The organism is Hamadaea sp. NPDC051192 (genome assembly GCF_040682475.1).
Classification (GTDB): Bacteria; Actinomycetota; Actinomycetes; order Mycobacteriales; family Micromonosporaceae; genus Hamadaea; species Hamadaea flava.
The window spans coordinates 1-56,249 of sequence record NZ_JBFBAZ010000025.1 but is presented as its reverse complement, the minus strand read 5'-3'; the positions used below and the strand labels follow the sequence as shown (position 1 = coordinate 56,249).

Sequence of the window (56,249 nt, the reverse complement as noted above, 5' to 3'; positions counted from 1 at the left end):
AGATCTTCTTCATCGTCACCAGCGTCTACGGCTGGTGGCGCTGGTACGGCGTGTCGCGCGGGCGCGGCTCGACCGGCCCGGCCATCACACCCCGCTGGGCCACCGCGCGCGAGCGGCTGGCGTTGGTCGCGTTCTGGGCGATCGCGGTCGTCGTGGTCCAGCAGGTGTTCGTCTGGTTCGGGGCGGGCTGGCCGGCGCCGCGCTGGTACTTCTGGTGCGACGCCTGGATCTTCGTCGGCTCGATGGTCGCCACGTACGCCATGGCTCGGGGCTGGAACGACTTCTGGCTCGCCTGGCTGGCCGTCGACGCGGTCGGCGTACCGCTGTTGATCAAGTCGCATTTCTATCCGTCCGCGGTCCTCTACGTGGTCTACGGCGGGCTGGTGGCCTACGGGTTCTCCGTCTGGCTGCGTACCTCGCGGGCGGCGGTGGCGGCACCGGCCGCCTCGACACCCGTGACGGTCTGACCCCCGCGAAGAACTCCGCGGGAAGATCTTGGCGGCCGGACACAACCTTCGGCGGCGTCGCCGGGTCGTGTCAGGTAAGCCGGGCGGTCTAGCCCGGACTGCCGAGGGGGAGTGCGCCGATGCCTGGTGAGGACGGGTTCCGCGAATTCGTGGAGGCTCGCTACGTCGAGCTGCTGCGGATCGCGTACCTGCTCACCGGCTCGGCGCACGAGGCCGAGGACCTGGTGCAGAACGCGCTGGTCCGCACGATGCGGGCCTGGTCCCGGGTGGACGAGCCGATGCCCTACGTCCGCCGCGTCATGGTGAACCAGCACATCAGCGCCTGGCGCCGGTTCCGGCGGCGGGAACTGGTCACCGCGTCGCCGCCGGACACGGCCTTCGCCGACACCGCCGACGCGGTCGCCCAGCGGCACGCGGTGCGAGACGCGCTGCGGGCACTGCCGCCGCGCACGCGGGCCGTCGTCGTGCTGCGCTATCTCGGCGACATGTCCGAGGCGGAGGTGGCGGCCGCCTTGGGCTGCTCGCTCGGCAACGTCAAGAGCCACGCCAGCCGGGGACTGGCCCGGCTCCGTGCCGTCCTCGACCCGGTCGATCTGGAAAGGATCCCGCTGTGAGCGTCGACGAGATGGTCGGCCGTGCCCTACGCGACCTGGCCGACGAGGTCCGCCCCGAACACGACCCCTACAGCCGGATCCGGACCCGTCATCGGCGGTCGCGCCGTCGCCGGAACGCCGCCGTCGCCACCACTGTGGCCGGTGCGCTCGCGGTCGCCTGGGTCACCGTCGGGCCGCAGAACGCGCCCGAACCGCCGCCCGCCACCGGCTTCGACGCCCAGCGGACCTGGGAACAGCGGCTCGCGGACACGCCGGTCCGCGGCAAGCTGGCGGCCGCGGACCCCGGCTACCTCGCCGACGTGGCCCGGCTGATCGGGGAGCATCGTCGCGGCGGGCTCTATCTCACCCGCTATGCGGTACGCGAGACGCACATCCTCTATCTCGATGACGTGGGTCCGTGGCGGATCGCGATCGTCGCGTTCGCCTTGGCCGACCCGGGGGCGTCGGCGTGGACGCAGGCCTCGGCGGTCTTCCGGGCGCCGAAGGGGGCTACGGCGGCCGAGCTGACCCGGATCGAGGCGCTGAACAGCTACAGCGATGGGCTCGGCCCGTTCACGCACGTCGAGTTCGTGAACGAGGGCAAGACCTCGACCGCGGCGGTGGTGGCGCTGGCCCCGGCCGGCTGCACCGTGTTCTCGGCCGCCTGGCCCGACCTCGATCGCTGGCAGGCCGAGCCCACCGGTTCCTACCTGGTACGCGACGCGAGCACCGTGCGGGCCGAATGGTGGCGGATCGAGTGCGGCGGCCGGATCCGGGAGAAGACGCCCGCCCCCTACGACACCGGCATCCTCCCGATCACCGATCAGGTCGTCACCCAGGAGTTGCGTACCGCGCGCGGCACGCCGGACCCGCAGCTTGCCCGGGAGGCGCTGGAAGGCGAGCGGACCCCGCTCGGCCCGGCCGTGCTGAGCGGCCTGCCCCGGGTCGTGTGGGGCGGCCGGATCACCTGGCCCGGCGGCGACGCGGCCGGGCGTACGGGGGTCACGACGGTCGTCGCCGCGCCCCGGGTCGCCGGCGGGTGGGCGGGCACCGTCTCGATCCGCTACGACCGGGACACCGGCACGGGGCTGGGGATCGGGCGCGGCTTCACCACCGAGGAGAACCCCGCCGATCCACACACGACGGTCGCGGTACGCCTGGACGACACCGCGTCCGGCGTACTGGTGATCACGCCGAAGACCGCGACCGGCGTACGCGTCCTCGTCGGCGGCGCGGTCGTGGCCCAGGCCCCGGTCGCGAACGACGCGGCTGTGGTGACCGTGGCCGACCCGCTGAGCGCCGAATTCGAGGCGCTCGACGCGACCGGGCGGGTCGTCGGGCGTACGCGGATCAACCAGCCGCCGATCGACGGCGCGATCGACGGCTGGTCCACCGTGTGACCCAGCGGTGACCCAGCGGCGACCCAGCGGCGACCTAGCGGCGACCTAGCGCTGTCGTGGTGGCGGGCTCTGCCCGCCACCCTGCCCGCCGCCCTGGCCGTTGCTGACCTGGATGGCCACCGTGCTGCCCTTGCTCGTCGAGCCGCTCGGCGACGTCCCGGCGACGGTGCCCTTCGGGCAGATCGAGTTGACCTCGCCCGACTCGACCGTCACCGAGAAGCCCTTGTTGCGCAGGATGGTCGTCGCCTCGCTCACCGTCTTGCAGGTGACGCTCGGGATCGAGGTCTTCGTCCCGTGCACGATCTTCGTGCCGTCCGGCTTGCCGAACTGCTGCGCCGGCTTGCCCTTCATCCCGTCGTGCAGAGTGTCGGCGACGGCCGGGTTGACCACGTCTCGGTGCGCGTCCTTGCCGCCGAGGTTGGCGGAGCTGACCGTGTTGTTGGTCCAGTCCGGGTCGGCGACGATGCCCGCCACCGACAGCTGACGCGTCGTGGCCACCATCGCGGCCGTGCGGTCGTTGTCGGTGGTGCCGGTCTTGCCGGCCACCGGCTTGTCGACGATGTCGTGGACGTAGGGCGCGGTGCCCCCGTTGGCGCATCCGCCGAGCTGAGACCGGTCGCCGAGCGGGCAGCGCGCCATGTCGATCGCGGCCCGCGCCACGTCGGTGTCGATCACCTTCTGGCAGCGCGGCTTGGCCGCGTCGAGCTGCACTCCATTGGCGTCGGTGATGGACTCCACCGGGATCGGCTGGCAGTACGTGCCGTCCGCGGCCAGCGTCGCGAACGCGTTGGCCATCTCCATCGGCGTGTTCTGGGTGACGCCGAGGGTGAACGTGCCCCAGGCGTCCGGGTGCGCCGCGAAGTACGCGTCGGTGCCCTGCTGGTTGGGGTCACCCCGGAAGGTCAGCCCCATCTGCCGGGCCGCCTCGACCGCCTTGGCCGGGCCGACCCGGGCGATGAGCTGCGCGAAGTAGGTGTTCACCGAGCGCCCGAACGCCTGCCACATCGTGTGTACGCCGGTCATCGACTGCGACGCGTTCTTCGGGCACCACTTGTCGCCGCAGCTGGCCGGGCCGGGCGCGGTGACGAACGGCGACACCCACTGATAGGGCGAATTGATCGTGTAGTCGAGCGGGTAGCCGTTCTCCAGCGCGGCGACCGCCGTGAACACCTTGAACGTCGAGCCGAACTGGTAGCCGTACTGGTCGCCGCTCATCAGCGGGTTGACCGTGTTCGGGTACGTGCCGCGAATGTTCTTGGCGGCCTTGGCCGGGTCGGTGGACAGACCGTTCTTCGGATTGGCCGCGTCGTCGATCTTGAAGTTGCGGTTGACCGCCATCGACCGGACCTTGCCCGTGCCGGGCTCCACCGCGACCACCATCAGCGCGTGCTTCTTGCCGGTCTTGAGGTACTTCTCGACGTTCGCCTTGGCGGCGTTCTGAGTCGACACGTCCAACGAGGAGACGATCTTGTAGCCGCCGGTCTTCAGCGCCCGCTCACGCTCGTAGGAGTTCGCGCCGAACGCGGGCTCGCTCATCCACCAGCGCTGAAGGAAGTCGCAGAAGAATCCGGCGCTGGCGATCGCCGTCGCGGTGCAGCCGTTCGGCGCCGGCTTGCCGGTGATCTTCAGTTCCTTGGCCTTGGCCTGCGTCGCCTGCTCGGCCGTGATCGCGCCGATCTCGTGCATCTGGTCGATCACCCAGTCGCGACGGCCCTTGCCGTCGGCGGCGGCCTGCTCGTTGACGGTGCCGTCGTCCTGGATCGGGTTGAAGTCGCTCGGCGACTTGACGAGCCCGGCCAGGAAGCCCGCCTCCTCGACGGTCAGGTTCTTCGGCTCCTTGCCGAAGTACACCTGCGACGCGGCGTAGATGCCGAACGCGTGGTTGCCGAAGTACGCGATGTTGAGGTAGCCCTCCAGGATCTGGTCCTTCGTGAGCTTCTTCTCGATCGCCAGCGCGTACTTGACCTCCCGTAGCTTCCGCGCCGGGGTGTCCTCGGCGGCGCTCAGCACGTCGTTGGGGTTGTCGGCGGCGTACGTGATCGACAGTCGCACGTACTGCATCGTCAGGGTCGAGGCGCCCTGCTGAGTCTCGCCGGAGTTCTTGTTCGCCACGAACGCCCGCGCGATGCCCTGGACGTCGACGCCGTTGTGCTCGTAGAACTTGTGGTCCTCGGCGGCGATCATCGCCTGCTGCATCACCTTGGGAATCTGATCCATGGCGATGTCCTGCCGGTTCTCGTCATAGATCGAGGCCAGCAAGGTCCGGCCGTCGCTCGCGTACACCTTGCTCATCTGCGGCGACCGTTTCACGGTCAGCTCGCTCGGCAGGTCCGCGAACGCCTGTGCGCCCGACTTCGCCGCTAGACCGGACATCGCGATCGCCGGGAACGCCGCCGCCGCCACCACGACGCCCGCGAGGACACCACAGATCAGCAGGGACGCCACGTTCATGACGGGATTGCGATCGCCTTTACGCATGAGGGCACCACCGGGGTCGAAACGGGCGGGTGATCTGAGCACCTTGACGCAAGATCACCCCGGGCCGTTGCCCGGCCCCACGCGGGCATGTCGTGGATCACATGATCGACAGATGTCGAGCTCTGGCGGCGACGTCGTCTTCGCAGCTCAACCCGCGTCCGTCAGCAGATCGATGAGCTGGCTCGCATTGCGCTGGGCGTAGTCTGAGTAGCAGTTGTTCATGAGCACATGGGTCTCGCCGGTGGTGTCGGCGAGCTTCTCCAGCTTCGGCGCCCAGTCCTTCAGCTCGCGCTCCGAGTAGAGGTAGCCGAACTTCTCGTAGATGTCGCGGCTCGTCCACTTGCCGCTGTGCCCGTGGAAGCGGACCACCGCCCGATCGGCGGTCGCCTCCACGACCGGCGGGATCGACGACTTGTGGCCCTGCGGCATGTCGACGCAGACGAGCGGCAGATGATGGCGGCGCAGGAAGTCGAGGGTCTCGGCGCGGTTGTCCCCGGCGAACCAGGACTCGTGCCGGAACTCGACCGCGATGGGCAGCGGACGGCAACGCTCGGCCGCCTCCAGGACGTAGTCCTTGTTCGACCGCCGGATGGTGAACCACGGCGGGAACTGGAACAGCAGTACGCCGAGCTTGCTCGCGTCGGTCAGCGGCCGCAACGCCGACAGGAACCGGTCCCAGATCTCGTCGGTCGTCTTCGGATCCAGGTCACGGGGGTAGACCGAGGCCTTGTCGGTCTCCGGGCGGAGATCCTTGAAGATCGACGACACCTTCGTCGGGTGTCCGGTGAGCAAACTGAACGCCTTGACGTTGAAGAGGAAGCCGGCCGGGGTGCGCTCGGCCCACAGCCGCACGGTCTGCTCGGCGGGCGGGGAGTAGTACGTGGAGTCGACCTCGACGAGCGGGAACTGCCGGGCGTAGTACGCCAGGCGCTGCTCGGCGGTGTCGGCCGCCTGCGGATACCACCCCGAGGCGAGCAGGGTCTTGTCGGTCCACGAGGCGGTGCCGACCCGGATGCCGCCCATGCGCCCAGGCTACCGGCGTCCGGTCCCCACCGCTCGATCATTGCGCCAGCCAGGCTGCGTACGCGGGCGTTTCGCTGCCGGAAACAGCCTGGCCGCGCAATGATCACGCCGGTCAGCGGCGGCCGAAGCCGCCGCCGGCCGGGGCCTGCCCGGCGGTGACGGTGGCGAGCACGGTCGCCGAGCCCAGGCTGCCCGACGCGCGCAGGCCGCCGGTGTCGGCGCCGGAGGCGGAGCCACCCGTGTAGATCTTGTACGCCGTGCCGCTCTTGATCTCCGTGGACGAGTAGACCAGGTTCTGCATGGACTTCGACGTCACGAAGGTCGCCAGCACCTTGCCGGACGAGTCGGTCACGTGGACCGTCGTCCCGGCGCTGACGGCGGAGTCGAAGGTGGCCGACAGCCAGCCTTGCGCCGATCCGGTGTCGGGGGCGACCGCCATGCCCGCGCTGCCCGCCGCCACGAGTACGCCCCCGCTGATCTCGAACGAACCGTTGACGTCCAGCGCCCCGTTGCCGTCCATCGTCGGGCCGTTGACGACCAGGGTGCCGCCGGTGATCTTCGCCGTTCCGTTGGAGTCGAAGCCGTCGCCGTCGGCGTTGACGACGACCGTGCCGCCGGCGATGGTCAGCGAGTAGTCGCCGACGCCCATCTCGCCGCCTCCGCCGCCACCCCGGCCGAAGCCGCCGCCGCCGGACTGCGAGGTGCCCGAGCCGCCGGCTGCGTTGATGCCGTCGTCGCTGGAGGTGACCGTGACGTCGCCGCCGTTGACGGTGATGTCCTTGCCTTCCAGGCCTTCGTTCGACTTCGTGACCGTCACGGTGCCCTTGTCGACGATCAGATCCCCTTCGGCGTGTACGCCGTCGTCCCCGCTCGCCAGGGTGACGGTGGCCCCAGCGAAGTGCACCGCGCCGTCGCTGTGCACCGCGTCGTCGGCGGAGTCGGCCGTGATCGTGCCGCCGTCGAGGACGGTGATGACGTTCGACTTCAGCCCCTTGGCCGACGTGTCGTCGGACGGCTGTTCGCCGCTGCCGCCGCCGGTAGCGACGGTGAGCGTACCGCCGGTGACCACGAGGTCGGTCGAGGCGTCCGCGCCGTCACCCCCGGCGGTGACCTTCACGGTTCCGCCCGTGACGGAGATGTAGCCACGGTCGGCGTCGGTGTCGTTGTCCGCCTTCAACCCGTCTCCGCCGCCGGCGACCGTCACCGTGCCGCCGTCGACGACCAGATAGTCCTTGCCGCGTACGCCGTCGTCCTTGGCGGTGACGGAAATGGTGCCGGCCTGGATGACCAGACCGTCCTTGCTCGCGATGCCGTCGTTGCCGTTGCCGTGTACGGTCAGCGCCCCGGCGCCCGTGATCGTCAGGTCGGCCGAGCTGAACAGGGCCGCGTTGACATCCGCGTCCTCGGCGTACGAGGAGGTGTCGGCAAGCGAGTTCTGGCTGCCCTCGGCCAGGACGACGGTGACCAGTTTCGCGTCCGTCACGGCGATGGCGGCCGTCGTGCTGCTGGTGATCGTGGCGTCGTCGAGGATGAGCTTGACGGTCGCGTCCGCCGCCGCGACGACCACCTGCCCGGTCAGCGACCCCGACAGCCGATAGGTCCCGCCCTGCGTGATGGTCACCGTCGAGCCGTCCACCTTGACGCCGTCGCCGTCCGCGGACGCGCTGCCGCCGCTGAGCTTCACGTCGACCACCTCAGACTCGGTGAACGCCGACTGATCGCCGTCCACGTGGTCGGCCTGGTTGGCGGCCATCACCTCCTGCGCGGTCTGCGAACCGCTGACCGTCGACGTGCCCGCGGTGGACGCCGCCGTCGAGGTGTCCGGGTCGGCGCTGGTCGAGCAGCCGGCCAGCGCCGCGATGCCGAGGGCGGCCGAGGTGACCGCGACGAGCGCTTTCCTGCGGATCTTCATGACAGGTCCTCCAGAGCGGGTGACAGAGCAGGTGACGGGGCAGGTGACAGAGCAGGGGACAGGGCAGATGACAGAGCGGGGAAGTGGCGGCGGAGCACCGGCCGCCAGCGGTGCGCGGGCAGGCCGGGGCGCAACGCGGCCAGCCCCGTGGCGTACTTGGAGACCGGGCACGGCCGATGGCCCAGCGACCACAACAGCCGGTCCGCCGCCGACGCGCGGCCGCCCGACTTGGTCTCGACGATCACTCGCCCCGGCAGGTCCAGCTCCGGACCGCCGGGCACCCGCCAGGCCAGGTCCGCGTCGATCGTCACGCGCGTGCCGGTCTCGCTCACATACAAGGTGGTACGCCGATAGCACGTGGTCAGCGTCGGGCTCAGCCGCGCCGCATCGATGTCCACACCGGACTCGGCGAGCACCGGGGCGAAGCCGTCTCCGCCGTCGTAGGGCCGGCGGCGTTTGACCGTCGTGCCCCGGGGACCTCTCGTCTTGACCTCGGCGTACTGGAGGCCTGAGTCGACGTAGTGCCGCAGGCGCGCCTTGAACCGGCGACGCCGCCGCCGGGCCGCGCCGAGGTAACTGTCCAACTCCGGGGTGTCGAAGTAGACGGAGTGGTAGCCGAACTCTCGGCGGCCGTCGATCTCCAGTACGCGCGCCCGCCCAGCCAGTCCGTCGAGCAGCTCGGGCAGCTCCGAGCGGGGCAGCACGTACTTGCGGTCGACCCGGGTCAGCAACTCCGCCCGTGCGGTCAGCTCGTCGAGCGCGATCGGCGGCAGGCCCACTGCGTACGCCGTCATGCCGTACGCCGTCATGCCGCGATCCGCTCGACGCGCGGGCCCGGCTCGCGTACCGCTGGAGAATCGCGTACCAGTGGAGAATCGCCGGCCGTGTAGCGGACCTCGGCCACCGTGATGTCGTTGACGAGGTCGAGTTCGCGGACCGTGAGGTTGACGACGCGGCCGCCCAGCACGGTCTCCAGGCGAGCGCGCAGCGCCGCCTCGTCGGTGTACGCGACGTCGAGCCGCACGGTCTGCTGCCGGTAGGTCCGGAACAGGCCGGGATGGTCGCCCACGAACAGCGCCGCGACCACGAGCAGCATGAGGCCGCCGCTGAGGAGGGTGACCTCGGAGCTGAGCCCCGAGATGAGGCCGAGCGCGAGCGCGGCGAAGTAGTACGCGACCTCGTGCTGGGCGATCTCGGAGGAGCGCAGCCGGATGATCGACAGGACGCCGAACAGCCCCAGCCCGAGGCCCGCGCCGACGGTCGACGAGCCGAGCACCATCGCCACCGCCAAGACGCCGATGTTGACGCCGAGGAACGCCGCGACCAGGTCGCGACGGTGGTGCCGGGGGAAGTAGACGGCGAACGTCAGCAGACAGATCGCCGCGAGATCGGCGGCGATGATGGTCAGATCGGTCACGGGATATCCTTCGTCTTCAGCTCAGGTTGGCCTGCCGTTCATTCAGCCGTCCCGAGCTAGGTGTGACCTGTGAGCCGGCTAGGTCGCCGATAAGTACAGGGAACACACAGCGAACGAAAAGCGGGCCTCTAGCGGACGCCCGCATGATCGAGGGCATGACGACGGTGAATGCAGCCACGGTGAACGCAGCCACGGTGAACGCAGCCACGGTGAATGCGGTCCCGGTGAACGCGGCGGTCTCCTCGGCGGCCGCCACGGCCAAGCGAGGACAGCTCCGCCGGGCCGACGGCAGCCCGGTCCGCATGCTCGTGGTGGACGACGAGCCGACCTTGGCCGAGTTGCTGTCGATGGCGCTGCGGTACGAGGGCTGGGAGGTGCGCAGCGCCTCCGACGGTGGCAGCGCGGTGCGTACCGCCCGGGAGTTCCGGCCCGACGCCGTCGTCCTCGACATGATGCTGCCCGACTTCGACGGTCTCCAGGTGCTGCGGAAACTGCGCGCCGACTCGCCGGAGCTGCCAGTGCTCTTCCTCACGGCGAAGGACTCCGTCGAGGACCGGGTGGCCGGGCTCACCGCCGGTGGCGACGACTACGTCACCAAGCCGTTCAGCATCGAGGAACTCGTCGCCCGCCTCCGCGCCCTCGTACGCCGCTCGGTCCGCGCCGAGTCCCAGTCGGAGTCGATGCTGGTCGTCGGCGATCTCGTGCTGGAGGAGGACAGCCGGGAGGTCCGCCGGGGCGGCCACTCGATCGAGCTGACCGCGACCGAGTTCGAACTGCTGCGCTACCTCATGCGCAACCCGCGCCGGGTGCTGTCCAAGCGGCAGATCCTCGACCGGGTCTGGAACTACGACTTCGGCGGCCAGGCCAACGTCGTCGAGCTGTACATCTCCTACCTGCGTAAGAAGATCGACGCCGGGCGGGTGCCGATGATCCACACGATGCGCGGTGCGGGGTATGTCCTCAAACCGGCTGCTTAAGCTCCGGCCACGTCCCTCCACCTGGACGCTGCGGGCCCGGTTGGTCGCGGCGATGACGACGCTGCTGGCCCTGGCCTTCCTCGCCGTGGGCATCACCACCATCGTCGCGTTGAGCAAGACGCTCAACGGGCAGATCGACAAGCAGCTGACCGCGGCGGCGATCCGCGCGCCGAAGGGGTACGACAACCACAAGCCGAAGCCCGCCGACACCGCAACCACCGCCGCGAAGGGCTGCTCGGCCGAGTCGGAGCAGGACAGCTGGGTGCTCGGCCAGAGCATCGGCACGCTCAACGCCCGGCTCTGCGGCAGCCAGGTGGTCTCGGCCTCGGTGCTGTCGGAGCAGGGCCAGACCTCGCCCGACCTCACCGACGCGTACGCGAATCTGCTGTCGGTCCCCGTCGACGGCAAGGCGCACACCATCGAGCTGTGTGACCAGGGGGCGTACCGGGTCGTGGCGAAGCAGATGGACGACGGGGCGATCCTCGTCACCGGGCTGCCGATGGAGGAGACCCAGGAGACGGTGCTGCTGCTGACGGCCGTCGTCGCCGGGGCGACTCTGCTGGTGCTCGGCTCCGTGGCGTACGGGGGAACGGTCATCGTCCGCCGGGCGCTTCGTCCACTGTCGAGGGTTGCCGCCACCGCCACCCGCGTCTCCCAGGTACGCCTCGATCGCGGTGAGGTCGAGCTGCCCCAGCGCGTCGACGAACAGGACACCGATCCGCGTACGGAGGTCGGCCAGGTCGGCGCGGCGCTGAACCGGATGCTGGACCACGTCGGCGAGGCGCTCGAAGCCCGCCACGCCAGCGAGACCCAGGTACGCCAGTTCGTCGCCGACGCCAGCCACGAACTGCGCACCCCGCTCGCCTCCATCCGCGGGTACGCCGAACTCAGCCGCCGCCACGACCTTCCGGAAGACGTCGCGTACCTGCTCGGCCGGATGGAGTCCGAGGCGCAGCGGATGAGCGGCCTCGTCGAGGATCTGCTGCTGCTGGCCCGCCTCGACGCCGGCCGCCCGCTGGAATACCAGCCGGTCGACCTGACCGCGCTTGTGGTGGACACGGTCAGCGACGCGCACGCCGCCGGACCCCGGCACGAGTGGCGCCTGGACGTGCCCGAGGAACCGGTCGTCGTCACCGGTGATCGGGCGCGGCTGCACCAGGTCGTCGCGAACCTGCTCGCCAACGCGCGTACGCACACTCCGGAAGGGACGGTCGTCACGGTCGCGGTCTCGCCGTCGGGCGAGCAGGCCGAGCTGAGCGTCACCGACGCCGGCCCAGGCATCCCGCCGGAACTGGTGCCGCACATCTTCGAACGGTTCGCCCGCGGCGACGGTTCGCGCTCGCGTACCGCCGGGAGCACCGGGCTCGGCCTCGCGATCGTGCAGGCGGTCGTGGCCGCGCATCGGGGGAGTGTCGCGGTGTCCAGCGAGCCGGGCCGCACGACGTTCACCGTCCGCCTCCCCCTCGCGGAGTAACTGTCTCGCGGAGTAGCGGTCTTGCCGAACAGCCGCGCCGGCTGACGTTGCCTCGGTGGCTCACGATGGGTGATCCACCGAGCCCCGGAGTGCCGATGTTCGCCTCGTTCATCAAGCGTCGCTGGTTCTGGCTGTTCTTCGGCGCTGTCCTGGTCGTCATCGGGCTTTGCCTGCTAGTGAGCCCCAACGTCACGTGCGACGGCGAACTCATGAGCCGGTCGGATGTCTGTCCCGTCGACCTCCGCTCGCATGGTCGCCGGGAGTTCTCTCACTACCAGACCTACGAGGAAGCCACTCGGATCAAATACGGAGTGGCCACGACGTTGGCGATCGGAGGCGCGGTGCTCGCCGCCGCCGCGGGGTGGATGATCCTGGCCGACCGGCAGGCGAACCAGCCGCGTCCTCGCGGCCCTCGGCGCCGCTCCGGCCGGGGCCGTCCAGGCAGGCCGCGATCCCGCCGGCGCGAATGAATCCTCGCGGGACTCGAGGCCTCGCAAGAACCTGAGGTTTTGCGGGAACTGAGGCCTCGCAGGAATTGAGCCTCGCGGGAATTGAGCCTCGCGGTTTGAGCCTCGCGGTCAGAAGACCAGGCGGCGCTGGATCAGGTAGCTCCCGCTGAACAGGACCAGCTCGGTGGCGAGCTTGGCGATCAGCAGCGACCCCGTCACCGCGCTGAGCACGTCCAGCAGGACCACGTTCGCGCCGAGGACGGTGGCGGCGAGGGCGGCGTACCGCAGGGCCGACCGGCGGCGCGTCGAGGCGAAGACGTATCGGCGGTTCACGCCGTAGTTGATCGTGGCGCTCAGCAGCCGAGCCAGGATCGCGGCGAGGACGATGTTCCCGGTGAACGCGGTCAGCAGGAACAGAGCCACGAAGTCGACGGCGAAGCCGAGCAGCGAGGAGACGGCGAACGCGGCCAGCTGCCCGTAGATGCGCAGCGAATCGCGTACCGGGCGGAAGTGCGAGGAGGCGTTCTCGTCGAGGTAGATCGTGGCGATCTCGACCTCCTCCAGCGGCAGCCGTTCGCGGGCCGCCCGCAGCAGGAGACGCTGTTCGTACTCGAACCGTTCGCCGCGGACGTCGCCCAGCCAGGTCAGCATCGAGGGCGGGTAGCCGCGCAGTCCGGTCTGCGTGTCGCTGACCGAAGTGCCGGTCACCAGCCGGAACGCCGCCCGGGTCACGGTGTTGCCGAGGCGGCTGCGCGCCGGCACCGGTCCGGTGAACCGCCGCGCGCCCAGCACCATCGCCGCGTTCGTCTCGCTCAGCCGCCGGGCCACCGCGTCGATGTCCTCGGCGCGATGCTGTCCGTCGCTGTCCGCGCACACCACCGGCTCGCCGGGGAACTTCTCCTCGACGTGCGCAAAGCCCGTCTTCAGCGCCTGTCCCTTGCCCCGGTTGCGGCCCAGGGTCACCACGTCGGCGCCGAGCCGCCGGACGCCTTCGAAGACATGCTTGTACGCGAGACCGCTGCCGTCGTCGACGACCACCACGCGATGGTGAGGCAACCGGCGTACCAGGTCGATCAGGCGGGTGTCCGGTTCGTACGCCGGGATGAGGACGACCATCGTCAGCCCGCGACGTAGAGGATGTCGCTGGTGCCGCGCTCCTGGCCCTTGCCGAGCGGGTTGTTGACGAGCATGTCCTGGAACACCAGGGTGGACGAGCCGCCGCCGTCGATGTTGTACGCCGTCTGCGCGCCGTGGTCGACGAAGATGTTCGCGAACTCCGTCATCGTGACGCCGCGGCTGTAACCGTTGCTGCGACCGTCGGCCACGATCCAGAGCTGATGGTTGGCACCGAGCAGCCCGACCCCCGTACGCGGCTGCCGGCCCTGGATGGAGTGGTTGCCGAAGTTGGTGTCGACCTCGACGGAGTCGATGCCGGCGACCGCCTTGCCGTCGTCGACGATCCCCGGCCCGAACGACAGGGTGTTCCAGACTCCGGCGTCGACCAGTTCCTGGGCCGACGTCGTGGTCTCGTCGTACAGCTTGGCCGTGCCGTCGGTGTAGAACGCGAGACCTTGCCGCGCACCGGAGTCGCGGAACGCCACCCCGTTGCGGATCACCATGCCGGTGGTGCGGAAGCCGTAGTAGTCGCCGTTGATGGCCAGCACGGCTCCGGCGTCCCGGGCGATCTCGGAGGTGTTCGCGATGATGTTCTGGCCGAACTCGTCGCTCGCGAACGCCGACCGCACGATCGTGGCGTCGGTCACCTGGACGTGGGCGACGAAGTAGGTGACCTTGTCAGTGCCGGAGCCCGTCTCGACCTTCTCGATCGAGATCTTCGCCGTGTCGCTGGCGTACGAGGTCGCGGTGCTCGTGACGGAGCCGCCCGCGGTCGCGACCGTCGCCTTGGGCGCCACGATCTGCGACGCGTTGGACACCTCGACGTGGTCGATCACATAGCGGTCGAGGGCCCAGGCGGCGGTGCCGCCACCGGCGGCCACTACCCCGAGCCCGCTCAGCAGCAGCCCACGGCGCGAGATCTTCATGCCGGCGAGTCAAACCCGCCGCTCTATGCACCACCTGTGCCACAGCCGTGCGGCCGGCATGCGTTTCCTCGCCGCGACCTCGCCGCGACCTCAACGCGGCCTGCCCATCAGCGCTGGATCACGGTTCCGGGTCGAATCATGGTCCAAGATTCGACCCGGAACCCTGATCGAGCGCCCAGGGGGTCCGGCGCCCAGGGGGTCCGGCGCCCAGGGGGTCCGGCGCCCAGGGGGTCCAGCGCCCAGAGGGTCCAGCGCCCAGAGGGTCCAGCGCCTAGGGGAGCGGTCAGCGGGCGGCGGCGACGAGGGCGCGGGTCGCGGGCGCGACCTCGGCGGCGTACAGCTCGAGCGTGGCGGCGTCGTCGGTGGCGAGGATGAAGGTGCTCACCCCGTATTCCAGGGTCAGCCCGGCGAGGTCCTCGGCCCACCGCTCCGGTGGCCCGTTGAGGAAGCCGGTCGACTGCGCGGCGAACTGCCCGCCTACGTTCAGCAGCCGCCGGACGGCCGACGGCGACCGCCCGGCCGAGGCCGCCGCCTCGTCGATCACCTCGTTGAGCGGACCCAGCTCGGCCGCACCGCCGGGCAGATAGCCCAGCGACGGCAGCCATCCGTCGGCCTTCCGCCCGATCAGGCGCAGCATGCGCGGCTTGTACGCACCCAGCCAGATCGGGATGTCGTGGGCCGGGGCGGGACCGCGCTTGGCTCCGCGTACCTGGTAGAACTCGCCGTCGACGCGTACGCCGCCCCGCTCGGCCGGGTTCCAGATCTCGCGGAAGATCGTGATCGCCTCTTCGAGCGCCTGCACCGACTGCCCGGGGCTGAGCCGCCGCCCGCCCATCGCCTCGATCGCGTCCCAGAACCCGCCTGCCCCGATGCCCAGCTCGAACCGGCCGCCCGAGAGCAGGTCCAGGGAGGCGGCGGCGCGAGCGAGGACGGCCGGCTGCCGCAGCGGCAGGTTCAGGACGTTGCCGCTGACGTGCACGCGCTGCGTACGCGACGCGGCGTAGCTCAACAGCGTCCAGGTGTCGTGGAAGCGCGGCTGATAGGGATGGTCCTGAAAGGTCACCAGGTCCAGCCCCGCCCGGTCGGCGGCGACGGCCAGCTCGACGGCGTGCTGCGCGGGCTGGGCGGTGGGGGTGACGAACACCCCGAACTGGAGGTCGTGCCCGTAGTCGGTCATCAGGAGTCCCCGAGGTAGAAGTTGTCGCGGAAGAGCCCGTCCGGGTCGTAGCGGCGTTTGAGGTCGCGCAGGCGGGCCAGGTGCTCCGGCGGCCACGCGTCGTGCAGCCGTTCCGGCCGCCGATCGGTGTCGAAGTTGAGGTATGAGCCGGTGAAATGCGGCTGGAGCAGGCGATCCCAGAGCGCGTCGAGCCGGTGCTGACTGCCGCCGAGCGCGGTCACCGAGAAGTTCGCCGACCGGTTCGCGTACGCCGTCGCCATCGGGTCGACATCGGCGACCGCGCCACCGACCGACCTGAGCTGGAAGAAGTGCACAGCGCCGCTGCGCAGCAGCTCTTCGGCGGCGGCGGAGAATTCCGGCGTCAGGTGCTCGATCAGCCCGGATCGGGCCGCCGGCTCGCCCTGGCCGTCGTGGTCCGCGTCGCCGGCGTTCGCCATGACCCCGGCGTACGGAGTGATGACGACGCGCTGATCCAGCAGGGGAGCGATGGACGCCACCGGCTCCAGCTGGGACACGATCGTCTCGGGGTCGTCGCTGTCGACGACCGCCAGGATCGTCGCGTACGCGCCCGGCCGGGGGCGGCCCATGATGAGTTCGGCGGTCAGGTCCCGTGGCGCGGCCTCGACCGCTGCGCCGAACCGTTCGAGCACCCCCGCCGGGTCGCTGCCGTCCACGGCCAGCTGGGCGAACCCGACGTCGCCGACCTCGTCCACGTCGAACTCGAAGTCCGTCACCACGCCGAAGTTGGCGCCGGCGCCCCGGATCGCCCAGAACAGCTCCGGGCTGTGCGCCGCGTCCACGCGTACGACTTGGCCTGAAGCGAGCACGACCTCCGCGGAGCGCAAGTGGTCGAGGGTGAGCCCGTGTTTGCGGGCGAGCCAGCCGATGCCGCCCGCGGTGGTCAGGCCGCCGACGCCCACGCCGCCGTAGTCGCCCGAGGTCAGCGCCCAGCCGTGGGGCGCGAGCGAGCGGGCGATGTCGGCCCAGCGCGCGCCGGGGCCGACGCGGATCCGGCGGTCGCCCACGATCTCGATGTGATCGAGCCGCGCGACGCTGAGGACGATGCCACCGTCGTTCGTGGACCGCCCGCTGACGCCGTGCCCCGCGCTGCGGATGCCCAACGGGACGTCCCGGTGGCGGCGCGCGAACGCCAGCGCCTCCACCACGTCGCCGGTCGTCCGGGGCCGCAGCACGATGCCGGGGTTCCCGCCGCGCATATAGGTCGACTTCAGGCGGGGAAAGTCGATGTCTCCGGGCTCGACCGCGTCCGCCGACGCCGGTACGCCGTCGTAGTCGATCCCGTCGCGCCGCTTCGTCCGGACCCAGCTCGGCCGGGTGGGGCGGCGGTTCGTCTCGCGCAGCACCGGCATGACTTCGGCGGCGAACCGCTCCATCTCGGACACATCGTCGGTGTAGAGGATGAGCGTGTCCGCTTCCAGGGTCTGCAGGATCTCCAGCGGGACGTCCGGCGTGACGTTCACGAGACGGCGGATGTCCGACGGATCGCGCCCCGCCGCCACGGCGGCCTCGTCGATCAGCTTGTTCCCGGCGCGGAGACCGTCGACGCCTACCCGGCCCAGGCTCGGCAGCCAGCCGTCCGCCTTGCGGCCGATCAGGCGCAGCATGCGAGGACCGAGCGCGCCCAGCCAGAGCGGGATGTGATGCGCGGGAAGGGGACCGCGCTGCGCGTCGGGCACCTGGTAATGCCTGCCCCGGTATCGGAACGGGGTCTGGTTCCCGGCGTCCAGCATCCCCCGGATGATCTCGATCGCCTCTTCGGTGGCCTCGACCGCCTCCCGCGGCTCCCGCCGAGGGCCGCCCATCGCCTCGATCGCGTCCCAGAACCCGCCCGCGCCCAGTGCCAGCTCCAGCCGGCCGCCGGACAGCAGGTCGAGGCTCGCGGCGCTCCGCGCCAGCACGGCCGGGTCGCGTAGCGGCAGGTTCAGCACGTTCCCGGCGAGCCGGATGCGCTCGGTCTGCCCGGCGACCCAGGCCAGCAGGGTCCAGGTGTCGTGAAACCGGGGCTGGTACGGGTGGTCCTGGAAGGTGACCAGGTCGAAGCCCAGCTCCTCGCTCCGGCGCGCCAGCGCGACGGGATCACCGCCGTTGGCCGGCGTGATCGACGTGCCGAACTCCATGCTCGCCCTCCCCAGTTATGTGCTGCGAGGCAGATCGTATGTCGCGCAGATGATAGGTGCAACCGCGCTTCGGCGGGTATGCTTCCGGGCATGGATCGGGAGCATGACGACTTCGGGTGGGGCCTCGGCGTGCTGCTGCGGGCGTACCAGAGCACGGTCGTCACCGAGCTGGGCGACTTCCCGCACGGTCCCCGCGGCTACCAGACGCTCACGGAGGTCGTCCGTGGCGAACATCCCAGCCAGCTCGCGCTCGCGGCGTACCTGGGCATCGACCGCACCGTGATGACCTATCTCATCGACGATCTCGTCACCGCCGGGCTCGTCGAACGCCGGCTCAACCCGGCCGACCGCCGCCAGCGCAAGGTCGTCGCCACGGCGGTGGGCCGGCGCGCGCTCAAAGACCTCCAGAAGCGCGTACGCGCAGCGGAGGACACGGTGCTCGGCACGTTGTCGCCGGCCGAACGGGACGCGTTCCGCGTCCTGCTCCGGCGGGTGGCGTGCGCCGTCCGGGACATCGAGGCCGTCGACGACCCCTGCGACGCCGTCGTCGCCGCCCTCTCCTCGCCCCGCTGACCCCGGCGCTACCGCGCCCTCCGCCCCGCTCCGCCTCGCTCCGCTCCGCCTCTCCCCGCCCCGCTCCGCCCCGCTCCGCCTCGCCTCCCCCCGCCTCGCCCCGCTCCGCCTCGCCTCGCCTCGCCTCGCCCCGTTGATCATGGAGTTAACTGTGGTCTCAACGGTGTGTCGTGACCGGAAACTCCATGATCAACGCGTGATCACCGCGCCAGAAGAACGGGCGACGGCTCGCGTCGGACTAGCCGCGAGGCCCGATCTTGGGCACGATGGCTGAGTGGCTGATTCCGACGACGTGGTGACGCTCAGTGTTCCCGAGATGGTCCAGGCGACCTATGTCGTGACGACGTCCTCGCCGCCCGACGACATCGAGGTGGCCGCCGCCCAGGCCGCGTTGCGGCTGCCGGAGCCGCTGCGCTCGGGCGCGCTGCAGATGCTGGCCGGGCCGCTGCTGACCCTCGAGGTGTGGCCCGCCGAGGAGGCGCCGCCGCTGCCGCTGGACTACCTGCGGATGTTCGGGGCGACCTCGGCCGAGCTGGGCGTGGCGTCCACTGCGACGCATGTCGTGATCTGCCAGGCGGCGTTCCGGCCGGGTTGGCCGCCCGCGCACGAGTGGAACGCCCGGGGCGTCGCCGCCGCCCTGGCCCAGGACCTCCCCGGTACGCTCATCGACGCGTTCATGCCGCAGATCCTGAATCCGAAGCAGGCCCTGGAGACGCTGCCCGACGAAGAGGACCGGGTGACGCTGACCCGCTGGGTACTCGTCCCGCAGTCGCCGGACGACCACGGGATCTGGATGACCACCAAAGGACTCGACCGTTACGGGCTGCCGGAACTGCAGGTGCTCGACGTACCGCCGACGCTGGCCGGGCCGTGGACGGCCGTGCTCAGCGCCGCCGCCGTCGTCCTGCTCCGGCACTGGTCACGAGCGGTCGACGAGGCCGACGATCCGGCGTTCGTCAGCATTTCCCGCATCCTGCGCGTGACCGGCGCCGACGTCGCGGAGGCGTACGGGGATCACTCGGGCACCGATCTGTCGCCGGGGGTGGAGTTGCCGCTGCGCCTCGATCCGCCGGACCAGTTCGACGAGCAGACCTTCCTGACGATCGTCCCGCCGGACGACTTCCCCGACTCGCCCAGCGAGTTCCTGGCGCAGGTCTGCGACGACCTGTTCGACGCGTCATGATCGTGACGGCCGATTCCCGCCAGCACCGCAGGTCCGGCCGCGCCACGATCGTGGTGTGCATCAGACAATCGACCTCAAGGTCCTCTACTTCGGCACTCCCGTCGTCCTGATCAGCTCACGCAACCCGGATGGCACCACCAACCTGGCGCCCATGTCGTCGGCGTGGTGGCTCGGCCACGAATGCGTCCTCGGATTGGGCAACTCGTCGCAGACCGCCGCCAACCTCCGGCGCGAAGGCGAATGCGTGCTCAACCTCGTACCCTCCACATTGGTCGCTGCGGTCGACCGGCTCGCGCTCACGACCGGCCGCGCCGACGTTCCGGCCCACAAGGCGACCATGGGCTACCGCCACGTCGCGGACAAGTTCCGGGCCGCGGGGCTCACTCCTCAGCAATCCCAGCTGGTACGCCCACAGCGCGTCGAGGAGTGCCCGATCCAGCTGGAGTGCACCGTGACGGCAGCCCATCCGCTGAGCGACCTGAGCGCGACGGCGTTCCACGCCAAGGTGCTGCGCGCGTACGCCGAGGAGCGCGTGAGCATCCCGGGCACGGCGTACGTGGATCCGGTCGCCTGGGATCCGCTGATCATGAAGTTCTGCGAGTTCTTCGGCGGTGGCGAGAACCTGGCCGAGTCCCGGCTGGCCGCCGCATGGGAGATGCCGCACAGCCCGGCAGCGGTCTCCTGACCAGGTCTCTTGTGGACTCTAGCGTGGCACATTTTCGTGACCTTGACCCCCTGGAAGGTGTCGGACGGTTGTTCTAATGTTGACCTATGGGCGGGGTGTTGGCGCAGGTGGAGGCGGATGTCGCCGAGCTGGCGGCCGGTCCCCTGTGGACACTTTCGGACGCCGAGATCACCGACGAGGTCCGCCGGGTCCACGCGGCGATCCAGCAGTTGTCCGGCCGGTTCCTGACGTTGATCGGCGCGGCCGACAGTCGCGAGATCCCGTACAACGCGGGTGCGACCGGGACGGCGAACTGGCTGACCTATCTGCTGTCGATGCGGCACCGGGAAGCGGTGGAGTGGACCAAGCTGGCCAAGCTGCTGCCCCAGACGCCGGTCGTCGAGGAAGCATTGGCAGCTGGGCGGGTCACCGTCGATCAGGCGCGGGTGATCGCGAAGACGGTGCACGATCTGCCGTCGGCGGTCGGCGAGGCGGGTAAGGCGAAAGCCGCCGACGTTTTGACGAAGCTTGCTGCCGACGACCGGCTGCGGCCGGAGACGCTGGAGAATCACCGGTCGCAGATCCTGGAGCTGGTCGCACCGGAGATCGCGGAGGAACGCCTGCGCCGCGACCTCGAACGCGCCGAACGGTCGGCCTACGACCGCCGTGACTTCACCCTCATCCCGTACGGCGAGGGCGAATACCGCGTGCGCGGCATCCTGGATTCGGAGATGGCTGCGATCGTGCGGACTGCGTTGGATCCGTTGTCCGGGCCGCGCAAGCCCGCACCAACCGCCGCAGCTGGGCTCGATGGTGCTGCGGACGCAGCAGGCGGCTTGACCGTGGCAGGCTGCGCGGGCGGAGACGCGACCGGCAGCTTCCCCATGGCAGACGGCGCGGACGCGGGCTGCATGGGCGCGCGTGCCGATGCGGGCTGCGCGTGTGCGGATGCGAGCTGCGCGGGCGCGGGACGCGGCGAGGGTGTGGCAGACGGCGGTCGCGTTGCGGCTCGGGTGCTGCCGGGTGAGCCGGATCTGCGCTCGGCCGGAGCCCGCCGCGCCGACGCCCTGGTCGAGGTGTGCCAGCGGATCATGAACGCTGGCGAACTGCCCGACAACGGCGGCGAGAAGCCACACCTGACGATCACCCTGCCCTGGGACGCCCTCCAAGCCAAGGTCGGCGCAGGACTGCTCGACACCGGCGACCGACTCACCCCAGAAACAGTGCGGCGGCTGGCCTGCGACGCGATGATCATCCCTGCCGTGTTGGGCGGTGACGGCCAAGTCCTCGACGTCGGCCGCGCCCGACGCCTCATCGACGGACCGCTCCGCCGCGCACTGGTGTTGCGGGACAGGGGATGCGCCTTCCCCGGCTGCGACCGGCCGCCGCAGTGGTGCCACGGCCACCACATCGAGTCATGGGCAGACGGCGGAGCCACCTGCCTCGCCAACAGCGTCCTGCTCTGCGGGTTCCATCATCGCGAGATCCACCACGGGCATTGGGAAGTCCGGATGAGACCCGACGGCTTCCCCGAATTCCTGCCACCGGCCTTCGTCGACCCACAACGAAGACCAGTCCGCAACACCCTCCACCGACGCTGCTGAGCCGCAGCATGGCTCAACACCCTCGCGACGGCGCACGGTCACGACGACGACACGGGCGACAGGGACGACTTGGATGTCGCGGACAGACGCGCTTGTTGTGCGCCCGTGGTGTGCGATTTCCGGCCGCATCGCAAGATCATGAGCCAATGGTGTGCGCCCAGAGTCCGTTTCGTGCACACCACGGCAGCATGATCACGGAATCGGACCCGAAATCGCAGATGGAGGACACCATCGTGGAGCGACGCTGTCGGGCGGACAACGGCAATACGTGCCCGCGATGGAGCTGCTGTCATGAGGGTTCCAGCGAAGACCGGTCCGGAACTTCGCCGCCGGTGCCGAAGGTCTTCGGCGACACGCTTGCGGCTTACCCGGTTCACGGAAGGCAGTCCGGTTCAAGAAAGGCGGGCCCGGTCCACGGGAGGCGGTCCGTTTCACGGAAGGCGGTCCGGTACACGGAAGGCAGTCCGGCACACGGAAGGCGGTCCGGTTCACAGAAGGCGGGCTTGGTGCACGGAGGCGGGGCCGGTTCACGGGAGGCGGGCCTGGTTCACGGATTACGTGCGCGGGTTACGAATGACGGCAAGGTTCACGAAAGAAGGGTCGGGCTCGCGAGGTCGGTGAGAGCGGGGAGCAGACGAGCCGCCAGCGCCGGATCAGTGCGGTCGAGTTCCGCGATCAGCGCATCGACGGCAGCCCCGAGGGCGCGACGCAGTTCGGCGCCGTCGAGGGTGCGGACCAGGGTGGCGGCCAGCATGGAGGTCAGGTCGGCGGGGAGCAGATGGGCGCCCTTGGCGTAGCTGGTCGGATGCCCGAGGCGCAGGCAGGCCAGCGCGATCACCTGGGTGCGTACAGCGCTGATCCAATGCTCGGCTTGCCACAGCCGATTCCGCTCGATGCTGATCCTGGCGTGCAGCGCGTGATGCCAGGCCAAGCCGGCCAGGTGGTCCGCGGTGGGCGCCGGTGCGGGTTGCGACTCGGCGGGGCTGCCGAAGACGGTCCGCCAGCTCGGGCCGCGTGGGGCGAAGTCGGCGATCGGTACGAACGCGATGTCGGCCTCGAGGCATCCGGGAAGCAGGAACACTCGGTAGACGGCCGAGCCGGAAGGCAGATCCCAGTGGTGTGCCGCGCCGAAGTCGTCGTAGAGCCGGTCGGTCCAGTGTCGCATGCTCACGGCGGGCGGGCCGTCGACGCCGAACACCAGGTCGATGTCGGACCATCGGTCTTCGTCGCCGGTGGCCTGCGAGCCGGTGACGGCCGCGCCGGCGATCGCGGGGTCGGCGGCGGCCAGGTCCAGCAGCCGCTGCCGGATGGTGTCCCGTTCCTGGGTGGAGAACATGCCGTCCTTCTAAGGAAGTTCGTGAGGAAGTTCGTGAGGAAGTTCGCAAGGAAGTTCGTAAGGAATCTCGCAAGGAAGCTCGGTCATCGCCTGGGTGGCGGCGAGTTTGGCCTGCCAGCGTACGCCGGACTCGCCGTTGCGCCGAGCCTCGTCGAGTCGGAACCGGCACAGCGCGGTCATCGCGGCATGCCGTTCAGGCCACGGTGGAACTGTGCCGTAGGCCGCGTACAACGCGGGCAGGGCCGGCGCAGCGGCCGGATAATGCTGGCGGACCACCCATTCGAGCCAGGCGATGTCGGTGATCGCGGCGCCGGCGTACGCCCATTCCCAGTCCAGCAGGGCGGCGACCGATCCGGTGGGGGAGAGCAGGAAGTTCTGCGGCCCGCAGTCGCCGTGCACCAGGATCTGTCCACTGTGGCGGGCGGCGTACGCCGACTGGAACGAAGCGACGCAGGCGCCCAGCGTCCGCAGGACCGCGGCCGGTGCGGAGTCGAGCCGGGCCGCTGCGTTGACCCCGGGGACGTAGGTGAGCCGGAGCGTCGGCGGCTCGTCCTCCACGCGTACGACTTGGGGCACCGGAACGAACGGCGCGGCGTGCCGGAGGGCCGCGATCTCCGTGTCGCGCCGCTCGCGGGCGGTGACGCCGACGTAGGTCTTGACGACCTCGTTCCCGATACACCGGGTCTCATTGAGGAATCCGTAGGGTAGCCGGACCACGGATCGATCGTAGGCTGTCCGTCATGGCGACCGACTGGGTGCAGTGGCGGCGGGAGGTCTTCGGCGATCCGTACCTCGTGTGGCATGAGGGCGCGGACTTCGCCGAGCTGCGGAGACGGGCCGGGACCGAACCCGATGTGGTGACGGCGTGGATCAGCGCGGGTCTGCGCGAACGCGACGCGGTCGCCGCTCAGGCCGTGGCCGAGTCCGGGCTGCCGGAGCTTCCCGGCCTGCTGAAGCAGCAGATGATCGACGCGAGCGGGGTGTTCGCCGTACGCGGCGCGCAGGCGCTGTTCCGGCTCACTGGCGACGCGGCCTGGGTACGCCCGGTGGTGGACGTGCTGATCGGGGCGGATCACTGGGGCGACCGCCTCGACGCGGCGATCGCGTTGGCCGAGTTCCCGGCGACTCCGTTCGTCGTGGCGTCGGTGGCCTTGGCGACCGCCGACGAGGACGAGCTGGTCCGCCACCACGCGACGGAGACGCTGGAGAAGCTGCGCCGCAAGAGCCGCAGCTAGGAAGCCGCAAGAGCTGCGGCTAGGAAGCCGCAAGAGCCGCGGCTAGGAAGCCGCGAGAGCCGCGGCTAGAAAGCCGCAAGAGCCGCGGCTAGAACAGGTCCGGCTGCTCGGTGTCGCCGAGGTCGGCAGAGCTGTGCGTCGGCACCGGAAGATCATGACGGCGCGAGTGCAGTCCCCGAGTTGTCGTCACCGTCACGGCGACGAGGCGTACGGGGTCGGGCGGGGTGGCGATCGCCCGGCTGCTCCAGCGCACCCAGATCGGCGTACGCCCAGCGGCGGCCTCTTCGAGCAGCTTGTCGACGGTGCGCCGGCGGTCGGTGTGGTCGACCTCGATCACCACGGGACCGCCGTCGGGGCGGGCGCAGGCGATGTCGAGGTAGGAGTGCTGCCGGTCGTAGGGCGGTGGCAGCCGGGCGACGCTGGCGGCGCGGCGGTAGACCCGCCAGCCCCGGTCGTGGGCCCACGCCGCGATCTCGTCCAGCATCACCTGGGTGACCTCGTCGGTGGTGCGGTCGGCGAAGGTCAGCGCGGTGAGCCGATCGGCCAGCGACGCGGCCAGCGCGTCGGGCTCGGCGTCGGCGGGAGGCACAGCGCCCAGGCTAGCCGGTCCGCTGGGCGAACCCAGTGCGAACCCAGTGCGAACCCGGGGCGAGCCCAGTGCGAACCCAGTGCGAATAGGCTGCGGAGCCATGGACACGACACAGGACGCGCGTCTCGCCGAACTGGGCGACGACTACTTCCGGGCCCGCAACGAACATGATCCGTTCGGCGCCACGGTGTTCGGCGTGACGGGGTACGACGCCGAGGTGCCCGATCCCTGCCGGGCGGCGGCGGATCGGGCCGCGACCCGGCTCGGGGGCATCGCCGCGAAGGTCGCCGACATCGATCCGGCCACGCTGGGGGAGTCGGATCGGATCAGTCACGCCTGGCTCACCCGGGTCCTCGCCGACGACCAGGACGTGCTTCGGGGCGGGCTGGAGGAGGTCGGCGTCAACGCCAGCATCGCCGGGGTGGTGCCGCTGCTGGTCGGGACGATTCCGACCGCGCCGGTCGGCGAACCGGCCGCGGCTGAGGCGTACCTGGCGCGACTGGCGAAGCTCGGCGGATTCCTGGACACCCTCGGAAACCGGCACGTCGAAGCGCTCGCCGATGGGCGTACCCCCACGCGACTGGGCGTCGAGCAGGCGATCGCGCAGCTGGACGCGTACCTGTCGAGTGATCTGACGAACGACCCGCTGACCAGCCCGCGGCCGGGCGCGGAGGTGGACGGCACGCGCTGGCTGGCCCGCGCGGAGGACCTGGTCCGCGGCACGGTGCGGCCCGCGTTGGCCCGCTACCGCGAAGTGCTCGCGGACCGCTTGCTGGCGGCCGGCCGCGGGGACGGCGAGGTCGGCGTGGGCGGTCTGCCCGGCGGCGAGGCCGCCTACCTCGGTCTCGTCCGTGCCCACACCACCACGGAACTCACGCCTGCCGAGATTCATGAGACAGGGGTACGCCTGGTGGCGCGCCTGCGTGCGGAATTCTCGGAACGGGGCGCCAAGGTGCTCGGCACGTCCGACGCCGACGAGGTGATCGCCCGGCTGCGCGACGATCCGGCGCTGCGCTTCGCCACGAGCGGCCAGATCGTCGACACCGTCACCGGTGCGCTCCGCCGAGCCGAGGAAGCGCTGCCGGACTGGTTCCGCGACTACTCGCTGGCCCCCTGTGTGGTACGCGAGATGGACTCGGCCGAGGCGGAGAACTCCGTGCTCGGCTACTACCAGCCGCCGACCGGCGACGGTTCCCGGCCGGGCGCGCACGTCATCAACACGCTGCACCCCCAGTCGCGTACGCGGTTCGAGTACGAGGCGCTGGCGTTCCACGAGAGCGTGCCGGGGCACCATCTGCAGATCGCGGTGGCACAGGCGCAGCGGCAACTCCCCGAGTTCCGCCGGTACGCCTACATCACCGCGCACGGCGAGGGCTGGGGCCTGTACGCCGAACGCCTGGCGGACCGCATGGGGCTCTACACCGACGACACGACCCGGCTCGGCATGGTCTCCTTCGACGCGTGGCGGGCCTGCCGCCTCGTGGTGGACACGGGCATGCACCAGTTCGGCTGGTCCCGACAGCGGGCGATCGACTACATGCGCGACAACACGGCGCTGTCGATGACCAACATCACCAACGAGGTCGATCGGTACATCGCCGTGCCGGGGCAGGCGCTGGCGTACATGATCGGGAAGCTGCGCATCGAGGAGCTGGGCGAGCGGATGCGTACGGCCCGGGGTGCAGGCTTCGACATCCGCGACTTCCACCACGCGGTGCTCGGTCACGGGCCGCTGCCGCTGTCCACTCTGGAGACCGTCGTCCTGGGTGCGGCCGGGCTGGGCGCGTGAATCCTCAACGTTCTATACATTGACAGCGTTAAGGCCTTTCATCAAGATTCATCCATGACGCTTCGACTCCGTGCCGGCAGTGCCGCGCTGGCTGCGATGCTGGGCGCCCTGGTGGCGATCGTCCCAGGGTTGCCCAGCGCCGCGGCCGTCTCGTCGGCCTCCGCCGTCATCGGCGGGTATCCCGTGTGGGCGCACTTCTCGAACCCGGACCCGGGGCGGGACTACACCATCCATACCGAGCTGCAACGGCTGATCGACCGGACCCCGGCCGGTGGGACCATCCGGGGCACGATCCACTCGCTCAGCATCGACTCTGTCGCCGAGGCGCTGCTCCGGGCGCAGAACCGGGGCGTCGCCGTCTGGGTCGTGGTCGACGGCAAGAACGAGGCCTCGGCCGATCCCGCGGTGGCGACCATCAAGCAGCTGGCGCACTACAAGTTCTGCCAGAACAGCAGCGGCGGGCATGGCTGCATCAGCACCAGCGCCGACAGCGACATGCACACGAAGATGTTCACGTTCAGCGGCACCGTCGATCCGAACGGGGTGACGCGCTCGAACGTCGTGTGGTTCGGCTCGGCCAACCTCACGTACGCCACCGGCCCGGACGCGTTCAACAACGCGATCACGGTCTACGGGGACTCCGCGCTCTACACCGGGTTCGTCGCGAACTTCACCGACATGTGGAACCGCCGCCACTACACCGGCAACGACTACTACGACGCCGCCTCCAGCCGGGGCTACTACCTGGGCACCGCTGCGGACGCGTACGCGTCGCCGGAGGGCGCGGGCCAGACCGACACGATCGTCAACCGGCTCAACGACATCACCCCCGACAGCGACTGCCGGCTGCGGGTCGGCATGGCGAGCGTCACCGGCGGGCGCCCGGAGCTGGTGAGTCTCGTCAAACGCTTCCGTTCGTCCGGCTGTGCCGTCTGGATGGCCGTCGGAACCGACGCGGCCGGTGGCATCGCGATGGACAGCGGCGTGTACGCCGACCTGCTCGCCGCCGGAGTGAAGATCCGGCGCAAGAACAACGTGCACGACAAGTTCTTCGTGCTGTACGGCCTCAACGGGTCGGCTTATCAGTACCGGGTGTACACCGGGTCGCAGAACTGGACGCAGGACGCGCTCAATGAGAACGACGAGATCTTCGTGAAGATGGGTCCGGAGACCGGATCCACGCATCCGCTCTACGACGCGTACTACACACACTTCAACGACGCGTACAACACCGGCGTCACCTGTACAGCGTCGAACTACCCCTGCAAGTAAGGGATCTAGGACGGGGCGCGGCCGTCGAGCATCAGACGGCCCGCCCGGTCGAGGTGGCCGAGGTCGCCGGTGGCGACCAGGCGGCCCCGGGGCAGCCAGCCGCCGACGTGCACGGCGCCGGTCTCGCCCGGCAGCGCCGGCCGGCCGTCGTCGGTGAGGACATGGAGGCGTACGCCGGCCGGCGGTCGCCCGACCGTGCCGGGTGCGGCCTTCAGATCGGCCGGGGTCGCCATCGCCGCCCAGCCCGCCTCGGTCGAGCCGAACAGGTTGTAGACCCGGTCGCCGAACACGTCCAGCAACTGGCGTGACAGCTCCGGAGCCAGCGGTTCCGCACCGGTCACGATGCGTACGCCGGGCGGCAGATCGGCCGCGTCGGGCTGGGCGGCCAACCCGGCGAGGTGCTCGGGCAGCGCGAAGATCGCGGTCGGCCGATGCTCCCGGGCCGCGGCGAGCACGGCCGCCGGATCCTTGCCCGGCACGAGGACGACGGGCGCGCCCAGGGCCAGCCCCGCCGCGAGATAACTCAGGCCATAGCCGTGGTACGCCGGGACGGCCACGATGATCGGGCGGCCCGCGCGGATCGGGATGTGCCGCAGATGGGCGAGCGCGGGGCCGAGGAGCGTTCGCCAGGTCAGCTTTCGGCGTACCAACCGGGGCGTCCCGGTGGTGCCGGAGGTGAGGACCGTGAGCCGCCCGCGCACCGGCGGACGGCCGAGCGCGCCGCCGGGGCCGCCGACGAGGGTGGGCCATGGCGTGCCCGGCGCGTCGTCGGAGATCAGAACGGTCAGCGTGTCCGCCGGTTCGGCGTGCGGTGGCAGCAGCACGGTGTCGAGGCCGAGCAGCCCGGCCGCGCTCGCGGTGATCGCCAGACCGCGATGGGTGGCGCACCGGATGCCTACGCGGTCGCCGGGCCGGACGCCCCGGTCCCGCAACGCGGTCGCGCACGACTGGGCCGCCGCCTGCAGCTCCCCGCGCGTCAGGGGGCCGCTGCGATCCACGAGCGCGACCTCCCCGGTACGCCCACCGGCGGTGGCCGCCGTCAGCGTCCAGCCGTAGCGGCGGCTCGCCCAGGCCAGGCGGACCATCCGCAGCGGATCGACCAGGGCCGCCGCCCGCAACGGCAACAGGCGGGCGCTGGCCGCCATCCCACGCTCGACCAGGCTCTTGAACGCGGCGGCCAGCACCTCGCCCGGCCGGGACCACCAGGCCTGCACCGTACGCGGACGCCGGGCGACCGCACGGCACACCGTGCTCGCCGCCTCCTCCGGGGTGGCGGCCGGATACCGCCGGAAGAACTTCGTCGGCGCGCTCATCCGGGTCCGTACGAGTCCACTGTAGAAGCTGGTGACGGTGACGCCGTCGAGCCGCAGTTCCGGTGCGGCGCACCGCAACCACACGTCGAACGCGGCCTTCGACGCCAGGTAGGACGACCAGTTCTGGGCGGGCGTCAGGAGGCCGGCGGTCGAGACGTTGACGATGTGCCCGCCGTCGCCGGCTCGCATCGCCGGAAGCAGCGTCAGCAACAGCCGGACCGGGCCGAGATAGTTCAGATCAGCGGTGCGTACGACATCGTGGAAGCGGTCGGCGGTGTCGGCGACCGACCGGTGGATCGACCGGCCCGCGTTGCACACCACGACGTCGACCCGGCGATGGTCGCGCAGAATCCGCTCGCCGAGCCGCTCGGCCTGCTCCGGATCGGACAGATCGGCCGGATACGCGTACGCCTGCCCGCCCGCTGCCTCGATCGTGGCGCGTACCTCGTGCAGACGGCTTTCCGTACGCGCGGCGAGCAGCACGACCGCGCCCGCCGCACCGAGCCGGACCGCCGTCGCCGCGCCGATGCCCTCCGACGCCCCGGTGACGAGCACGATCCGGCCAGCCACCCGCCGTCGCAGCGCCCGGTCGCCGATCCCGGGCACGACGATGCCGCCGATCAGTTTCAGCCAATGTGTCGCGCTTCCCACGCGGGAAGGCTAAGCGCCGCCGGCGGCCTAGAGGAAGCGGCCGAGCAGATCAGCCCACCGCAACAGGTGACGGTCGCCGAGGTACTCGCGGTGGACGAAGGCGTGCGCGGCGTCGCCGATCCGGGCCGCCTCCGCCGGGTCGTCGAACAGGCGGCGGACCGCGGTGGCGAACCCGGCCGCGTCCGACGGCTCGACGAGCACCCCGCGCCCGTCGCCGAGCTGGTCCAGAATGCCGCCGACGGCGGAGCCCACGACCGGCCGGCACTTCCACATGGCCTCGGCGACGGTCAGCCCGAACCCCTCGGCCAGGCTCTTCTGGGCGACCACGGCCGCGTGCCGCTGGAGCGCGTTGACCATCGCGGCGTTCTCGTCGAGGTCCTCCAGCGGCAGGCTCGCCAGCACCGTCCGGCGGCGGCTCGCCCGGGGCAGGGACTGCCACACCGCCTGGCATTCGGCGTACACCTGGGCGCCCTCGGGATCGTCGCCGACGTCGTCGACCTGCGGCCCGGCCAGCACCAGCCAGCCCGGGCCGGCCGGGGCTACCCGCTCGGCGAACGCCGTCAGCACCCCGCTCATGTCCTTGAGCCGGTCCCACCGCGAGACCTGCACCAGCATCGGCTCGTCCGGGCTCGGCAGCTCGTCGGCCAGCAGCTTCGCCGTCCGCGTCACCTCGCCGGGACGGCCGTCACGGCGGGTGAACCGGGCCGGGCCGGCCGGGCCGCCGGTGAAGATCCCGCACGCCCGGAGGACCGCCTCCACGGTCGCCGGGTCGAGGTCGGCGTTCTTGGGCGCGGCCGGGTCGATCGACGGCGGGATGACGACCGTCCGCTCCGCCGGCAGGAACTCGGGCCGATAGTGCGGCAGCGAGAACACGTACGCCTCGGCGGCCCGCAGATGCGGCCGCAGGAACTCCCACGCCTCGTCGGTGACCGGCGTACGCCGATCGCCGCCGATGTGGCAGCGCCAGATCACCGTCACGCCCCGGTCGGCCAGCCCGGACGCCATCCCGGCGGTCTGCGGGTCGTGCAGCACGACGATGTCGCCCGGCCGGGCCAGCTCCGCGACGGCCGCCGCGTTGATCGCCGTCGCGCGGGCGTACGCCGTCGCGTCGGCCTCGGTCAGGTCCGGGCCGCTGGCCGCACCGTGCAGCCGATTGTGCAGCCGCTTGGTGATCTCGAAGAACTCGGGCTCGCCGCCGACGACGAGCCAGTGCGTCGGCAGTTCGGCGTCGGCCAGATAGCCCATCAGCACCTGGAGCATCTCGGCGACGCCGCCGCCCGTCGCAGTCGAGTTGACCTGCCAGACCGTCCGCCCGGCTAACCGGCGGCGCAGGTCGTCGGCGGTCGCTCGCAGCACGCGCAGCCGCTCCGGTCCGATCACCTCCCCGAGATCGGCCAGCGAGCGGCGGGGCGGGGTGATCAGTTGCGGCGTCATCGGTCTCCTTTCACCGACATCGATCTTTCCACGTCCCGTGCGTCGCGGATAGGCCGAATGTGCCGCCCCGCGTGGATTTCCCGGGACACGCCAGACGATCCCCGTGTGACACTTCGGCGAAACATCGGGCAGTATCAGGCACATGAGATGGGACCTGGTGCTCCGTGGCGGCGACGTCCTGGACCCCGCCCGGCCGGGCGGACCACGCCGGGCCGACGTGGCGGTCGCGCGTGGGCGGATCGCCGCCGTCGGCCCCGGCCTCGCCGCCGACCCGGCCGCCGCCGGCGCCGAACTGCTCGACGTGTCCGGCCGCCTCGTCACGCCGGGCCTGGTCGACCTGCACACCCACGTGTACGCCGGAGCGACCTACTGGGGCATCGACCCCGACCCGACGGCGTGGCACTCCGGGGTGACCACCTGGGTCGACGCCGGATCGGCCGGAGCCTTCTCGTTCGCGGCGCTCGACGAAGGCGTACGCCGGTTCACCGTCGACGTGCCCGCGCTGCTGAACATCTCGGCGGTCGGCCTCGTGGCGTCCACCGGAGAGTCCCGGACCCTGGAGAACTGCGATGTCGACCTGGCCGTCACGACGGCCCGGGCCTACCCGGACCGCGTACGCGGCTTCAAGGTGCGCGTCGACCGCCACGCCGTCGGGCCGAGCGGGCTGGAACCGTTGCGCCGCGCCATCGAGGCGGGGGAGGCGTGCGGGCTGCCCGTGATGGTCCACATCGGAGCGGCCCCGCCCACGCTCGGAGAGATCCTGCCGTTGCTGCGGGCCGGCGACATCGTCACGCACTGCGCCAGCGGGATCGCGGCCGCGGCACTACCGGGCGGCATCGACCCGGCCGCGAAGGAGGCGTACGCGTCGGGCGTCGTCTTCGACATCGGCCACGGATCCGGCGGCTTCGCCTTCGACATCCTGGAGGCGCAGCTCGCCGCCGGGCTGAAGCCGCACACAGTCTCCAGCGACCTGCACGCCCGATCGCTGCACGGGCCGGTGTTCGACCTGCCCACGACGATGGCGAAGATGCTGGCGGCGGGCTGGCCGCTGGACGAGGTCGTGGCGGCGGCCACCCGCCGACCGGCCGAGGTGCTGGGGCTGGCCGCCGGGACGCTGGACGTCGGCGCCCAAGCCGACCTCGCGGTGTTCCACCTCATCGAGGAACCCTGGACCGTCGCCGACGTGCACGGCCAGGTACGCACAGCGCCGCTGCGCCTGGTGAACGAGGCCACCTATCGAGCCGGCCGCCCGCTGCCGGCCCGGCTGCCGGAGCCGCCCGCGCCCTGGATCCCCCTGACCGACGCGCAACGGGCCGCCCTGGCCGCCCGGGACGAGACGGTCCGGTCCATGATGACCCAGCCGCTGGTCAGCCCGGACGCGCTCGACGAGCAGTTCCCGCGCAGCGGGGCCTGACGCCCCCGGCTACTCAGGCGACGCCCTCCGCAGGGCGGGGTTCGTGATCTCCGGAACGCTGGATACCTTTCCGCTCGGCGATGAGGTACCTGGCTCTCCGGAGATCACCTGCTCGCGCTGGCGCCACCACCCACGCCGCCCCGGGCGCCACCAGCGCCGGCCGAGAATGAGCGCGGCGACGATCAGCGGGAGTACCAGGGCGTCGGCGACGACCTCAGCGTCGGCGGCGAAGCCGTCGAGCGGACGGCCGCCGTCCAGCACCACGAACGTGCCGGGCAGACCACAGCCGACCCGGATCAGCGCGAACACCAGCGCGGCGACGGCGGGCCCACGCCACCGGAGCGCCGCGGCGGTCCCCAGCAGCACAGCAGCCAGCGCAGCGGGAACGACCACCGAGGCCACCACATCGCCGGAGTCCTCGACGGCGTCCGACCGGTACATCGCCACCCCGGTCACGACCTGCACCGCGCTGACGAGGGCGGCCAGGCTGAGCAGCAGGCGGGTCACCGGGCGCGCAAGCGGCGCAGGCGGCGATGCAAGGTCAACCGCCGCCGCGGCCGAACCGGACCGGGGTCGAGGGTCGCCGCCCAGCTCAGCGCCTCGTCGACCATGGCGCGGGTGAGGCCCTCGGCGGGGTCGGCCGCGATCAGCAGCGTCGGCTCGGCCCGCTGATCGGCCCACGCGTACGCCTCCGGGGTCAGCATGTCGTCGATCCATACCGCCGGCCGCCCCTCGGCGTACGCGGCGATCGCCGGAACCTTGTCCTCCGGGCGGAACGGCGCCGGCGGGAACTGGATCACCGGCAACTGCGCCAGCCCGAGGAACGGCGCGAGCAGCCGGTTCGCGTTGACGCCCCAGCCGGTCGCCCAGATCAGCTCGTACGCCTCACCGAGGTCGGCCAGCCAGGATCCGTGGCCCTCGCAGAGGCGTACCGGCTCCTCGGCGGGGAAGAAGGCGTACTCGCCGAATCCGGCGGGGCACCTGAGCGCGGCGTAGGGGTTGAGGACGCCGTCGACGTCGAGCAGCAGCATCGGACGGGGCACGGACTTCGATGCTACACGCCCCGTCCATCGCGTATGGCGGCTATCTTTCGCCCTGGTGATGTCGTGAGGGCCTGCTGACGACATCACCAGGGCGAAAGATCCGGGAGAGGCGGGAGATCCGGAGCGGATCGGCGGGCTGCCAAGATCGCGGCGACCTCGGCGCGGACGGCGGCGGGTTCCGACGTCAGCCGGTGATACGTGTATCGGACGGTGAGGATGCCGAGCGTCGCGAGGGCGGCGTCACGGCGTACGTCCAGCTCCCGCTGCGCGGTCGAGGAATGCCAGGAAGCGCCGTCCAGCTCGAAGGCGACGCGTTCGGCGGCTGCGTACACGTCGAGGTAGTAGGTGTGCGGGCCGACCCGGACGGGGACCTGGCGATCGAACGGACCGGTGAAGACGTGATCCAGCCCGAACAGTTCGAGGTGGCTCCGGCAGCCGGCGGTCAGCTTGTCGAGGAGGCTGCCGATGTCCGCTCGCCCGGCGAGCCGAGGTCGCGCGGCCAGCGCCTCGGTCAGGCGCCTGGGCACCGTCATGCGGGAGTTCACCGCGTGAAGAATCGCTCCGACGCCGTCGGAGCGGGGCAGCAAGGGCCAAGCTTCGAGCAGGGCGTCCTCGAGGCGGGTGAGAAGTAGCCCGCTTCGTGGCACCACAAGGGGCGGCTCGACTTTGAATCCACTTCGGACATGGACGTGCAGCCGACCTGTGGAACGCAGGCGGACCCCGGATGGAGCCGTGAGGTGCGCCGGTTCGGCCATGGAATCGAGCAGGCCCCAGGCGTACAGCGCCGTTGTGTGGCTGAGCGCTGCGCGGCCGTCGGCGTACAGGGCGGCCGCGAGCACCATGTCGGCACCGTCCACGCCGTAGATTCCCGGCAGAATCCGGGTCAGGCCTCCGGACCGGACCGCGTTGTGGACCGCCCACCTCGGAATCTCCGGCGGCAGACGGTCCACGGCGACGAGCCCGTCATGAGCGGCGAGCCAATCCGCCAGCGCACGATCCATCGCGCCATGCTGCGCTCGGCGTACCGGCGACGGCGCGCGCCGACAAGATCAGGATGTGGACAGTGGCGCGGTGTGGAGGGGGTTGGCTAGCGTACCCACTAGCTGCAGTGCGCCCGACGGATCTTCGAGGTCGACCATCTGCTGGTTGTTGCGCAGTTGCAGCCGGTTCAGGCACGACAGGTCGAAGCGTTCGGCGAACATGTCGTACTTGGCGTACCGCTCGGCCAGGGCCGGGTTGGCGGCCTGGTAGTCGCGGACGCAGTCCGCCACGAGCCGCCAGAACTCCGCCTCGGGCAGCACCGGCTCCAGGCGTGGGGCGAGGAAGCGGAAGAAACAGTCGAGCACGTCGGTGAACAGCGACAGCAGCTTCAGCTCGTCGGGCACGCTCACCCGGATCCGCTCGGCCGCCGCGGGCAGCGGCAGGTCCGGGTCCATCACCGCGATCTCCTCGGCGATGTCCTTGAAGATCGCACGGACCGGAGCGTCGTGCTCGTCCAGCACCAGGATCACATTCTCCCCGTGCGGCATGAAGACCAGCTCGTACGCGTAGAAGCAGTGCACCAGCGGGGTCAGGTACGCCGTCAGGTACCGCTGGAGCCACTCCGCGGCGGGCAGGCCCGACCGCGTGATCCACTGGACGGCGAGGTCTTCGTGGAGCAGGGCGGCCATCGTCGTGACGCGTTCGCCCGGGGCCAGGACGGGGCTCTCCCGCCACAACGCCGCGAGCATTTTGCGGTAGGGCGAGCCCTTCGGCGCGGCGTGGGCGTACTGGGGGTGGCGGTAGCCGATCGCGGCCCGTTCGCGCAGGATCGTCAGGCCGGTCTTGGCGAGCACCGGGTCGTCGGCGATCAGCCCGGCTAGCCATTCGTTGATCGCCGGGGTGGCCTCCATGTACTCGGCGGACAGCCCGCGCAGGAAGCCCATGTTGAGCACCGACAGCGCGGTCTTGACATAGTGCCGCTCCGGGGCGCTGACGTTGTAGAAGGTCCGCACCGACTGCTGCGCCTGGTGCCGGTCGTCGCCGTCGCCGAGATGGACGATCCGGCCCTGCGCGACCTCGCCGGCGAAGGTGACGGCGATCCGGTTGCGCCACTGCCACGGGTGCACCGGCATCAGGTGGTAGTCGCCGGGATCGTCGAGGGACGCGGTCAGTCGTTCCAGAGTGGACGGATCGAGTTCGCCGGTGATCAGCGCGTCGTAGCCGATGTCGGCACACGAGGTGAAGGTCGAGACCGACCGGTGCACGGCGATCCAGGTCAACCGGATCGGGTGCGCCGCCTCTGGTGCGTACTCGTGGAAGTCGCTGATGCTGTAGCCCAGGCGGCCGTTGTTGGCCACGAAGCAGGGGTGCCCCTCGGTCATGCCGGTCTCGATCATCTGGAAGCCCGCGGTGCTGAGGTCGGCCGGCGGCCGGTCGAACTTGTACGCGAGCCCGGCGAGTGTGCTGGTGATCTCCTCCAGGTAGACGGGCAGCACGGTCTGGCTGAGCCCGAGCGTGTCGCGCAGGTCCAGGATGAGGTCGACGGCGTCCACCGGGAGCTGTGCGCCCTCGCGGACCCGGGTCACCGAGTCCGGATCGATCTGCCAGTGGTCGAGCGCGAACAGCCGGGCGGTGAACCGGTACTCGGTGTCGGTCGCCCGCACCGTGTAACGATCGGTGAACCGGCTTGTGGAGTGGCCGCTGGACTCGTCGCCGTGGGGGATCGGCGTGAGCAGCCGCTCGTGGGCGAACTCGGCGAGCGCCTTGGCCGCCAGGTGCCGGTTGGCCTTGGCCCACAGCTCGGGCCGGAGGTGCTTGGTCGGCGACCCAGCGGCCGACCCAGCGGCTGACTCTGCGGCCGACTCTGCGGACTCCTCGGTCGACGACGCAGTGGGCGACGCAGCGGACAACTCAGTGGACATGACGACTCCTTCGCTGGGCGTGCTTGAACGCCGAGCGGACGCAGAAGCTCAGCAGGGCTTCCTTGTGCGGCAGGCGGACCTTTCCGGCCACCTCGAAGCCGGCGTACGCGTTGAGCGCGTGCACGGCGGTGTTGCGCGCGTCGGGTTCGACGACGACCCGGTGGGTGAGCGGATCGGCGAAGAGCAGGTCGAGCACGGCGAGGATGACGGCGCGGGTGAAGCCCGGGATCGGCGTCTCCGCCGGGGCGACGAGGAAGTGCATCCCCACGTCGCCGGGTTGGACGGGGTACACCCCGGACAGTTCGTGGCGGGGGTCGTAGCGTTCCATCAGGAACATCGGCTGCCCGTCCCGGGAGCCGATCAGCGCGTCGTGGCCGGGCCGGGCGGCGATCGCGGCGTACTCGGCGGCGACTTCGCCCAGCGACGCCTGCTGCATCAGCCAGAACGCCGCCTTGGGGTGGGTGACCCAGCCGTGGAGCAGCCCGGCGTCGGCAACCGCGTCGACGTACCGGATCTCGAAGGCGCTGTTCTCGAAGGCGCTGTTCTCGTAGGTGCTGTCGACGCTCATGCGGGCGCTCCGAACTCCTGGAAGGCGATGGTCTTCTCGACCGGGTACGCCTCCCGCCCGAGCATGTCCCGCAGGATGCACGAGTTCCGGTACGCCCCCATGCCGAGATCCGGGGCGACGAAGCCGTGCGTGTGCAGCTCGCCGTTCTGGACGTACACCGCGCCGGATTGTCCATTGTCGACTCGATAGTTCCGGCCGACCGCCAGCCGTGCTGCCGCGTCGCGGGCGAGCAGGTCTTCGATCGGGCCGAGGAACTCCGGCGTCGGCTGCCGGTAGCCGGTGGCGAGCACCAGCGCCTGCGTACGCTGCTCGAAGTCGACGCCCTGCTCCTCATGCCGCAGATCCAGGGTGTAAGTGTCCTGGCTAGCGTCATAGGACGCTTTACGCAGTGCGGTGTTCGTCATCAGGCGCGTACGGGCGCCGCGACCGGCCGGAGCTGCCTGCTGCTCGTAGAGCTGATCGAAGATGGCGTTGATCAGGTCGGCGTTGATGCCCTTGTAGAGCTGCTTCTGCGCCACGTTCAGCGAGTCGCGTACGCCCATCGGCAGCGCGTGGAAGTAGTCGGCGTACTCGGGGGAGGTCATCTCCAGCGTGAGCTTGGTGTACTCCAGCGGGAAGAACCGGGGCGAGCGGGTGATCCAGGTCAGGTCGTAGTCCCGGCCGCCGTCGCCGCGGCTGGTGAGCAGGTCGTGATAGATCTCGGCCGCGCTCTGCCCGCTGCCGACGACGGTGATGCTCTCCTTGGCACGTACCGCGTCCCGCTGCCCCAGGTACGCCGAGCTGTGGACGACACCAGGTACGCCGGTCACCGCGGGCGGCAGGTGCGGGACGGTGCCGATGCCCAGCACGAGCCGCCGTCCCCGGAACGTGTCGCCGGTCGTGGTCCGCACGGTGTAGACGCCGTCATCAGACGACACCGACCGCACGTGCTGCCCGAAGCGGATCGAGCGCAGTTGGTGGGCGGCCCACCGGCAGTAGTCGGCGTATTCGCGGCGCAGCGGGAAGAAGCTCTCGCGGATGTAGAACGAGTACAGCCGCCCGCTCTGCTTGAGGTAGTTCAGGAACGAGTACGGCGAGGTCGGGTCGGCCAGGCTGACCAGGTCGGCGAGGAACGGCGTCTGGAGGGTGCTGCCCGGCAGGAGCATGCCCGGGTGCCAGTCGAAGTCCGGCTTGCTCTCCAGGAAGACGCCGTCGAGGTCGAGCGGTTCGGCGAGGCAGGCCAGGCCCAGGTTGAACGGGCCGAGGCCGACGGCGACGAAGTCGTGAATCCGGGAGTCGTGAATCCGGGAGTCGTGGATCTGGGAGTCGTGGATCCGGGAGTCGTGCGGCTCAGGCTGCGACAAGGCTGCTCCCGACGTAGGTCTCGGCGTGGTGGGCGAGGAGGTCGAGGACGGTGCCGATGTCGTCGACGGTGGTGCGCGGGTTGAGCAGGGTGAGCTTCAGGTAGTGGCGGCCGTCGACGACGGTGCCGGCGACCATCGCCTCGCCCGACTCGGCGATCGCCTTGCGGGCGTACAGGTTCGCGGCGTCTGCCTCTTCGGCGTCCATATCGGACGACGGGAGGTAACGGAACACGAGGGTGCTCAGCTGGGGGCGGACGAGGATCTCGAAGCGCGGATCGGCGTCGAGCAGTCGCCAGCCGGCGTCGGCCAGATCGACGACGGCGTCGAAGAGCGAGCCGACCGCGTCCGGGCCCATGATGCGCAGGGTCAGCCACAGCTTGAGCGCGTCGAACCGGCGGGTCGTCTGCGGGCTCTTGTCGACCTGGTTCGGGATCTGTTCCTCGGCGGCCCGCTTCGGGTTGAGGTAGTCCGCGTGGTAGGTCGCGTGCCGCAGGACGGCGCGGTCGCGTACGAGGATCGCGCTGCTGCTGACGGGCTGGAAGAAGGACTTGTGGTAGTCGACGGTGACGGAGTCGGCGCGTTCGATCCCGTCGAGGAGCCGCCGCCGGCGGGAGACCAGGAGTCCGCAGCCATAGGCGGCGTCCACGTGCAACCACACCCCGGTACGCCGGCACAGGTCGGCGAGCTGGGGGAGCGGGTCGACGCTGCCGAAGTCGGTGGTGCCCGCGGTGGCGACGACCGCCATCGGGACGAGCCCGGCTTCGCGGCACGCCGCGAGCGACCGGCGCAGCGCTTCGGGTGACATGCGCCGGTCGGCCGTCCCCGGTACGGAGATCACCGCGTCTTCGGCCAGCCCGAGGAGCTTGGCGGCCTTGGTGACGCTGAAGTGCGCGTACTCGGAGGCGAAGATGCGCAGATCGCCTGCTCCACAGGCGAAGCGGTCCAGCGCCTCGTCGCGGGCGAGCATCAGGGCGTGCACATTGGACTGTGTGCCGCCGCTGGTGAAGACGCCGTCGGCGAGCGGGCCGAGGCCGATGCGCCGAGCGGTCCAGTCGATCAGGCGGCGTTCGATGAGGGTGCCGCCGGCGCTCTGGTCCCAGGTGTCGAGGGAGGAGTTGATGGCCGACAGCACGGTCTCGCCGAGCAGTGCCGGCACGACGACCGGGCAGTTGAGGTGGGCGAGGTAGCGGGGGTGGTGGAAGTAGACGGCGTCGCGGAGGTAGACGCGGTCCAGTTCGTCGAGGGCGGCGGTGGTGTCGCCGAGCGGGTGGTCCAGGTCGATCGTGTCGATGTCGGCGGCGAGCCGGGCGGGGGAGATCCCGGTGAACGGCCGCCCGGCGGCGGTGATCCGCCGGGCGACTCGCTGCGCGCCGTCCGCGACCGCCAGCCGGTACCGGTCGGCTCCGGCGGCGTCGAGCAGGTGCGACAGGGCCTGCATGAGATCAGCTGACCTTCTTCGCCGAGGTCAGGGCGTTGGCGAGTTCTTCCAGGACGCCCGCGCTGCCGGCGTACGAGAAGCGGGGTTCGCTGTTCCAGCCGACGATCTGCCCGGCCTTGACGGCGGGCAGCTGGTTCCAGGTCGGCTTGCCGGTGAGGTCCTTGGGCTGCAAGGTGGAGCTGCGGTTGTCGAGCAGCAGCACGTCGGCGGCGTACTTGCCGGCGTTCTCCCAGCTCAGGCTCTCGAAGTAGCCGAGGTCGTCGAGCTTGTCCGGGACGATGATCTCGACGCCCAGCTCCTTGAAGTACATGATGTCGCTGTTCATGCCGGGGTTGGACGCGTAGAACAGGTCGGCCGCGGCCGAGCAGGCGAGCACCTTGAGGCCGCTGGACTTGCCGACCTCGCCCAGCTTCTTCGCCGCCGCATCGAACCGGGTCTTCGCGTCGGTCACCTTCGCTGCGGTCAGATCCGCGCCGAGCGAGCCCGCCAGATCGGCGTACCGCTCGATGATCTTGTTGAGTGGGGTGCGTGCGGCGTTGATGCCGACCGAGGGCGCGAGCGGGAGGATCTTGTCCTTGCTCTCGTCCGGGACGTACCAGAGGGTGTCCTTCTCGTAGATGTTGGTGATCAGGACCTCGGGCCGCAGCGCGGCGTATTTCTCCACGTTGAACTCGCCCCAGACGTTGCCGAGGATCTCGGCCTTGTCGATGGGGAAGTCGCCGGCCTGGACGTCGGCCTTGCCGTCGGCGGTCTTGGTCGGGCCGAAGACGCCGACGATCTGGTCGCTGACGCCGAAGTCGTAGAGGGCGGCGGCGGAGCCGATGAAGGCGACGACCTTCTGCGGTCGGCTCGGAGCGGACGCCTTCGTGCCGCGGTCGTCGGTGAACGACCAGGCCCCGCCCGTGCTCGACGTCGAGCTGGGCTTGTCGTCGGAACCGCAGGCGCTGGTCAGGGCGGCCAGTCCGAGGGCTCCGGCGGCCGAGAGCAGGCCGCGGCGGCTGAAGGTGTGCGTCATCGTTCTACTCCTGCGATGGGGATCGGTGCGATGGGGATGAGCCCGCGATGGGGATCGCGGGGGGCCGGGCTTCCGCCTCAGCTGCAGTTAGGCTAGCCTTACCTGAGTCAGTGTTGTCAAGTGAAGTCCGCTCGCCGGGCGTGTCACATTTCCGGAGATATCCCCCGTGCTGTCCCGACCCCCCAATCGGCCCGCCGTCCTGCTGGGGTCCGCGGCCCTGCTGGTCGTCGCGGCCGCGCTCAGCCTCGCGGTGGGCGCCAAACCGATGTCGCTCGCCGAGGTCTGGTCCGGCCTCGTCGACCCGCAAGCCCCCGCCTACACGGTGGTACGCGAGATGCGCCTGCCGCGTACGCTGCTCGGTCTCGAAGTCGGCGCGGCGCTTGGCCTGGCCGGCGGCGTCATGCAGGCGCTGACCCGCAATCCGCTGGCCGATCCGGGCCTGCTCGGCATCAACGCCGGGGCCTCGGCCGCCGTGGTCACCGGGATCACCGTGCTCGGGATCGGGTCGCTCAGCGGTTACGTCTGGTTCGCGTTCCTCGGTGCGGCCGCGGTCTCGGTGCTCGTGTGGGCCGTCGGCGGTGGGCGTACGGCCACGCCGGGGCGCCTGGCGCTGGCCGGAGCCGCCGTCAACGCCGTGCTGTACGCGTACGTGTCTGCGGTGCAGTTGCTCGACACCGCGTCGCTGGACGCCATGCGTTTCTGGACGGTCGGCTCGCTGGCGGCGACCGACTCATCGGCCACCCTGTTCATCGCACCGTTCATCGCCGTCGGGCTGATCGCGGTCGCCGTGCTGGCCCGGCCGCTGAACGCGCTGGCGCTCGGCGACGAATCCGCCCGCGCGCTGGGCGCGCGCCCGGCCGTCGTCCGGGCCGGCAGCATCGTCGCGATCACGTTGCTCTGTGGAGCGGCCACCGCCGCGTGTGGGCCGATCGTCTTCGTGGGCCTGTTGGTGCCGCACCTGGTCCGGCCGCTCACCGGGCCCGATATGCGCTGGCTGCTGGCGGTCAGCGCGTTCGTCGCCCCGGTCGTGCTGCTCGGCGCGGACGTGCTCGGCCGCGTGCTCGCCCGACCCGGTGAGGTGCAGGTGGGCATCGTCACCGCCGTCGCCGGTGGCGCCTTCTTCGTCTGGGCCGTACGCCGCACCCGGGCGGTGGCGGTATGACCGTCCTGCGTGCCGCGACCGTCTCCGTCAGACTCCGTCCCCGGTCCGTCGTGGCGGGATTCGCCGTCCTCGCCGTGGCCCTGGGCTGCGCACTGCTCCTGCTGAGCACCGGCGACTATCCGCTCAGCCCGGACGCCGCCCTCAAGGCGGTCCTCGGCTCCGGTACGCCCGCCGACGCGTACATCGTCCAGGAGTTGCGTGCCCCTCGCGTCGTGACGGCGTTGCTCGCCGGAGCCGCGCTGGCGTTGGCGGGCGCGATCTTCCAGGCGTTGACCCGCAACCCGCTCGGCAGCCCCGACGTGCTCGGTTTCACCCAGGGCTCCGCTGCCGGAGCGCTCGTGGCGATCGTGGTCACCGGCGGCGGCAGTCTCACCCTGGCGGCCGGCGCGCTCGTGGGTGGAATCGTCACCGGGGCCGCGATCTATCTGCTCGCCGTCCGGCACGGTTCGCACGGCAGTCACCTGGTGCTCGTGGGCATCGGCGTGGCCGCCGTCCTGACCGGCGTCAACGGCTACCTGTTCACCCGGGCGGAGATCACGGACGCGTCGCGGGCGATGCTGTGGCTGACCGGCAGCCTCGACGGCCGGGGCTGGGAGGACGCGCTGCCCCTGCTGGCGGTGCTGGCCGTCGTGGTTCCGATCGTCCTGTTCGGACTGTCCCGGCCGCTGTCGGCGTTGGCGCTCGGCGACGACCAGGCGCTGGCGCTCGGCGTACGCGTCACGCCGGTGCGGGTGTCGCTGCTGGCCGCGGCGGTCCTGCTCTGCTCGGCGGCGGCTGCCGCGGCGGGACCGGTGTCCTTCGTCGCGCTGACCGCGCCCCAGGTCGCCCGGCGGATCACCGGCGACCCCGGCCCCAACCTGCTGTCCTCGGTCCTGGTCGGGGCGGCCTTGATGACCGCGGCCGACCTCGCCGCCCAACGGCTGGTGCCAGGTCGTGATCTGCCGGTCGGGGTGCTCACCGGCATCCTCGGCGGGGCGTACCTGGTCTGGCTGCTCGCGGCACGCCGCCGCTCGTCGTTAGGAGGACGTTCATGACGCGGCTCGCCGCGACCGGCCTGAGGCTCGCCTACGAACGGCGCGTCGTCGCCGAGGATCTCGGCGTCGAGATACCGGACGGCTCGTTCACCGTCATCGTCGGCCCGAACGCCTGCGGCAAGTCCACCTTGCTCAAGGCACTGGCCCGTACGCTGCGGCCGCAGGCGGGCAGCGTCCTGCTGGACGGCAAGGACATCCGCGGGCTGCCGGCCAAAGCGGTCGCGCGTACGCTCGGCCTGCTCCCGCAGACGTCCATCGCGCCCGACGGGATCACCGTCGCCGACCTCGTCGCCCGGGGCCGCTACCCACACCAGGGACTGCTGCGCCAATGGTCGGCGCACGACGAGGAGATCGTCCAGCAGTCGATGGTCGCGACCGGCGTGGCCGACCTCGCGACCGCGTTCGTCGACGAGTTGTCCGGCGGCCAGCGGCAGCGCGTCTGGATCGCGATGGCGCTCGCGCAGCAGACCCCGCTGCTGCTGCTCGACGAGCCGACGACCTTCCTGGACATCGCCCATCAGCTCGACGTGCTCGACCTGTGCGCGCGATTGCACGAGGAGCAGGGGCACACCCTCGTCGCCGTGCTGCACGACCTCAACCAGGCCGCCCGGTACGCCACTCATCTGATCGCGATGCGCGACGGCCGGATCGTGGCCGAGGGCAAGCCGTCCCAGATCGTCACCGCCGAGCTCATCGAGGAGGTCTTCGGGCTGCCGTGCCGGATCGTCGAGTGCCCGGAAACTGGGGCGCCGCTGGTGATCCCGGCCGCCCGCCGAGCCGTGCCGGTCTAGTCCGCCCGCCGCCTATGCTGGGCGGATGGATCTTTCCTTCCGGTTCGCCGCCGAGTCCGATGTGCCGAACCTCGTCGCCCTGGTGGAGTCGGCGTACCGGGGGGAGGCCAGCCGGGCGGGGTGGACCACTGAGGCGGACTTCCTGGACGGCCAGCGGACCGACGCCGACGAGGTCGCCGGCCTTCTGGAAGACGCCGACAGCCGGGTGCTGGTCGCCGCCGTCCCGGACCGGCCGGACGAGCTGGTGGCCTGCTGCCACATCGAGAATCGGGGCGACTACGCGTACTTCGGGATGTTCGCGGTCCGCCCGGGTCTCCAGGGCGGCGGCGTCGGCAAGGCCGTCATCGCCGAGGCGGAACGCGTCGCCGTCACGGCTTTCGGCGTACGCGAGATGCACATGACCGTCATCTCCGTCCGCGACGAACTGATCGCCTGGTACGCCCGGCGCGGCTACACGCGTACGGGCAAGACGACGCCGTTTCCGTACGGCGACGAACGCTTCGGTCTGCCCAAGCGCGACGATCTGGAGTTCGAGCTGCTCATCAAGCCACTGGCGTAGCCACTGTGTCCAGAGTGGACGAACGGACTTGTCGTATCTGATGCGGATTAACAGCGAAAGCTGTAGGTTATTCGCGTGGTACCGAACGTCGCTGCGCTGTGGTTTCTGCTCGTCCTGTTCGCCGTCTACGCCACCGGCTGGCTGATCGTCCCCGGGGTTCGGCGGTGGACACGTGACACCGCCCGGCTGCGCACGGCGACGGTCCTGCGGCGAGAACGCTTGTCCACCCTGGCCGTCGAATCCACCCGGTACGCCGGAGAGGTGACCGTCGCGGCCGACCGCGCCGGCGCGCGGGAGACCCGGCTCCGGGAGCTGTGGCACACCGCCCAGGCCGAGCTGGAACAGGCCGGTCAGGCGTACGACGCGGCCGACGAACGCTGGCGCCGGCTGACCCTGGCCGCCGCCGTCGAAACCGAGACGGAGCAGGACGAAGACCTGTCCGGCCGCGTACGCCACCTCCGCCGGATCGTCACCGAGGCGGCCCTGCGCGGGCAGGTCTCCCCGCTGGCCCTCGGCGACGCGGTCGCCGGACGCGACGGCTGGGATCCGCAACGCCCGCTCGCCGACCAGGAGCGCCAGCTGAGCCGGGTCGTACGCCAAGCCAGCGAATCGGCGTACCGGACGGTCACCCTGCGCGAACGCAACGCGTGGGAGGCGTACGTCGCCGCCGCCGACCAGGCTCGCAGCCTGCGCCGGGAGGCCAACGCCGCCGGCGAACGGGCCCAGCACGCGTTGTCCCTGCTCGCCCCGGCCCGAGTGCAGCCGCAACCGCTCACCACGGCCGCCTGGAACTCCCCGACCCAGGTGCTGACCGTCGCTCGCCGCCAGCCCTGAGCGCTCGCCCGCCCCGAGTCTTGCGCGGCGCACCCCCGTTGACGCCGGCCCCTTATGCGTTGATCATGGAGTTTGCACCCCTGACACGCCGCCGAGACCACAGTTAACTCCATGATCAACGGCCCGTGCGGCGGGGAGAGCGGCGGGGAGGGCGGCGGGGAGCGAGCGGGGCAAGGGAGGGGAGCGAGGGTGGCGAGCGAGTGGATGATCTACGGCGCGTACGGCTACACCGGTGAGCTGATCGCCCGGGAAGCCGTCGTACGCGGTCTGACCCCGATCCTGGCGGGCCGGGACGAGGCTCGGCTGATTCCGCTCGCGGCGGAGCTGGGTCTCGACGCGCGCGCGTTCCCGCTCTCCGACGCGGCCCGGCTCGACGAGGGCCTGCGCGACGTCGCGGTCGTGTTGCACTGCGCCGGCCCCTTCTCGCAGACCGCCGCGCCGATGCTCGCAGCGTGCCTGCGTACGGGGACGCACTATCTCGACATCACCGGCGAGATCGACGTCCTGGAGCGCGCGTACTCGCTGGACGAGAAGGCGCAGCAGGCCGGGATCGTGATCTGCCCGGCGGTCGGCTTCGACGTCGTGCCGACGGACTGTGTGGCCGCGACCCTGGCCGCCGCGCTGCCCGGCGCGACGCATCTGCGGCTCGGGTTCGACACCCGGTCGGCGTTGTCGCCCGGCACGGCGAAGACCACTGTGGAGGGTGCGGTCGGCGGCACCCGCGTGCGCCGGAACGGCCGTCTCGCCAGGATCCCGATGGGCAGCCTGACGCGCACCGTCGACTTCGGAGTGGGGGAGAAGCTCGCGGTCGCCATCCCGTGGGGCGACGTCGCCAGCGCGTACCGCACGACCGGCATCCCCGACATCGAGGTCTATCTGCCCACCTCGCGCAGCCAGATCCGCGGCCTGCGGCTCACCGAGATCGCGCGGCCGGTCCTGAAACTCGGCGCGGTCCAGCGCGTGCTGCAGAACCGGGCGGGCAGCCGCCCCGGCCCGTCGCCCGAGACCCGCGCCAAGCGGCCGATGCACGTGTGGGGCGAGGTGACCGCGCCCGGCGAGCGCCGCGTCGCCCGGATCACCACGGCCAACGGCTACGACCTCACCGTCTCCGCGTCGCTGCCCGTGGTGGTCCGGCTCCTTTCCGAGGGGTACGCCGAAAGCGGCGCCCGGACACCGTCACAACTGATGGGGGCGGACTACGTCACCACGCTCCCCGGCTCCTCCGAGATGGTCCTCACCGAGTCCTGAGCCCATTACCTGGCAGGTAATCGACGTCATGACCTCCGGCGGCGACAGTAGGCGCATGAATCTTCTGCGTTTCGCGTTGCGGCTGGACGCCGGGGCCTCGGCCGGGCTCGGCGTCGTCATCCTCGCCCTGAGCGGCAAGCTCGACGAGTGGCTCGGCACGCCGACCGCGTTCGCCCTCGGGGTGGGCGTTTTCCTGCTGGTCTGGGCGGCCGGGCTCACGATCCTCGCGGCTCAGCGGGACATCTCCCCGGCCGGGGCGTGGACCGTGATCGTGCTCAACGTCGGGTGGATCGCGGCCAGCCTGGCGGTCGCGTTCAGCGGCGCGTTCGAGCTGACCGGGTGGGGCGTCGCGCTCTCAGCCCTCCAGGCGCTTCCCGTTCTGTTGTTCATCGATCTCCAGTACCTCGGTCTGCGTCGCGTCCGCGCCGCCGTCCGGAGTGGTGCTGGTGCCGTCGGCAGCGGGGCCGCCTGACGGCTGCGCCTTCGGCAGGCGTTCGGCGATGAGCAGGCCGCCGAGCGCCGCGATCGCGAGCACGAGCATCGCCAGGGCGTACGAGCGCTCCGGGGTGCGGGTGATCCCGGCGACGATGACCGTTCCGGCGACGGCGGTGCCCAGTGAGGATCCCAGGTTCGACACGCTGCGGGACAGTCCGGAGATCTCGCCCTGCAGCTTCTCGCCGAACGCCGACTGCACGATGTTCACCGACGGTGTGATCATCAGCCCGATGCCGACGCCGATGATGAACAGGCCCGGCAGGAGTGCGGGCGCGCCGCCGGTGGACCACGCCACGATCAGCAGCAGGGCGCAGACCCCGACGACGGTCACGAAGAAGCCGGTCTCGATGAGCGTACGCTGCGGCCACCGTTTGGCCAGGCGCTCGGCCAGCAGCGAGGTGCCGAGGATGCCGACCGTGGCGGCGGTGAAGATCAGGCCGGTCTGGATGGCGTCGTAGCCGCGGACCACCTGGAGGAACGCGGCGACCACGAACGAGGTGCCCATCAGGACGAGCCACTGGAGGTTCTGGGTGATCATGCCGAGGTTGGCGACGCGGCTGCCGAACAACCGCATCGACAGCAGCGGTTCCTTGCCCGCCGCCTCCGTTGTGCGTACATGCCGGAAGAAGAACCAGAGCACGACGATGCCGGCGGCGATCATCAGCAGCATGAGCCAGGCCTTCTTGCTGGCCAGCAGGATGCCCGAGACGATCAGGATGAGTCCCACGGCGGACAGGACCGTGCCGCGGACGTCGAACGCGCGGTCGGGCTGGGCCGGCAGCGGATCGGTGAGCCGGCGGCTCAGGACCACGATCACGACGATGACCAGCGCCTGGAACACGAACGCGGCCCGCCAGCTGATCGCGGACGTGATGAGCCCGCCGATGAGCGGACCGGCGGCCGCGCCGACCCCGGCCATGGCGCTGATCATGCCGAACGCCCGCGCCCGCGAGGTCAGGTCGGTGAAGTACAACGTGGCCAGGATGTAGACGGGCGGGATGAGCAGCGCCGTCCCGACACCCTCCAAAATGGAGTTCCCTAGCACCAGTACGCCCAGCCCGGGCGCGACCGCGCAGGCCAGCGCGCCGACGCCGTAGACGATCAGGCCCAGCTGGAACAGGCGCTTACGCCCGAACTTGTCCGTCAGCTTGCCGCCCGGGATCATCAGCGCCGCCATGACGAGGAGGAACAGCGTGATGGACAGCTGCACCCCGGCGACGGTCGTGTTCAGGTCGTGGCTGATGTCGCTGATCATCACGTTCATGTTGGAGCCGGCGAAGCTGCAGATGAACTGCGCCAGAGCCAACGGAACGAGCGCGCGGCTATTGGCTCGCATGGCTCAGCACCGGCTCGACCCACCCCGCGCCGTGGTCGAGCTGGAAGTCGAGGTTCATCGCGGCGCTGATCAGCGACAGGTGGCTGAACGCCTGCGGGAAGTTGCCGATCTGCTCGCCGGTCGGGGCGATCTCCTCCGAGTACAGGCCCAGGTGGTTGCTGTAGGTGAGCATCTTCTCGAAGGTCAGCCGGGCCTCTTCGAGCCGGCCCGAGCGCGCCAGCGCGTCGACGTACCAGAACGAGCAGATGGTGAACGTGCCCTCGGAACCCCGCAGACCGTCCGGCGAGGCCTCGGGGTCGTAGCGGTAGACGAGGCTGTCGGAGACCAGTTCGCTGTCCATCGCGCGCAGCGTCGACTGCCACAGCGGATCGCTGGGCGCGACGAAGCCGACCAGCGGCATGTAGAGCAGGGAGGCGTCGAGCACGTCGGTGTCGTAATGCTGGACGAACGCCTCGCGTTTGGGATGGAAGCCGCGGTCCAGGATCTGTTCGTAGACCGCGTCGCGTTGCTTGGTCCACCGTTCCAGGTCGGCCGGGCGGCCCTTGTCACGGGCGAGGCGTACCGCCCGGTCGAAGGCCACCCAGGACATCAGCCGGCCGTAGGTGAAGTCCTGCCGGCCGCCCCGGGTCTCCCAGATGCCCTCGTCCGGCTGGTCCCAGTTGTCGCACAGCCAGTCGACGAGACCCCGGACGTTGGTCCAGCCGGCGCTGCCGATGGTCAGGCCGTGGCTGTCGGCCAGATACAGCGAGTCCAAGGCCTCGCCGAAGATGTCCAGCTGCAGCTGACCCGCCGCGCCGTTGCCGATGCGTACCGGGCGCGAATCGCGGTAGCCGGACAGGTGGCCGAGGACCTCCTCGTCGAGGTCGGGCGAACCGTCCACCCGATACATGATCTGCAGCGGGTGGCCGTTCTTCGACGCCTTGACCCGGTCGTTCAGCCAGCCCAGGTACTGCTGCGCTTCGTCGGTGAAACCGAGGCCCAGCAAGGCGTACACGGAGAACGAGGCGTCGCGGACCCAGGTGAACCGGTAGTCCCAGTTGCGTTCGCCGCCGATCTGCTCCGGCAGCCCGGCCGTGGGCGCTGCGACGAGTGCGCCGGTCGGGGCGTACGTCATGAGTTTGAGCGTCATCGCCGACCGCTCGACCATCTCGCGCCATCGGCCGCGGTACTGCGAGCGGCCGATCCAGGTCCGCCAGAAGTCCCGGGTCTGCTCGAAGAGGGCCACCATCTCCTCCGGCGGGACGACGCGGGGCGGCCCGTCCGGCATCGTCTCGAGGATCATGCCGCCGACGTCGCCCGCGACCAGGTCGGCGAAGGCGGTCAGGCCGTGCTCCGTGCGTTGCAGGTCCCCTGGCTTGATCAGGACGCGATCCTTGCGCGAAGGGTTGATGTTGACCGTCATCCCCGCGCCCCGGAACACCGCGCCGTCCGGGCTGAAGTCGACCTCGGTCCGGGCGCGGCCGTAGTCGAACCGCGGTTCGCAGTCGAACCGGAAACGCATCTTGCCCCGGACGACGCTGATCATCCGGACCAGCCGGTGCTTGTCGGTCGCGATCTTCCCGTGGCCCTCGGCGATCGGCATGAAGTCCATGACCTCGCCGACGCCGGCTTCGCTGAGGAAGCGCGTGATGAGGATCGGCGTACCGGGCAGGTAGAGCTGCCGGGTCACGTACTCGACGCCCTCCGGCGCCACGCGCAGGTGCCCGCCGCGTTCGGGGTCCAGGAGGGCGGCGAACATGCTCGGCCCGTCGAACCGCGGCGCGCAGAACCAGTCGACCGTTCCGTTGGTGTCGATCAACGCGGCGGTCTGCAGATCGCCGATCAGGCCGTGCTCATGGATGGCCGGGCCCTGGGCGGCGCCGATGGGCATCGTCATGTGTTCAGCATTGCCCGGCGACCGCGGCCCTGTTCGGCGAATCGGCGAAGCGGGGGCAGACTGGCCCAGGTCGGTGCGAAGAAGGGGAGTGATCATGACGGCGTCCTCGCCCACGGTGGGTGAACTGCTGCGGCACTGGCGGTCCCACCGCCGGCTCAGCCAGCTCGACCTCGCCGGGCTCGCCGAGGTCTCCGCCCGGCACCTCAGCTTCCTCGAGACCGGCCGGGCCAGGCCGAGCCGGCCGATGCTGCTGCGCCTCGCGGAGAACCTCGACGTGCCGCTGCGGGAGCGCAACCGGCTGCTGCTGGCCGGCGGGTACGCCCCGGCGTACACGGAGAGCGAGGTGACCTCGCCCCGGATGGCCGGGGTGTGGCAGGCGGTACGCCAGGTGCTGACCGGCCACGAGCCGTATCCGGCGGTGGTGACCGACCGGTTCTGGCGCATGCTCGACGCCAACGCCGCGATCGACCTCATGACCGCGGTGGTGGCCCCGTGGCTGCTCGAACCGCCGGCCAACATCCTGCGCGCCGGGCTGCACCCGGACGGGCTGGCCCCGCACATCGTCAACTTCGGCGAATGGCGGGCGCACCTGCTCACCCGGCTGCGGCGGCAGGCGGCCGTCGCGGGCGACCCCGAACTGCTGGAGCTGTACGAGGAGCTGAAGGCGTACCCGTGCGACGATCCGGAGCCGGAGGTGGAGTCGCCCGGGTCGGGCGACGTGGTGACGCCGCTGCGACTGCGTACGCCGCTCGGCGAGCTGACGTTCTTCAGCACGATCGCCACCTTCGGCATCCCGGCCGACGTGACCGTGGCCGAACTGGCGATCGAGTCCTTCTTCCCGGCCGATCCGTTCACCGCCGACGTCCTGCGGGCGCGGCAAGCCGAGCGGTGAAGCGTGCCGGATCGATGAGACACGCGCGATAAGGGCACGACAAGCCGGGCGGAGGACGGCTAGCTTCACGTCATGGCGGAAGTCTGGCTGGCATACACGAAGTACGACGGTTCCCTGCACTGGCATCAGATGGCGCGCCGCCTCGGCGAGGACGAGCACGGCATCTGGCTCGGCGCGACCAAGGGGAGCGTGGTGCGCAAGGGACATGACGACCTGGTGACCGAGGCGGAGTGGGCGCACGTGCTCCTGATCCCGCACAACGCCTGGTGGACGGCGGCGTTCTACGCGCAGGGAGCGCGCAACGAGATCTACTGCGACATCGCCACCCCGGCGGTGTGGCCGCACGCCCGCGAGGTGACCATGGTCGACCTCGACCTGGACGTGCTCCGCATGAGGGACGGGCGAGTGCTGCTCGACGACGCGGACGAGTTCGCCGAGCACCAGGTGAAGTACGCCTACCCCGCGGACGTGATCGCGAACGCGTCGGCTGCCGCCGAGTGGCTGATGCGTGCGGTCGCCGAACGGCGTGGCCCGTTCGGCGGCGCCCACCTGCCGTATCTCGAGCTAGTCAGCGACTAGCTCGACCTCGTAGCCGTCCACATTCTCCAGATACGCCGCGTAGTGCTCCGGGCCGCCCGCGTACGGGTGGCGGTCGGCGAACATCAGCGACCAGCCGTGTTCGGGCGCGGCCGCGACGAGCCGATCGACACGGTCGCGCCCGACCACGGTGAAGGCCAGGTGGTTCAGGCCGGGCCGGAGCCGATCGTGCTCACCGGCGGCCAGCGCCGGACTCTGCTCCACCACGAGGTACGTCGGGCCGAGCCGCCAGCTGCGGCCGCCCGGCCAGTCCTGGAACTGCTCGTAGCCCAGCTCGGTCAGCAGCCAGCCCCAGCCGGCGACCGCCCGCTCGAGGTCGGGCACCCAGAGTTCGATGTGGTGCAGTGTCCCGGTCGCGATCTTCACGGGAGCCAGCCTAGAGGGCCGGTCCCCGCTTACGGAGGTCGTCCACCGCCGTCATGGCGTCGCGCAGTTCGGCGAGCCACTGGTCGGCGTGCTGGCCGACGAGGCGTACGCACCAGGCCAGCGCCTCCGACCGGGAGCGGGCCACCCCGGCGTCCACGAGCGTGTCGAGGACCTGGCGGTCGGGCTGGCGCAGCCGGGTCATCACCGGCGCCGACAGGGTGGTGAACAGTTCACGGGTGCCGCCGCAGACCACGCCCCAGGCGGCCTTGCGCTGGTACTTGTGCTCGATCTGCCGGGCGAACCGGATCCGCCGCTCGCGGGTCTCCTCCCGGTACGCGGCGATGCGGCCGCGCTCGGCGGCGGCCCGGTCGGCCTCGGACGCGTCCGCCGCGTGGGCGGGCTCGGCCAGGGTGCCGACGATGAGGATCTCGTCGCGGTCGATGACGATCTCCGCCGGTCCGGTGAACCAGTCGTCCGGCAGCAGGCCGGTGATCCAGGCCGGGGCGTCGTCGGCCGGCGGTGGTTGTTCGGCGCGACTCACTACTCGAATCATGCTTACATGATTACACCGTTGCGCGGCATACGTCGACGGACCGGCGTACGCCGACGGCGAACGGCGGCATCGTCTCGGGTCGGCTAGCAGGTTTCCGGCGGGCGCTGAACAGCTGACGTTGGTGGCCGCTTTGGCGCGGATGTCGCCTGTACAGGGCTGTGGAAGCACCTGCTGTGGACGTTAGCGTTACGGCCTCGTTTCGCAGCGTTAATCCGCAGGAGCAGGTATGCCGGACTTCAGATTCAACCCACCACCTGGGTGGCCTGTACCGCCGGTCGGATGGACGCCGCCGCCAGGCTGGCAGCCCGATCCGACCTTGCCGGCGGCGCCTCCGGGGTGGCAATGGTGGATCGACGCGAGGCAGTCGCAGCGAGCGCCAGAAGTCCCATCCCTGCCCGAAATTCCAGCCCATACGAGTCAGGCGATCGCGCCTCCAACAAATGAGGCGCGGGTGAATGGTGCGGCGCCAGCGCCGTCGCTAAATGGCCTACTGCCTTCGACTGGCTCCGCTGGCTTGTTCGGTCGAGGCAAGAAGCACCTGGAGGACGAGAACGCCCAGCTTCGCGATCAGATTCATCGCCTCCTAGGCCTGGATGCGACGGCGTTGGCTAATGAGGCAGCTGAGTTGCGAGGGGCCGTCACTCTTCTGCGGCAGGAGGCCGTCACACTCCGCTCGCAAGTCGACCAGATCCGGGCGGACCTCGTCCGTACGTCGAACGAGGCCGAGCTGCAGGAGGTGGGGATCTATACATATCAGCATCCGTTGGCGGACGCAGTGGCGTATAAGGCGCGCCTCGCTTCGCTGTCGGATCAGATCAAGACCTGGGCACGGGGGGATCAGGCAGTCGAGGCGGCCACTGGGTGGACGGTCAACGGTTCGCTGGCCGAGGGCAAGCGGATGGTCAAGGAGTATTCGAAGCTGATGCTTCGTGCGTACAACGCCGAGGCGGACAACTGCGTCGCGCGAGTGCAGCCGCACCGGCTACACACCACGATCGAACGGCTCGCGAAAGTCGCTCAGACCATCGAGAAGCTGGGCAAGACCATGAGCATTCGGATCGCGCCGGCCTATCACATGCTGCGTGTGCAAGAAATTCAACTGACGGCCGACTACCGGTCGAAGTTGGAGGAGGAGAAGGAGCGGGTTCGTGAGGAGCGCGAACGCATGCGTGAGGAGCGACAAGCCGCGCTTGAGTTCGAGCGTGAGCGAGCCAGGCTAGCCAAGGAACAGGCCCATTACCAGTCCGCGCTGGCAAAGCTGGTCGCTAAGGGTGACACCTCGGGCGCGGCGGACGTGGAGGAGAAGCTGCGCGAGATTGACGGTGCCATCGCGAGCGTCGATGCGCGCGAGGCGAACATTCGAGCCGGCTACGTCTACGTGATTTCGAATATCGGCGCGTTCGGACCAGACATGGTCAAGATCGGAATGACTCGTCGGCTTGAACCAGACGATCGCATTCGCGAACTCGGCGATGCGTCTGTGCCGTTCCGGTTCGATACACACGCTGTGATCTTCAGCGAGGATGCGGTGTCGCTGGAGTCGCGGCTCCACGCCGCGCTCGCCACGGAGCGAGTAAACCGAGTCAACCAACGACGCGAGTTCTTTTACGCGACGCCTGCGCGCGTCCGCGAACTACTCACAGACATCGCCGGTCAACACCTTCTTGAGTATCGAGATGTCCCTGACGCGTTGGAGTGGCGGGCCAGCGGCGCGCGTGGCGAGGTCAATATCTCGGAGCACAGCAGCTGATTTGAAGATCACCGGGATCCTAGCGGCGGTCTGGCAGGCAATAATGCGGGGATGAAGATCCCCGAGGAGTATCTGGACTGGCGGGCGAAGGGCGTGTGGCAGCCCGGTCCGCCGGTGACGCTCACCGAGTTCGCCGCGGCCCGGCACAACCTGTTCGGCGGGGCGTTCACCTGGCCGGTGATGGTCGCGCGGCGTACGGCGATCGACCACAACGTGCGGACCCTCGCGGACTACTGCGAGCGGCACGGCGCGCTGTTCGCCCCGCATGGCAAGACGACCATGGCGCCGTCGCTGTTCCAGGCGCAGCTGGACGCGGGCGCGTGGGCGATCACCGTCGCCACGCCGAACCAGGCGCTCGCGTGCGCGGCGCTCGGCGTACCGCGGGTGCTGCTCGCAAACGTGGTCGTCGACCCGACGGCGCTGCGGTGGCTGGGGTCGCAGCAGGACACGGAGATCCTCGTCTACGCCGACTCGGTCGCGACCGTCGAACGGCTGGCCGCCGCGGGTGGCCACTTCCGGGTGCTGCTCGAATGGGGTTACGCGGGCGGGCGTACCGGGTGCCGGACCGACGCCGAGGCGGTCGCCGTCGCACAGGCCGTGCACGACGCGCCGACCCTCGACCTCGTCGGGATCTCGTCGTTCGAAGGACTGCTGGCGACGCCGGAAGCGGCACAGTCCTTTCTGGACAGCCTGGTCTCGGCGACCAAGGCGATCGCCCATCTGCTCCCCGCCGACCCGATCGTGACGGCTGGCGGCAGCGCGTACTTCGACCTGGTCACGGCCACCCTCGGCGGGCAGTGGCTCGACGGGCGGCAGATCAGGCTCGTGCTGCGCAGCGGAGCGTACATCTCCCACGACGACGGGACCTACCGGCACAAGACGCCGTTCCTGCGCGTACCGGGGGAAGGGGCGCTCGACGCCGCCCTGGAGATCTGGGCGCAGGTGCTCGCCACGCCCGAACCCGGGCTCGCGCTCCTCGGCATGGGCAAGCGCGAGGCCCCCTACGACGAGGGCCTGCCGGTCCCGCTGCGGGTCCGCCGCGCCGACGGGCGGGTCGAGCCCGCGGACGGGCTCGAAGTCCTGCGGCTCAACGATCACCATGGGCACCTGCTGGTACGCGATGAAGGCGCGGTCGCCGTCGGCGACCTGGTCTGCCTGGGCATCTCGCACCCGTGCACCGCGTTCGACAAATGGTCGGTGATCCCGGTCGTCGAGGACGACTACACCGTCTCCGAGCTGCTGCGGACGTACTTCTGATGGCGGCAATGTCGATGGCGGCAATGTCGATGGCGGCAATGTTGATGGCGGCGTTGTTGATGGCGGCGTTGTGATGGCGGCCGCAGATCAGGCGGATCAGGCGGATCGGTTCGCCGACGAGCTGCTGGCCGCGTACGCGGTCCTCGATCCGACCAGCGCGGTCGTGGAGGCCGGGGCGAAGGAGCCCGAGCGGCTGACCGACTACAGCCCGGCCGGCCACCAGGCGCGGGCCGACTTCGCGGCGGCGGGGTTGCGGAAGATCGGCGCGCTGTCCGCCGAGTCCGAGTCCGAGTCCGAGTCCGAGCGCGATCGCCGGTTGCTCGACCATCTCGGTGAGCGGCTGGAGTCGCTGATCGAGTTCCACGACAGCGGCGAGGATCTGCGCGAACTGCACGCCGCCGCGACCGGGCCGCTGCAGATGATCCGGCAGTCGGTCGACGCGGCCGTCCCGGCGGGCGACGCCGACGCGGCCGATCGGGAAGCGGGCTGGGCGCTGGTCGCCGAACGGCTCGCCGACGTGCCTCGGGCCCTGGCCGGGTACGCCGAGAGCCTCGCCCTCGCGGCGGACCGGGGCCAGGTCGCCGC

Annotated in this window: 52 protein-coding genes (1 of these 52 running past the window's edge); 26 read left to right on the top strand and 26 right to left on the bottom strand. The window is 70.5% G+C overall.

Features of this window, described 5'->3' with window-relative positions:
• The 3 genes from AB0M47_RS13700 to AB0M47_RS13690 form a co-directional block, all read left to right on the top strand.
• Positions 1-467, top strand: partial view of a nicotinamide mononucleotide transporter family protein gene (locus AB0M47_RS13700; RefSeq protein ID WP_363412634.1) — the 3' portion only. Its footprint begins 235 nt before the window's first position; 467 of the gene's 702 nt are visible here — the last part of the coding sequence; the start codon falls outside the window, past its left edge; it ends in the stop codon at positions 465-467.
• A 119-nt stretch (positions 468-586) separates the two neighbouring features.
• Complete coding sequence (locus AB0M47_RS13695) at positions 587-1,081, top strand: SigE family RNA polymerase sigma factor (RefSeq protein ID WP_253750930.1); 495 nt, start codon at positions 587-589, stop codon at positions 1,079-1,081.
• Entirely contained in the window at positions 1,078-2,460 is a 1,383-nt protein-coding gene (locus AB0M47_RS13690; protein WP_363412632.1) for a hypothetical protein, read from the top strand. The genes AB0M47_RS13695 and AB0M47_RS13690 overlap by 4 nt, the downstream gene beginning before the upstream one ends.
• 45 nt (positions 2,461-2,505) lie before the next feature.
• Here the strand turns inward: AB0M47_RS13690 and AB0M47_RS13685 are convergent, their stop codons facing one another.
• From AB0M47_RS13685 to AB0M47_RS13665, 5 genes are all read right to left on the bottom strand, one after another.
• A complete protein-coding gene (locus AB0M47_RS13685) occupies positions 2,506-4,938 on the bottom strand; it encodes a transglycosylase domain-containing protein (RefSeq protein WP_363412630.1) in 2,433 nt (810 codons plus the stop codon).
• A gap of 147 nt (positions 4,939-5,085) precedes the next feature.
• Positions 5,086-5,961, bottom strand: a complete 876-nt coding sequence (locus AB0M47_RS13680) for a DUF72 domain-containing protein (RefSeq protein WP_363412628.1) — start codon at positions 5,959-5,961, stop codon at positions 5,086-5,088.
• Positions 5,962-6,073: 112 nt separating this feature from the next.
• Positions 6,074-7,873: a carbohydrate-binding domain-containing protein gene (locus AB0M47_RS13675; RefSeq protein WP_363412626.1), complete on the bottom strand. Its 1,800-nt coding sequence runs from the start codon at positions 7,871-7,873 to the stop codon at positions 6,074-6,076.
• On the bottom strand, positions 7,870-8,682 hold the full coding sequence (locus tag AB0M47_RS13670) for a polyphosphate polymerase domain-containing protein (protein ID WP_363412624.1): 813 nt from the start codon (positions 8,680-8,682) through the stop codon (positions 7,870-7,872). The genes AB0M47_RS13675 and AB0M47_RS13670 overlap by 4 nt, the downstream gene beginning before the upstream one ends.
• Positions 8,679-9,290, bottom strand: coding sequence for a DUF4956 domain-containing protein (locus tag AB0M47_RS13665; protein WP_363412622.1), 612 nt, complete (start codon positions 9,288-9,290; stop codon positions 8,679-8,681). The genes AB0M47_RS13670 and AB0M47_RS13665 overlap by 4 nt, the downstream gene beginning before the upstream one ends.
• 302 nt (positions 9,291-9,592) lie before the next feature.
• Between AB0M47_RS13665 and AB0M47_RS13660 the strand changes: the two genes are divergently transcribed.
• The 3 genes from AB0M47_RS13660 to AB0M47_RS13650 all read left to right on the top strand — a co-directional run bounded on the left by AB0M47_RS13660 (position 9,593) and on the right by AB0M47_RS13650 (position 12,211).
• Positions 9,593-10,267, top strand: a complete 675-nt coding sequence (locus AB0M47_RS13660) for a response regulator transcription factor (RefSeq protein ID WP_363412695.1) — start codon at positions 9,593-9,595, stop codon at positions 10,265-10,267.
• A 52-nt stretch (positions 10,268-10,319) separates the two neighbouring features.
• On the top strand, positions 10,320-11,741 hold the full coding sequence (locus AB0M47_RS13655) for a HAMP domain-containing sensor histidine kinase (RefSeq protein WP_363412620.1): 1,422 nt from the start codon (positions 10,320-10,322) through the stop codon (positions 11,739-11,741).
• A 65-nt stretch (positions 11,742-11,806) separates the two neighbouring features.
• A complete protein-coding gene (locus AB0M47_RS13650) occupies positions 11,807-12,211 on the top strand; it encodes a hypothetical protein (protein WP_363412618.1) in 405 nt (134 codons plus the stop codon).
• Between the two features lie 108 nt (positions 12,212-12,319).
• Here AB0M47_RS13650 and AB0M47_RS13645 read toward each other — a convergent pair whose 3' ends face one another.
• The 4 genes from AB0M47_RS13645 to AB0M47_RS13630 form a co-directional block, all read right to left on the bottom strand.
• Positions 12,320-13,306 carry a bifunctional glycosyltransferase family 2/GtrA family protein gene (locus AB0M47_RS13645; RefSeq protein WP_363412616.1) on the bottom strand — a complete coding sequence of 329 codons (987 nt, stop codon included), beginning with the start codon at positions 13,304-13,306 and terminating at the stop codon, positions 12,320-12,322.
• A 2-nt stretch (positions 13,307-13,308) separates the two neighbouring features.
• On the bottom strand, positions 13,309-14,232 hold the full coding sequence (locus AB0M47_RS13640; RefSeq protein ID WP_363412614.1) for a phosphodiester glycosidase family protein: 924 nt from the start codon (positions 14,230-14,232) through the stop codon (positions 13,309-13,311).
• A gap of 283 nt (positions 14,233-14,515) precedes the next feature.
• Positions 14,516-15,409 carry an LLM class flavin-dependent oxidoreductase gene (locus AB0M47_RS13635; RefSeq protein ID WP_363412612.1) on the bottom strand — a complete coding sequence of 298 codons (894 nt, stop codon included), beginning with the start codon at positions 15,407-15,409 and terminating at the stop codon, positions 14,516-14,518.
• Positions 15,409-17,547, bottom strand: coding sequence for an LLM class flavin-dependent oxidoreductase (locus AB0M47_RS13630; RefSeq protein WP_363412610.1), 2,139 nt, complete (start codon positions 17,545-17,547; stop codon positions 15,409-15,411). Before AB0M47_RS13630 ends, AB0M47_RS13635 begins: the two co-directional genes overlap by 1 nt.
• Positions 17,548-17,637: 90 nt before the next feature.
• Here AB0M47_RS13630 and AB0M47_RS13625 point away from each other — a divergent pair, with 90 nt between their 5' ends.
• The 4 genes from AB0M47_RS13625 to AB0M47_RS13610 all read left to right on the top strand — a co-directional run bounded on the left by AB0M47_RS13625 (position 17,638) and on the right by AB0M47_RS13610 (position 21,571).
• On the top strand, positions 17,638-18,120 hold the full coding sequence (locus AB0M47_RS13625; protein ID WP_363412608.1) for a MarR family winged helix-turn-helix transcriptional regulator: 483 nt from the start codon (positions 17,638-17,640) through the stop codon (positions 18,118-18,120).
• Positions 18,121-18,394: 274 nt separating this feature from the next.
• Positions 18,395-19,303: a hypothetical protein gene (locus AB0M47_RS13620; protein WP_363412606.1), complete on the top strand. Its 909-nt coding sequence runs from the start codon at positions 18,395-18,397 to the stop codon at positions 19,301-19,303.
• Between the two features lie 55 nt (positions 19,304-19,358).
• Positions 19,359-19,988: a flavin reductase family protein gene (locus AB0M47_RS13615; RefSeq protein WP_363412604.1), complete on the top strand. Its 630-nt coding sequence runs from the start codon at positions 19,359-19,361 to the stop codon at positions 19,986-19,988.
• 86 nt (positions 19,989-20,074) lie between these two features.
• Positions 20,075-21,571, top strand: a complete 1,497-nt coding sequence (locus AB0M47_RS13610) for a DUF222 domain-containing protein (RefSeq protein WP_363412602.1) — start codon at positions 20,075-20,077, stop codon at positions 21,569-21,571.
• 586 nt (positions 21,572-22,157) lie between these two features.
• Here AB0M47_RS13610 and AB0M47_RS13605 read toward each other — a convergent pair.
• On the bottom strand, positions 22,158-22,907 hold the full coding sequence (locus tag AB0M47_RS13605) for a nucleotidyltransferase domain-containing protein (RefSeq protein ID WP_363412600.1): 750 nt from the start codon (positions 22,905-22,907) through the stop codon (positions 22,158-22,160).
• A gap of 9 nt (positions 22,908-22,916) precedes the next feature.
• Positions 22,917-23,624: a phosphotransferase gene (locus AB0M47_RS13600; protein WP_363412598.1), complete on the bottom strand. Its 708-nt coding sequence runs from the start codon at positions 23,622-23,624 to the stop codon at positions 22,917-22,919.
• 23 nt (positions 23,625-23,647) lie between these two features.
• Here AB0M47_RS13600 and AB0M47_RS13595 point away from each other — a divergent pair, with 23 nt between their 5' ends.
• Positions 23,648-24,142: a hypothetical protein gene (locus AB0M47_RS13595; RefSeq protein WP_363412596.1), complete on the top strand. Its 495-nt coding sequence runs from the start codon at positions 23,648-23,650 to the stop codon at positions 24,140-24,142.
• 88 nt (positions 24,143-24,230) lie between these two features.
• Here AB0M47_RS13595 and AB0M47_RS13590 read toward each other — a convergent pair whose 3' ends face one another.
• On the bottom strand, positions 24,231-24,731 hold the full coding sequence (locus AB0M47_RS13590; RefSeq protein WP_363412594.1) for a hypothetical protein: 501 nt from the start codon (positions 24,729-24,731) through the stop codon (positions 24,231-24,233).
• Positions 24,732-24,831: 100 nt separating this feature from the next.
• On the opposite strand from AB0M47_RS13590, the gene AB0M47_RS13585 reads away from it, so the two are divergent.
• Positions 24,832-26,520, top strand: coding sequence for a DUF885 domain-containing protein (locus AB0M47_RS13585; protein WP_363412592.1), 1,689 nt, complete (start codon positions 24,832-24,834; stop codon positions 26,518-26,520).
• Positions 26,521-26,574: 54 nt separating this feature from the next.
• Positions 26,575-27,792, top strand: coding sequence for a phospholipase D-like domain-containing protein (locus AB0M47_RS13580; protein WP_363412590.1), 1,218 nt, complete (start codon positions 26,575-26,577; stop codon positions 27,790-27,792).
• A 5-nt stretch (positions 27,793-27,797) separates the two neighbouring features.
• Here AB0M47_RS13580 and AB0M47_RS13575 read toward each other — a convergent pair whose 3' ends face one another.
• Both AB0M47_RS13575 and AB0M47_RS13570 read right to left on the bottom strand, forming a co-directional pair.
• The gene (locus AB0M47_RS13575) at positions 27,798-29,756 is read right to left on the bottom strand and encodes an SDR family NAD(P)-dependent oxidoreductase (RefSeq protein ID WP_363412588.1); all 1,959 of its coding nucleotides are present in this window, start codon (positions 29,754-29,756) and stop codon (positions 27,798-27,800) included.
• Between the two features lie 27 nt (positions 29,757-29,783).
• Positions 29,784-31,190, bottom strand: coding sequence for a glycosyltransferase (locus tag AB0M47_RS13570; protein ID WP_363412586.1), 1,407 nt, complete (start codon positions 31,188-31,190; stop codon positions 29,784-29,786).
• A gap of 142 nt (positions 31,191-31,332) precedes the next feature.
• On the opposite strand from AB0M47_RS13570, the gene AB0M47_RS13565 reads away from it, so the two are divergent.
• The gene (locus AB0M47_RS13565) at positions 31,333-32,604 is read left to right on the top strand and encodes an amidohydrolase/deacetylase family metallohydrolase (protein ID WP_363412584.1); all 1,272 of its coding nucleotides are present in this window, start codon (positions 31,333-31,335) and stop codon (positions 32,602-32,604) included.
• Positions 32,605-32,613: 9 nt separating this feature from the next.
• On the opposite strand, the gene AB0M47_RS13560 is transcribed toward AB0M47_RS13565, so the two are convergent.
• The 8 genes from AB0M47_RS13560 to AB0M47_RS13525 all read right to left on the bottom strand — a co-directional run bounded on the left by AB0M47_RS13560 (position 32,614) and on the right by AB0M47_RS13525 (position 40,914).
• Positions 32,614-33,111, bottom strand: coding sequence for a hypothetical protein (locus AB0M47_RS13560; protein WP_363412582.1), 498 nt, complete (start codon positions 33,109-33,111; stop codon positions 32,614-32,616).
• The gene (locus tag AB0M47_RS13555) at positions 33,108-33,647 is read right to left on the bottom strand and encodes an HAD domain-containing protein (protein WP_363412580.1); all 540 of its coding nucleotides are present in this window, start codon (positions 33,645-33,647) and stop codon (positions 33,108-33,110) included. Before AB0M47_RS13555 ends, AB0M47_RS13560 begins: the two co-directional genes overlap by 4 nt.
• A gap of 83 nt (positions 33,648-33,730) precedes the next feature.
• Positions 33,731-34,648, bottom strand: coding sequence for a DUF559 domain-containing protein (locus AB0M47_RS13550; RefSeq protein ID WP_363412578.1), 918 nt, complete (start codon positions 34,646-34,648; stop codon positions 33,731-33,733).
• A 48-nt stretch (positions 34,649-34,696) separates the two neighbouring features.
• Complete coding sequence (locus AB0M47_RS13545) at positions 34,697-36,550, bottom strand: IucA/IucC family siderophore biosynthesis protein (protein ID WP_363412576.1); 1,854 nt, start codon at positions 36,548-36,550, stop codon at positions 34,697-34,699.
• Positions 36,540-37,118 (bottom strand): GNAT family N-acetyltransferase, encoded by a 579-nt coding sequence (locus AB0M47_RS13540; RefSeq protein WP_363412574.1) that lies wholly within the window; start codon positions 37,116-37,118, stop codon positions 36,540-36,542. Before AB0M47_RS13540 ends, AB0M47_RS13545 begins: the two co-directional genes overlap by 11 nt.
• A complete protein-coding gene (locus tag AB0M47_RS13535) occupies positions 37,115-38,386 on the bottom strand; it encodes a SidA/IucD/PvdA family monooxygenase (protein ID WP_363412693.1) in 1,272 nt (423 codons plus the stop codon). Before AB0M47_RS13535 ends, AB0M47_RS13540 begins: the two co-directional genes overlap by 4 nt.
• Before the next feature lie 61 nt (positions 38,387-38,447).
• Positions 38,448-39,899, bottom strand: coding sequence for an aspartate aminotransferase family protein (locus AB0M47_RS13530; RefSeq protein ID WP_363412572.1), 1,452 nt, complete (start codon positions 39,897-39,899; stop codon positions 38,448-38,450).
• Between the two features lie 4 nt (positions 39,900-39,903).
• Positions 39,904-40,914, bottom strand: coding sequence for an ABC transporter substrate-binding protein (locus AB0M47_RS13525; protein WP_363412570.1), 1,011 nt, complete (start codon positions 40,912-40,914; stop codon positions 39,904-39,906).
• 199 nt (positions 40,915-41,113) lie between these two features.
• On the opposite strand from AB0M47_RS13525, the gene AB0M47_RS13520 reads away from it, so the two are divergent.
• From AB0M47_RS13520 to AB0M47_RS13490, 7 genes are all read left to right on the top strand, one after another.
• Positions 41,114-42,076 (top strand): iron chelate uptake ABC transporter family permease subunit, encoded by a 963-nt coding sequence (locus AB0M47_RS13520; RefSeq protein WP_363412691.1) that lies wholly within the window; start codon positions 41,114-41,116, stop codon positions 42,074-42,076.
• On the top strand, positions 42,073-43,110 hold the full coding sequence (locus AB0M47_RS13515; RefSeq protein WP_363412568.1) for an iron chelate uptake ABC transporter family permease subunit: 1,038 nt from the start codon (positions 42,073-42,075) through the stop codon (positions 43,108-43,110). Before AB0M47_RS13520 ends, AB0M47_RS13515 begins: the two co-directional genes overlap by 4 nt.
• Positions 43,107-43,901: an ABC transporter ATP-binding protein gene (locus AB0M47_RS13510; RefSeq protein WP_363412566.1), complete on the top strand. Its 795-nt coding sequence runs from the start codon at positions 43,107-43,109 to the stop codon at positions 43,899-43,901. The genes AB0M47_RS13515 and AB0M47_RS13510 overlap by 4 nt, the downstream gene beginning before the upstream one ends.
• A gap of 25 nt (positions 43,902-43,926) precedes the next feature.
• Positions 43,927-44,460 carry a GNAT family N-acetyltransferase gene (locus AB0M47_RS13505; protein ID WP_363412564.1) on the top strand — a complete coding sequence of 178 codons (534 nt, stop codon included), beginning with the start codon at positions 43,927-43,929 and terminating at the stop codon, positions 44,458-44,460.
• 75 nt (positions 44,461-44,535) lie between these two features.
• Complete coding sequence (locus tag AB0M47_RS13500) at positions 44,536-45,294, top strand: hypothetical protein (RefSeq protein WP_363412562.1); 759 nt, start codon at positions 44,536-44,538, stop codon at positions 45,292-45,294.
• Between the two features lie 189 nt (positions 45,295-45,483).
• Complete coding sequence (locus AB0M47_RS13495; RefSeq protein ID WP_363412560.1) at positions 45,484-46,542, top strand: saccharopine dehydrogenase NADP-binding domain-containing protein; 1,059 nt, start codon at positions 45,484-45,486, stop codon at positions 46,540-46,542.
• A 55-nt stretch (positions 46,543-46,597) separates the two neighbouring features.
• Positions 46,598-47,014, top strand: a complete 417-nt coding sequence (locus AB0M47_RS13490; RefSeq protein WP_363412558.1) for a hypothetical protein — start codon at positions 46,598-46,600, stop codon at positions 47,012-47,014.
• On the opposite strand, the gene AB0M47_RS13485 is transcribed toward AB0M47_RS13490, so the two are convergent.
• The gene (locus tag AB0M47_RS13485) at positions 46,898-48,373 is read right to left on the bottom strand and encodes an MFS transporter (RefSeq protein ID WP_363412556.1); all 1,476 of its coding nucleotides are present in this window, start codon (positions 48,371-48,373) and stop codon (positions 46,898-46,900) included. The genes AB0M47_RS13490 and AB0M47_RS13485 overlap by 117 nt on opposite strands.
• Positions 48,360-50,249: a glycoside hydrolase family 15 protein gene (locus AB0M47_RS13480; protein ID WP_363412554.1), complete on the bottom strand. Its 1,890-nt coding sequence runs from the start codon at positions 50,247-50,249 to the stop codon at positions 48,360-48,362. Before AB0M47_RS13480 ends, AB0M47_RS13485 begins: the two co-directional genes overlap by 14 nt.
• Positions 50,250-50,343: 94 nt before the next feature.
• Here AB0M47_RS13480 and AB0M47_RS13475 point away from each other — a divergent pair, with 94 nt between their 5' ends.
• Entirely contained in the window at positions 50,344-51,141 is a 798-nt protein-coding gene (locus AB0M47_RS13475; RefSeq protein ID WP_253750818.1) for a helix-turn-helix transcriptional regulator, read from the top strand.
• Positions 51,142-51,213: 72 nt separating this feature from the next.
• On the top strand, positions 51,214-51,720 hold the full coding sequence (locus tag AB0M47_RS13470; protein ID WP_363412552.1) for a DUF402 domain-containing protein: 507 nt from the start codon (positions 51,214-51,216) through the stop codon (positions 51,718-51,720).
• On the opposite strand, the gene AB0M47_RS13465 is transcribed toward AB0M47_RS13470, so the two are convergent.
• The gene (locus tag AB0M47_RS13465; RefSeq protein WP_363412690.1) at positions 51,706-52,098 is read right to left on the bottom strand and encodes a VOC family protein; all 393 of its coding nucleotides are present in this window, start codon (positions 52,096-52,098) and stop codon (positions 51,706-51,708) included. The two genes, AB0M47_RS13470 and AB0M47_RS13465, sit on opposite strands and share 15 nt — an antisense overlap.
• Positions 52,099-52,114: 16 nt before the next feature.
• Positions 52,115-52,657, bottom strand: a complete 543-nt coding sequence (locus tag AB0M47_RS13460; RefSeq protein ID WP_253750812.1) for a hypothetical protein — start codon at positions 52,655-52,657, stop codon at positions 52,115-52,117.
• A 451-nt stretch (positions 52,658-53,108) separates the two neighbouring features.
• Here AB0M47_RS13460 and AB0M47_RS13455 point away from each other — a divergent pair, with 451 nt between their 5' ends.
• The 3 genes from AB0M47_RS13455 to AB0M47_RS13445 form a co-directional block, all read left to right on the top strand.
• Complete coding sequence (locus AB0M47_RS13455; protein WP_363412550.1) at positions 53,109-54,407, top strand: DUF4041 domain-containing protein; 1,299 nt, start codon at positions 53,109-53,111, stop codon at positions 54,405-54,407.
• A gap of 51 nt (positions 54,408-54,458) precedes the next feature.
• Entirely contained in the window at positions 54,459-55,664 is a 1,206-nt protein-coding gene (locus AB0M47_RS13450; RefSeq protein WP_363412549.1) for an alanine racemase, read from the top strand.
• A gap of 73 nt (positions 55,665-55,737) precedes the next feature.
• On the top strand, positions 55,738-56,249 hold a 512-nt coding region (locus AB0M47_RS13445), incomplete at its 3' end, for a DUF885 family protein (protein WP_363412547.1).

What these genes read in the sequence shown, in the direction of transcription:
- AB0M47_RS13540 (WP_363412574.1), bottom strand. Translation starts at nt 37,118, where the DNA reads ATGAGCGTCGACAGCACCTACGAGAACAGCGCCTTCGAGAACAGCGCC.
- AB0M47_RS13610 (WP_363412602.1), top strand. Translation starts at nt 20,075, where the DNA reads ATGGGCGGGGTGTTGGCGCAGGTGGAGGCGGATGTCGCCGAGCTGGCG.
- AB0M47_RS13480 (WP_363412554.1), bottom strand. Translation starts at nt 50,249, where the DNA reads ATGACGATGCCCATCGGCGCCGCCCAGGGCCCGGCCATCCATGAGCAC.
- AB0M47_RS13550 (WP_363412578.1), bottom strand. Translation starts at nt 34,648, where the DNA reads ATGGATCGTGCGCTGGCGGATTGGCTCGCCGCTCATGACGGGCTCGTC.
- AB0M47_RS13565 (WP_363412584.1), top strand. Translation starts at nt 31,333, where the DNA reads ATGAGATGGGACCTGGTGCTCCGTGGCGGCGACGTCCTGGACCCCGCC.
- AB0M47_RS13485 (WP_363412556.1), bottom strand. Translation starts at nt 48,373, where the DNA reads ATGCGAGCCAATAGCCGCGCGCTCGTTCCGTTGGCTCTGGCGCAGTTC.
- AB0M47_RS13685 (WP_363412630.1), bottom strand. Translation starts at nt 4,938, where the DNA reads ATGCGTAAAGGCGATCGCAATCCCGTCATGAACGTGGCGTCCCTGCTG.
- AB0M47_RS13645 (WP_363412616.1), bottom strand. Translation starts at nt 13,306, where the DNA reads ATGGTCGTCCTCATCCCGGCGTACGAACCGGACACCCGCCTGATCGAC.
- AB0M47_RS13660 (WP_363412695.1), top strand. Translation starts at nt 9,593, where the DNA reads ATGCTCGTGGTGGACGACGAGCCGACCTTGGCCGAGTTGCTGTCGATG.
- AB0M47_RS13475 (WP_253750818.1), top strand. Translation starts at nt 50,344, where the DNA reads ATGACGGCGTCCTCGCCCACGGTGGGTGAACTGCTGCGGCACTGGCGG.
- AB0M47_RS13670 (WP_363412624.1), bottom strand. Translation starts at nt 8,682, where the DNA reads ATGACGGCGTACGGCATGACGGCGTACGCAGTGGGCCTGCCGCCGATC.
- AB0M47_RS13625 (WP_363412608.1), top strand. Translation starts at nt 17,638, where the DNA reads ATGGATCGGGAGCATGACGACTTCGGGTGGGGCCTCGGCGTGCTGCTG.
- AB0M47_RS13605 (WP_363412600.1), bottom strand. Translation starts at nt 22,907, where the DNA reads ATGTTCTCCACCCAGGAACGGGACACCATCCGGCAGCGGCTGCTGGAC.
- AB0M47_RS13460 (WP_253750812.1), bottom strand. Translation starts at nt 52,657, where the DNA reads ATGATTCGAGTAGTGAGTCGCGCCGAACAACCACCGCCGGCCGACGAC.
- AB0M47_RS13470 (WP_363412552.1), top strand. Translation starts at nt 51,214, where the DNA reads ATGGCGGAAGTCTGGCTGGCATACACGAAGTACGACGGTTCCCTGCAC.
- AB0M47_RS13675 (WP_363412626.1), bottom strand. Translation starts at nt 7,873, where the DNA reads ATGAAGATCCGCAGGAAAGCGCTCGTCGCGGTCACCTCGGCCGCCCTC.
- AB0M47_RS13515 (WP_363412568.1), top strand. Translation starts at nt 42,073, where the DNA reads ATGACCGTCCTGCGTGCCGCGACCGTCTCCGTCAGACTCCGTCCCCGG.
- AB0M47_RS13655 (WP_363412620.1), top strand. Translation starts at nt 10,320, where the DNA reads ATGACGACGCTGCTGGCCCTGGCCTTCCTCGCCGTGGGCATCACCACC.
- AB0M47_RS13650 (WP_363412618.1), top strand. Translation starts at nt 11,807, where the DNA reads ATGGGTGATCCACCGAGCCCCGGAGTGCCGATGTTCGCCTCGTTCATC.
- AB0M47_RS13595 (WP_363412596.1), top strand. Translation starts at nt 23,648, where the DNA reads ATGGCGACCGACTGGGTGCAGTGGCGGCGGGAGGTCTTCGGCGATCCG.
- AB0M47_RS13525 (WP_363412570.1), bottom strand. Translation starts at nt 40,914, where the DNA reads ATGACGCACACCTTCAGCCGCCGCGGCCTGCTCTCGGCCGCCGGAGCC.
- AB0M47_RS13570 (WP_363412586.1), bottom strand. Translation starts at nt 31,190, where the DNA reads ATGACGCCGCAACTGATCACCCCGCCCCGCCGCTCGCTGGCCGATCTC.
- AB0M47_RS13450 (WP_363412549.1), top strand. Translation starts at nt 54,459, where the DNA reads ATGAAGATCCCCGAGGAGTATCTGGACTGGCGGGCGAAGGGCGTGTGG.
- AB0M47_RS13695 (WP_253750930.1), top strand. Translation starts at nt 587, where the DNA reads ATGCCTGGTGAGGACGGGTTCCGCGAATTCGTGGAGGCTCGCTACGTC.
- AB0M47_RS13640 (WP_363412614.1), bottom strand. Translation starts at nt 14,232, where the DNA reads ATGAAGATCTCGCGCCGTGGGCTGCTGCTGAGCGGGCTCGGGGTAGTG.
- AB0M47_RS13505 (WP_363412564.1), top strand. Translation starts at nt 43,927, where the DNA reads ATGGATCTTTCCTTCCGGTTCGCCGCCGAGTCCGATGTGCCGAACCTC.
- AB0M47_RS13545 (WP_363412576.1), bottom strand. Translation starts at nt 36,550, where the DNA reads ATGTCCACTGAGTTGTCCGCTGCGTCGCCCACTGCGTCGTCGACCGAG.
- AB0M47_RS13680 (WP_363412628.1), bottom strand. Translation starts at nt 5,961, where the DNA reads ATGGGCGGCATCCGGGTCGGCACCGCCTCGTGGACCGACAAGACCCTG.
- AB0M47_RS13510 (WP_363412566.1), top strand. Translation starts at nt 43,107, where the DNA reads ATGACGCGGCTCGCCGCGACCGGCCTGAGGCTCGCCTACGAACGGCGC.
- AB0M47_RS13490 (WP_363412558.1), top strand. Translation starts at nt 46,598, where the DNA reads ATGAATCTTCTGCGTTTCGCGTTGCGGCTGGACGCCGGGGCCTCGGCC.
- AB0M47_RS13635 (WP_363412612.1), bottom strand. Translation starts at nt 15,409, where the DNA reads ATGACCGACTACGGGCACGACCTCCAGTTCGGGGTGTTCGTCACCCCC.
- AB0M47_RS13580 (WP_363412590.1), top strand. Translation starts at nt 26,575, where the DNA reads ATGACGCTTCGACTCCGTGCCGGCAGTGCCGCGCTGGCTGCGATGCTG.
- AB0M47_RS13630 (WP_363412610.1), bottom strand. Translation starts at nt 17,547, where the DNA reads ATGGAGTTCGGCACGTCGATCACGCCGGCCAACGGCGGTGATCCCGTC.
- AB0M47_RS13585 (WP_363412592.1), top strand. Translation starts at nt 24,832, where the DNA reads ATGGACACGACACAGGACGCGCGTCTCGCCGAACTGGGCGACGACTAC.
- AB0M47_RS13530 (WP_363412572.1), bottom strand. Translation starts at nt 39,899, where the DNA reads ATGCAGGCCCTGTCGCACCTGCTCGACGCCGCCGGAGCCGACCGGTAC.